Source organism: Variovorax sp. Root434 (genome assembly GCF_001426595.1).
Taxonomy (GTDB): domain Bacteria; phylum Pseudomonadota; class Gammaproteobacteria; order Burkholderiales; family Burkholderiaceae_C; genus Variovorax.
The window spans coordinates 1,014,581-1,068,468 of sequence record NZ_LMEK01000012.1 but is presented as its reverse complement, the minus strand read 5'-3'; the positions used below and the strand labels follow the sequence as shown (position 1 = coordinate 1,068,468).

Genomic DNA, 53,888 nt, shown 5'->3' with positions numbered 1-53,888 from the left:
GGCCCCATGGCCACGCAGGCGCTGGAGCAGCTGCTGCGCCAGACCAACTGGAAAGACCTCGACTACCTCATCGTCGACATGCCGCCGGGCACCGGCGACATCCAGCTCACGCTGAGCCAGCGCGTGCCGATGACGGGCGCGGTGATCGTCACCACGCCGCAGGACATCGCGCTGCTCGACGCGAAGAAGGGCATCAAGATGTTCGAGAAGGTCGGCGTGCCGATCCTCGGCATCGTCGAGAACATGGCGGTGCACATCTGCTCGAACTGCGGTCATGCGGAGCACATCTTCGGCGCGGACGGCGGCAGGAAGATGGCGGCCGAGTACCAGATGGAGTACCTGGGCGCATTGCCGCTTGACATCAAGATCCGCCTGCAGGCCGACAGCGGCGCGCCCACCGTGGTGTCCGATCCGGACGGCGACGTGGCCGGCATCTACAAGGCGGTTGCACGCCGCGTGGCCGTGGGCATCGCCGAGAAGGCGAAGGATTTTTCCTCCAAGTTTCCGACGATCTCGATCAGCAAGAACACCTGAGGGATGAAGCCCTGCTTGTCGATTGAGTGCGTTGTGCGTGATGTGTGTCGTTGCTCGGGGCGCGCTCACGCCGACGGGGTACCTTGCTCCGCGAATGTCCCCCGGCCTGCGGCCTCCTCCTTTATTTCGCTGCGCAAGGCACCCCGCCAGCGTGATCGATCAGAGCACTTGAGGGCACCGGGTGCTCCCCGCAGCGAAATAAAGGAGGAGCCGAAGGCGGGGGACATTCGCGGAGGGGAGTACCCGGTGGCCTGTGCACGCGCCCCGAATGCACCCGAAGCGAACGCAAGCACCCCGCGACACGACACGCGCCGGAGCCACAGGCATGAACCTGCTCGCCTCGATGCGCTATCTGGTGGCGCTCAACGAGCACAAGCACTTCGGCCGCGCCGCGCAGGCCTGCCACATCACGCAGCCGGCGCTGTCGAACGCGCTGCGCGCGCTCGAAACCGAGTTCGGCGTGGTCATCGTCAAGCGCGCGCGCGTCTATGTCGGCCTCACACACGAAGGCGAGCGCGTGCTGGCCACGGCGCAACGCATGCTGCGCGACAACGAAGTGCTGCTGCAGGAGCTGCGCAGCGACGTGGACAACCCTCACGGGCGCCTGCGCATGGCCGCGGTGCCGACCGCCATTCCGATGCTCTCGCGCTTTGCCGCCATGCTGAACCAGCGGCATCCGGGCATCCTGCCGGTCGTGCTGTCGATGAGCTCGCAGGAACTGGAGACGGGGCTCGAAAGCCTGTCGATCGACCTCGCGCTCGGCTACACGGAGCGCATGCACCTGCCGGGCATCAAGCTCACGGCCTGGCCGCAGAGCGTCGAGCACTACTTCCTGCTGCGGCGTGCCGAAACGCCCTCGGTGGACGAACTGCGCATCGGCCAGCCCATCACCTGGGCCGAGGCCGGCAAGCTGCCGCTGTGCCTGCTCACGACCGACATGCACAACCGCGCCATCATGGACCAGGCGCTGCGCGAAGCCGGCGTTCCGGTGGCGCCCGCCATCGAGACCAACTCCGTGCTTGCGCTCGCGCTCGCGGTCAGCGCGGGCACGGTCAGCAGCGTGCTTCCGGGCGCCATGGTCGCGGCCGTGCGCAGCCATCGCGAGCTGGTGGCGCTGCCGCTGGTGGCGCCCGAAGTGCTCACGCCGATCGGCTTCATGACGCAGGACGGCGTGCGCTCGTCGCGCGCGCTCGAAGCCGCGCTGGCCTTCCTGCAAACCCCCGAGTGGCGCGAGCAGGTGCGCATCCACAGCGGGGCGCTCGGCGACTGAGCACTGGCCGGGCATTTAATTATTGAATCGGCCGATGCGCCGAACGAATTTGACGGAACTTGAAACGTTCTGACACACTCCGCGGCCCGGATTCAAACACAAGAGTTACAGATCCGGCCAACAAGGAGAAATATGGCAGGCTCAACTGCAGGCGTTCTCGATGGAGATCGCATCGTCGGAGGAGGGGCGCAACCGCAACCTGGCTTCCTGGAAAAGGAACGCATCATCGCGGGCCCCGGCTTCAACCGCTGGCTGGTGCCCCCCGCCGCACTGGCCATTCACCTGTGCATCGGCATGGCGTATGGCTTCTCGGTGTTCTGGCTGCCGCTGTCGAAAGCGCTCGGCACGGCCGGCACTGGCGCCCAGGCCTGCGCCAAGGACATGAGCTTCTTCGCCGAGCTGTTCGCCACGAACTGCGACTGGCGCGTGGCTACGCTGGGCTGGATGTACACGCTGTTCTTCGTCTTCCTCGGCTGCTCGGCGGCCCTGTGGGGCGGCTGGCTCGAACGCGCCGGTCCTCGCAAGGCCGGCGTGGTGTCGGCGCTGTGCTGGTGCGGCGGCATGCTGCTGTCGGCACTGGGCATCCACCTGCACCAGTTCTGGCTGATGATCCTCGGCTCGGGCGTGATCGGCGGCATCGGCCTCGGGCTCGGCTACATCTCGCCGGTGAGCACGCTGATCAAGTGGTTTCCCGACCGCCGCGGCATGGCGACCGGCATGGCCATCATGGGCTTCGGCGGCGGCGCGATGATCGGCTCGCCGCTGGCGGTCGACCTGATGAAGCGCTTCAGCACCGCCACCGACGTGGGCGTGATGCAGACCTTCGTCGTGATGGCGCTCGGCTACTTCGTGTTCATGATGGCTGGCGCGCTCGGCTACCGCGTGCCGCCCTCGGGCTGGAAGCCCGAAGGCTGGACGCCGCCCCCGGCGCAGACCACCAACACCATGATCACGCAGCGCCACGTGCATGTGAAGAAGGTCTGGGGCATTCCGCAGTTCTGGCTCGTGTGGCTGGTGCTGTGCATGAACGTGAGCGCCGGCATCGGCGTGATCGGCATGGCCTCGCCGATGCTGCAGGAAGTGTTCGGCGGCGCGCTGATCGACCTGCCGGCCAAGTACGGCCAGCTCGACAAGACGCAGCTCGCGGCCATCGCGGTGGTGGCGGGCGGCTTCACGGCGCTGCTGTCGCTGTTCAACATCGGCGGGCGCTTCGTGTGGGCCAGCCTGTCGGACAAGCTGGGCCGCAAGCTCACCTACACGGTGTTCTTCGTGCTCGGCGGCATCCTGTACGCGAGCATTCCCTCGTCGGCCGGCGCGGGCAGCAAGCTGCTGTTCGTGGGCGCCTGCTGCGTGATCGTGTCGATGTACGGCGGCGGCTTCGCCACGGTGCCGGCGTACCTCGCCGACCTGTTCGGCACGCAGTTCGTGGGCGCCATCCATGGCCGCCTGCTCACCGCGTGGGCCACGGCCGGCATCCTCGGCCCGGTGGTGGTGAACTACATGCGCGAATACCAACTGGGCCTGGGCCTGCCGCGCGAGCAGGTCTACAACCAGACCATGTACATCCTCGTGGGCATGCTGGTGATCGGCTTCATCGCCAACCTGCTGGTGCGCCCGGTGGCCGACAAGCACTTCATGACCGACGCCGAGCTGGCCGTCGAGAAGAAGTTGGCGCACGAAAAAGCCTCTGCGGCCGAAGTGGGCAGCGGCTCCGGCCGCGCCGACACGGTGAGCCCTGCGGTTGTTGCGCTGGCGTGGGTGGCGGTGGGTATTCCGTTGGCCTGGGGCGTCTACAAGACGCTCGTGAGCGCGGCGAAGTTCTTCCACTAGGAACGCTTTCCCGGGGCTTTGCGAAGGGAACCGAGCCTTGCGGCATGGTTTACCCTTCGCGCCAAATGAAATCCAAAGTCCAGTTCCGTCTGCGCGTCTACCGGGACGACGCCATCGCCATCGGCCCCGGCAAGATCGCCGTGCTCGAAGCGGTGGCCGAGACCGGTTCGATCTCAGCGGCGGCCCGCCTGCTGGGCATGTCGTACCGCAGGGCGTGGATGCTGATCGACGAGATGAACCAGGCACTCGTCTCGCCCGCCGTGAACACTGCGGCCGGCGGCTCGCGCGGCGGCGGCACCGCGCTCACGCCGGTGGGCGAGGAAGTCGTCAGGCACTACCGCGCCATCGAAAACGCGGCGAAGCTGGCCACGGCTGCGGACATCCGTGCGCTGACGCGGCTGCTGGCACCGTAACGCTATATCGATCGGTATATGGGGCAGCTCACGCCGTGCATCTTTGCGGTGTGGCAGCGTCCGTCGTGCAACAATCCCGTCGTATCCCAATGAATACGACGAATGCCCTCATCGCCTCGACCGACTGGTCACCCCTGGCACTGTCGCTGAAGGTCGCCGCGGTTGCGACCGTGCTGGCGCTGATCGCGGGCGTGGCGCTGGGCTGGGTGTTCGCACGCAAGAAGTTCTTCGGTGCCTCCGTGCTCGAAGCCGTGTTCATGCTGCCTCTGGTGCTGCCGCCCACGGTGATCGGCTACGCCATCCTTGTGGCGGCCGGGCGCCGCAGCCCTCTGGGTGCGTGGCTGCGCGAGCACCTCGACTACACCATCATCTTCAGCTGGCACGGCGCCGTGGTGGCCTCGGCCGTGGTGGCGCTGCCGCTGGTGCTCAAGTCGGCCAGCGCGGCATTCTCGGGCGTCGACCGTTCGCTCGAAGCCGCGGCCAGCACGCTGCGTCAGTCGCCGCTGTCGGTTTTCCTGCGCGTCACGCTGCCGCTGGCATGGCCCGGCATCCTGGCCGGCACGCTGCTCGCGTTCGCACGCGCGATGGGCGAATTCGGCGCGTCGCTGATGGTGGCAGGCTCCATTCCCAAACAGACCCAGACGCTGTCGATGGCCATCTACGACGCTGTGCAGGCCGGTCACGACGACCTCGCGCTGCTGCTGGTCGTCGTGACCTCGCTGCTGTCGATCACTGTGCTGGTGCTGTCGAGCCGCTTCTTCTCGCTTCGCTGATTTCGTCTCCATCATTCCGGAGTTGTCCATGCGCCCATTCCGCCTTCTGTCGTTGGTTCTCGCACTCGCCCTGCCGCTGGCTGCAGGCGCGCAGCAGATCACCGTGTCCGCCGCCGCGAGCCTGACCGACGCGTTCAAGGAAATCGGCCCCAGGTTCGAGGCTGCCAAGGCCGGCGCCACGGTGCGCTTCAACTTCGCCGCCTCGGGCGTGCTGCTGCAGCAGATCGGCCAGGGCGCGCCGGTGGACGTGTTCGCCAGCGCCGACCAGGAAACGATGAACCGCGGTGTCGAGCAGAAGGCCGTCGACGCCGCCACGCGCAAGGACTTCGTCACCAACAGCCTGGTGCTCATCGAGCCCGCCAAGGAGGGCGTGGGCGTCAAGACGCTGCAGGACCTGGGCGGCGCGAACGTGAAGAAGATCGCCATCGGCAAGGTCGCCACCGTCCCGGTCGGCCGCTACACCAAGCAGGTGCTGGACAACGCCAACCTCTGGACCGCGCTCGAACCGAAGTTCGTGCAGGCCGACAGCGTGCGCCAGGTGCTCGACTACGTGAGCCGCGGCGAGGTCGAGGCCGGTTTCGTCTACCGCACCGACGCGGCCGTGGCCGGCGACAAGGTGAAGATCGCCTTCACGCCCAACGGCCACACGCCTGTGACGTATCCCATCGCCGTGGTGGCCGATAGCAGGCAGAAGGCGCTGGCCGGTGACTTCATTGCCTTTCTTTCGACGCCCGCCGCGCAGGAAGTGCTTACGCGTTACGGGTTCGGGAAGCCGTGACTCCCGAGATGAGATCCTGTTGTTTCATGCGTCGCGTTGGGGGAGCTTCGGGGTGCGCTCACGCCGACGGGGTGCCTTGCTCCGCGAATGTCCCCCGGCCTGCGGCCTCCTCCTTTATTTCGCTGCGCAAGGCACCCCGCCGGCGTGAGCGTTCGGCAGAGCGGTTGAACTGCCGGCATGAGCAGAGCGCTCATCGTGCACAGGACACCGGGTGCTCCCCGCAGCGAAATAAAGGAGGAGCCGAAGGCGGGGGACATTCGCGGAGGGGAGTACCCGGTGGCCTGCGCACGCACCCCGGAACGAAACGCGTATCACGCCCCAGAACGCCGGAGCAACAAGGATGATCGATGTCGACCTGAAGCTCACGGTAGCCGACGGCCGCCGGCGTTTCGATCTGGCCGTGCGTTTCGCGACGGACGTGCCCTTCGCCGCGCTCTACGGCCCTTCGGGCGCAGGCAAGTCGCTGACCCTGCAGGCCATTGCTGGCCTGTTGCATCCCAGTGCCGGCCACGTGCGGCTCGACGGCCGCACGCTGTACGACGCGGCCCAGGGCATCGACGTGCCCGCGCCGGCGCGGCGCATCGGCTACCTGTTCCAGCACTACGCACTGTTCCCGCACCTGAGCGTGCGTGAGAACGTGGGCTTCGGCTTGACCGCATGGCACCGCCGCAAGCCGGCCGCGAAGGACGCCGAGCGCGTACAGGCCCTGCTCGAAAGCTTCGGCCTCGCCGCACTGGCCGACAGCAAGCCGCAGAACCTCTCGGGTGGCCAGCAGCAGCGCGTGGCGCTCGCGCGCGCGCTGGCCTGCGAGCCGCAGGTGCTGCTGCTCGACGAACCCTTCGCCGCGCTCAACCCCATGCTGCGCGCGGAGCTTCGCAACGAACTCGCGCAAGTGCGCAGGCAATGGGGCATTCCCGTGCTGATGATCACACACGACATCGAGGACGTGCTCGCGCTGGCCGACGTGGCCTTTGTCTACAAGGATGGGCAGGTGGTGCGCGAGATCGACCTGCGCACGGCTGAAAACCGCGACTTCGCTCTGCGCGAGATTGCCGGCGTGCAGGCAGTCGAAGACACGCCGCTACGCAGCAAGTTGCGCAACCTGTTGATGGACGCACGCGGTTGACGGATGCAGTTCAGCGATGAAAACTGCCGCCGTCCCTTCTGTGCGTGTGGAGCCCGGGTTTCGGGACGAAGTCGAACAGGTACTCGAAATGCCGCTGCGGCGACGCCCTTCATTTCCTTTTTGAATCGCCGCATGTCCCGATTCAATTTGACGCTCTGAAGGCCCACGGCGAACACTCGCTGCCATGAGCAGTGAGCAGAAGATCGAGTTTTACAAGGGCCCCGCGGGCGGTTGGGGCGCGTTGCGCAGCGTGACCAACGCGCTGCTGCGGCAGGACATTCCCATCAAGGGCGCGAAGACGCTGCTCTCGGCCAACCAGCCCGACGGTTTCGACTGCCCCGGCTGCGCATGGCCCGACCGCAACCATGCCTCCACGTTCGAGTTCTGCGAGAACGGCGTCAAGGCCGTGGCCGCCGAAGCCACCGCGCGGCGTGCCGGCCCGGAACTCTTTGCAAAGCACACCGTGGCGCAACTGGCCGAGCAGAGCGATTTCTGGCTCGAAGACCAGGGCCGCCTCACGCACCCGATGGCCTACGACGCGGCCAGCGACAAGTACGTGCCGATCGAATGGGACGACGCCTTCGCGCGCATTGCGAAGCACCTGAACGCGCTGCCCGACCCGGACCAGGCCATCTTCTATACCTCGGGCCGCGCGAGCAACGAGGCCGCCTTTCTCTACCAGCTGTTCGTGCGCGAGTACGGCACCAACAATTTTCCCGACTGCTCGAACATGTGCCACGAGCCCAGCGGCAGCGGCATGCGCCCGCAGTTCGGCGTGGGCAAGGGCACGGTCACGCTCGATGACTTCGAGAAGGCCGACGCGATCTTCATCTTCGGCCAGAACCCCGGCACCAACCATCCGCGCATGCTCGGCGAGCTGCGCGCGGCCTCGAAGCGCGGCGCGCGCATCGTGAGCTTCAACCCGCTGCGCGAGCGCGGGCTGGAGCGCTTTGCCGATCCGCAGGACAAGCTCGAGATGGCCACCATGGGCTCCACGCCCATCAGCACGCACTACTTCCAGCTGCGCGTGGGCGGAGACTTCGCCGCCGTCAAGGGGATGATGAAGCACGTCATCGAGCGCGAGGACGAAGCCATGGCGCGCGGCGAGCCTCCGGTGCTCGACCATGAATTCATCGCCACGCACACCATCGGCTTCGACGCGCTGGCGGCCGACCTGCGTGCCGAGTCGTGGGACATCCTGGTGCAGGAGTCGGGCCTGAGCGAGGCGCAGATCCGCGCCGCGGCCGACGTGTACCTGGGTGCGAAGAGGGTCATCGCCTGCTGGGGCATGGGCATCACGCAGCACCAGCATTCGGTGGCCACCATCCAGATGATCGGCAACTGGCTCATGCTGTTCGGCCACATGGGGCGCGAAGGCGCGGGCGCCTGCCCGGTGCGCGGCCACAGCAACGTGCAGGGCGATCGCACCATGGGTATCTGGGAAAAGCCGCCCGCCGCGCTGCTCGATCGGCTGCAGCAGGTGTTCGGTTTCGAGCCGCCGCGCCGCAATGGCGTCGACACGGTCGAGGCCATACAGCTCATGCTCGAGGGCAAGGGCAAGGTGTTCTTCGCGCTCGGCGGCAACTTCGCGGCGGCTACGCCCGACACCTACCAGACCTGGAAAGGCCTGCAGAAGTGCGACCTCACGGTGCACGTGACCACCAAGCTCAACCGCAGCCACGTGATCCACGGGCGCGAGGCGCTGATCCTGCCGTGCCTGGGGCGCACCGAGATCGACATGCAGGCCGGCGGCCCCCAGGGCGTGACGGTGGAAGACTCGATGAGCATGGTGCACATCTCGATGGGCATCAACCCGCCCGCGTCGGAGCACCTGCTGTCCGAGCCGGCCATCGTGGCACGGCTCGCCGCGGCCACCCTCGGCGCGCGCAGCGGCACGCCGTGGCTGTCGCTGATCGAAGACTACGCGCGCATCCGCGACAAGATCGAAGCCGTGTTCGACGACTTCAAGGATTTCAACGCGCGTGTCGCGCACCCTGGTGGCTTCCGCCTGCGCAACACCGCGAGCGAGCGGGTGTGGAACACCGCGTCGAAGAAGGCCGTGTTCTTCACGCACGCCGTGCCGCTGGACACCCATTCGCACCGCGCCCGCGCGCGCTTTGCGAAGAAGGGCGACACCATCGTCTTCACGCTGCTGACCACGCGCTCGCACGACCAGTACAACACCACCATCTACGGCATGGACGACCGCTACCGCGGCGTGTTCGGCCAGCGTCGCGTGGTCTTCATCAACGCCGAGGACATCCGGGCGCTGGGCATGAAGGACGGCGACTGGGTCGATCTGCAGACGGTGTGGAACGACGGCCAGGAGCGCCGCGCCGACCGCTTCAGGCTGGTGGCCTACGACATCCCGCGCGGCAACCTCGCGGCGTACTACCCCGAAACGAACCCACTGGTGCCGCTGTCGTCGGTGGCGGAGAACGCGGGCACGCCGACTTCCAAGTCCATTCCCGTGGTGCTGGTGCCGCACGAACTGCCAATCCAGAAGCTGGCGGAGGACGAGGCCGCTGCGGAGGCGCTCGAATGAGCGCATTGCTCGAAGACAGCCTGTCCGTGGCGATCCTGCGCATGCTCGCGCAGGCGCCGGACGACGCTGGCGTCTCGCTGCCGCGCCTGGGCAAGCGGCTCGGGCAGGGCGCGAGCGTGCTGATGCGCCGGCTCACGCTGATGGGCGATGCGGCCATCGGCGGCGTGCGCGGCCCCGGCTGGGTGCGGGTGGTGCAGCACGACGACCGCTGGGTGGCACACCTCCAGGCGCCCGGACGGGCCCAGGTGCAAACGCTGCCGCCCCTTTCGGACGAAAACCGCGACTGAGCAGACAATGGCAGGCCCACCCGGAGCCACCATGTCGAAGCCAGACCTCGCCAATCTCGCCGATCCCGAAGACACCCTGCCGCCGCTCTCGCGGCATGCCGTGCATGTCTTCGGCGAGCACGGCGTTGCGCCCGAAGGCGTGGTGCGCGACGACACGCTGGCGGCCGAAGTGCCGGTGGCGCTGGTGTTCAATGGCGTCTCGCACGCGGTGATGATGGCCACGCCGCAAGACCTCGAAGCCTTCGCGCTCGGCTTCGCACTAAGCGAAGGCATCCTCGACACCGCGGCCGACTGCCGCGGCATCGAGGCGCGCACGGTCGATGCCACCGACGCGGGCCTGCCCGAAGGCATGCCCGGCATCGAGGTGCAGCTCGAGATTTCCACGCGCAGCTTCGAGCGCCTGAAAGACCGCCGCCGCAGCCTCGCGGGCCGCACTGGCTGCGGCGTGTGCGGCGTCGAGAGCTTCGCGGGGCTCGACCTCACGCCGCAGCGCGTGCCGCAGCGCGAGTGGATCGAGCGAATCGATCTGGCCACCGTGCTGCGCGCCTTCGCCGCCATGCCGCCGCGCCAGATCCTCAACGCCGAAGCCGGTGCGATCCACGCTGCCGCGTGGGCCACGGTCGGCGGTGAACTCACCGACCTGATGGAAGACGTCGGCCGCCACAACGCGCTCGACAAGCTGCTCGGCAAGCTCGCGCTGGCGGGCCGCCTCGAGGAGCCGGGCTTCGTGCTGATGTCCAGCCGCGGCAGCCACGAACTGGTGCGCAAGTGCGCGCGCCTGGGCATTGCGGCGATGGCGACCATCTCCGCGCCGACCTCGATGGGCGTGCGCATGGCCGAGCTCAGCGGCCTGCGTTTCTGGGGCCTGTGCCGCGCACCGCGCGGCGTGCTCTATGCCGACGGGCTCGCGGGTTCGGCGAGCGCCAGCACCGCATCGGCCACCGCCTCGATGCCCTGATCCGACAGGTCGGGGGCCGCCACGCGCTGGCGCTGCGCCCAGGCGCGGAAGTGCAGCTCCTGCGATTTCTGGTAGTGCGGGTCGTAGTGCAGCGCCATCAGTTCCGCGAACAGGTGCGGCAGGTCGGCCTCTTGTGCCCACTGCTGCCAGCGCGCCACCGTTTCCTTGCCCTGCAGTTCCTTCAGCACGCCGAGCTTGTCGGCTAGCGCGTTGCGGTCGTCGCCCAGGTAGGCGTAGTCGCGCAGCAGGTAGGCCAGCCGTGCCTCGGGCGTGGCGGACACCTCGATGCACGGCGCCGCGCGCATCTGCGCCACCAGCGACAACGGCAGCGACAGCCGCCCGATGCGGATACTCTCGCCCTCGACGTACAGCGGGCGCGACAGGTCGATGGTTTCGAGCACGGCCGCGATGCGCGTCTCGAAATGCTTTTGCGACGGCTGCGGCACGCCCGGCAGCGAACCCAGCAGCGAGCCCTTGTGGCTGGCGAAATCTTCGAGGTCGAGCACCTGCGCACCGCGCGCGGCCAGCGCATGCAGCACGCGGGTCTTGGCGCTGCCGGTGGCGCCGCAGATCACGCGCAGGTCGAGCTTGGGCGTCAGCGTGTCGATCTGCGAGATCACGTGCCGGCGAAAGCTCTTGTAGCCGCCCGCGAGTTGCTGTGCGTCCCAGCCGACGAGGCGTAGCCACGTGACCATCGAGCCGCTGCGCATGCCGCCGCGCCAGCAGTAGACCAGCGGCTTCCAGTTCTCGGGCCGGTCGGCCAGCGTCTCGCGCAGGTGCCTGGCGATGTTGGCCGCGACCATCGCGCCGCCGATGCGCCGGGCCTCGAAGGCGCCGGTCTGCACATAGACGGTGCCGACGATGTGGCGCTCCTCGTCGTCGAGCACGGGGCAGTTGATGGCGCCGGGGATGTGGTCGAGCGCGAACTCGGCCGGCGAGCGGGCGTCGATCAGCGTGTCGAAGGCGTGGCGGTCGGCGACTCGTACGGGCTGGCGGTGACTCATGGCTGGAACCTCATGGTGTCGATTGTCGGTCTTGCTGTTCGGGGCGCTTGCACAGGCCACCGGGTGCTCCCCTCCGCGAATGTCCCCCGCCCTTCGGGCTCCTCCTTTATTTCGCTGCGGGGAGCACCCGGTGTCCTGTGCACGAGGGCACGACGATCACGCCGGCGGGGTGCCTTGCGCAGCGAAATAAAGGAGGAGGCCGCAGGCCGGGGGACATTCGCGGAGCAAGGTACCCCGTCGGCGTGATCGCACCCCTGACCGGGAGCGCATCAAGCGTAAGCAGGCCCCAGTCCCTTGCGCAACCGAGCGCTGGCAAGGTCGACAAAGGTGACCAGCACGAACATCGCGATCAGCACCGTCATCGCCTGCTGCTGCTGGAAGATCGACAGGTGGAAGTACAGCAGCTGCCCCAGCCCGCCTCCGCCCACGAAGCCCAGCACGGCCGCCATGCGGATGTTCATCTCCCATCGGTAGAGCGTGTAGGCCACCCATTGCGGCAGCACGATGGGCAGGCTGGCATAGCTGAAGGCGGTGACCGCGTTGGCGCCCGAGAGCGTCAGCGCGTGCTCGGGCTCGCGCGGGGCGTTTTCCAGTGCTTCGGCGAACAGGCGGCCCAGCACGCCCGTGGTGTGCAGCGACAGGGCCAGCGCGCCGGCGAATGGGCCGATGCCGGCGGCCAGCACCATCAGCGCGGCCCACACGAGTTCGGGCACGCTGCGCAGGAAGTTGAGGACGAAGCGCGCCACGTGGCGTGGCAGCCAGCCGGCGCGGCCCGATGCAGGCAGCGCAAGCACCGCACCCGCAACGGCCGCCAGTACCGTGCCGAGGGCCGACACCGCCAGCGTCTGCAGGGCGCCGTTGCCCACCTTGGCGAGGAAGTCCGGCGAGAGGTCGGGCGGGAAGAACTCGGCGATGAACTTGCCCATGAGCCGGAGCGACTCCGACGAGCCGAGCGCGCGGTAGTCGATGCCCAGGTAGACAAAGCTCGCGACCACCGCCGCGCCGATCAGCAGCAGCGCGATGCGACAGCGCCAGCACGGCGGCGGGCGCGGGGGCAGCGGCGTGGTCATGCCAGCAGCCTCCGCAGTGCATTGCTCAGCAGGTCGGCCAGCAGCACCAGCGCGAGGAACACCAGCAGGATGCTGCTGGCCTCGCCGCCGTTGAGCATCTTCATCGACTGGTCCATCAGCTGCCCCAGCCCGCCAGCGCCCACGAAGCCCATCACCACCGAGGCGCGCACCGCGCATTCCCAGCGGTAGACGGTGTACGAAGCCAGCTCCTGCGCCGTGTTCGGCAGCAGGCCGTAGCACAGCGCCGCGAGCCGGCCGCTGCCGCTTTCGAGCAGGGTGCGCGCGGGACGCGTGTCGGTCGATTCGAGGATCTCCGCGTAGACCTTGCCCAGCATGCCGCCGTAGGTGATGGCCAGCGCCAGCACGCCCGAGGCGGGGCCGAGCCCGAGCGCGCGCACGAACAGTAGCGCCCAGACGATTTCCGGAATGGCGCGCAGCACCATCAGCAGCCAGCGCGCGGCCTGCCGCACGATGCCCGCCTGCACGCGGCCGGGCCCGGGGCCGATGCGCGAGATGGAGAGCGCGCGCGTCGTCACGAAGCCGAGCGGCGCACCGATCAGCAGCGCCAGTGCGGTGCCGGCCGTGGCCATGGCCAGCGTTTCGAGCGTGGCCTTGGAGAGCATCGCGAGAAATGCGGGCGAGCCTTCGGGCGGAAAGAAGCCCGCCAGGAATCCGCCGATGACGGCGAGGTTGCCGCTGCCGAACAGCGCCCACGGCTTGAACTCCGACAGCACCAGCATCGGCCACGCGATGACGAGCGCGGCGAGCCATCCGGCCAGCCGGCGTGCCGCATGCGGGTCGCGCTGCGCGATGGCGTTCGAGGTCAAGGGCAGTCCGGCCGGTGGAAGGCCGCCTCCATCGCAGCGCCCGCCGGCAGCGGCCGCTGCGTGGCGATGCCGCCTTCGCTCGCATACAGCGCGTCGAGCATCGCGGCCGTGACCTGCGTGGCAGGCAGGTCGAACATCACCTGCCCGTTGCGCATGCCGACGATGCGCGGGAACCAGCGCAGCGCCAGGTCTACCGCATGCAGCGAGGCCACCAGCGTGGCCCCTGTCGATTCGCTTTGCGCAACGAGCTGGCCGACGGCGGCGTCGGCCAGCGTGGGGTCGAGCGCGGACACGGGTTCATCGGCCAGCAGCAGGGCGGGGCGCTGGTACAGGGCGCGTGCGATGCCCACGCGCTGCAGCTGGCCGCCCGAGAGGCGGTCGCAGCGGTCGAACAGTCGGTCTTCCATGGCCAGCCGCGACAGCGCTTCGTGCGCGCCGGCGATGTCCGACGGATAGAACAGCGAGCCCAGCGCGCGCAGCGTGGACCATTCGCCGAGCCGGCCCGCGAGCACGGCGGTGACCACGCGCAGGCGTGGCGCGATCGGTGGCGCCTGGTGCACGGTGCCGATGCGGGTGCGCAGCTTCTTCAGCGCTGCGGCCGGCAACTGCCAGGGCTGTGCGCCCAATGCCTGCACTGCGCCCTCCGTCGGCCGCAGCGCCGCACCGAGTACGCGCAGCAGCGTGGTCTTGCCGGCGCCCGAAGGGCCGATGACGGCGATGCGTTCGCCGTCCTGCGCGGCGAGCGTCACTCCGACCAACGCGCGCTGGCCGTTGGCGTGGACCACGCCGATGGCATCGAGGGAGAAGCTCACGCTGTGGGGCTTTCGGGGGGCGTTCCCTCACCCCAACCCTCTCCCGCAAGCGGGAGAGGGAGCCAAAACCAACGGCCGGACCCCGTATTGCCCCCTCTCCCGCAAGCGGGAGAGGGCTGGGGTGAGGGCGCACCCGCCTTCCACAAACTCACTTGATCAAACCCGCCGACTTCCCCGCCGTCTCGATCCCGTCGTAGTTCGACGACTTGGTCGGGATGAATTTGCTCGCGCGCTGCAGCGCCATGATTTCCTTGTGCGCGGGGTTCGCCGGATCGAGCTTCAGGAACGCGTCGGTCAGCTTCTTCTGCAGCGTGGCGTCCATGCCCGGGCGCACCGTCCAGTTGTAGTCGTAGTAGGTCGGCGTGGTCGCCAGCACACGCACCTTGGCGGCATTCGGGTTCTTCGATTCGACCAGCTTGTCCCACACCGATGCGTTGAGCACGCCCGCTTCGGCGCGCGATGCGGCCACGAAGGCCACGGTGGCGTCGTGCGCGCCCGAGAACGCGACGGTCTTGAAGTCCTTCTCGGGGTTGATGCCGGCCTGCAGCAGGAAGTAGCGCGGCATCAGGCTGCCCGAGGTCGACGAGGGCGCGCCGAAGGCGAAGGTCTTGCCCTTCAGGTCTGCCAGGGTCTTCGCGGTGCTGTCCACCGGCACGATGAACTTGCTGGTGAACACCTCGTCTTCCGCGCGCTGCACGATCGGCACCGCGCCGCCGTTGGTGCGAATGCGCGCCTGCACGAAGGTGAAGCCGCCGAGCCAGGCCAGGTCGATCTTGTTGGTGGCGAGGCCCTCGACCACGGCGGCGTAGTCGGTCACGGGCGTGAACTGCACGTCCATGCCGGTTTCCTTCTTGAGGTAGTCGCCCAGCGGCGTGAACTTGCGCTGCAGCTCGGTGGGCGCCTCGTCGGGAATGGCCGAGACGCGCAGCACGCCCTGGGCGAGTGCGCCGAAGCTGGCGACGGAAACGGCGAGCGCGAGCGCCACCTGGGTAAAAGTTGTCTTCTTCATGGATGTGCCTCGAAAACGTGCAGCGGGTGCGGGAAAGGTAAGGACGGGATTGTAGAAAGCGGGGCCGCTTCGATAATCGGCCCATGAACCCAACGCTCATGAACCCGCTCGCGCCCTTGCGCCTCACGAGCTTTTCGCACGGCGGCGGCTGCGGCTGCAAGATCGCGCCCGGCGTGCTGTCGCAGATCCTGAAGAACCACGCCGGCGGCATGATTCCGCCCGAACTCATGGTGGGCATCGAGACCGCCGACGACGCGGCCGTCTACAGGCTCAACGACCAGCAGGCACTGATCGCGACCACCGACTTCTTCATGCCCATCGTGGACGACCCGTACGAGTTCGGCCGCATCGCCGCGACCAATGCCATCAGCGACGTGTACGCGATGGGCGGCCGGCCGATCATGGCGCTGGCGCTGGTCGCCATGCCGATCAATCAGCTGCCCGTGGAAGTGATCGCCGAGATCGTGCGCGGCGGCCAGGACGTGTGCTGCGCGGCCGGCATCCCGATCGCGGGCGGCCACACCATCGATTCGGTCGAGCCGATCTACGGCCTCGTCGCAATGGGGCTGGTGCACCCGGATCGCGTGCGGCGCAACGCCGATGCGAAGGCGGGCGACGTGCTGGTGCTGGGCAAGCCGCTGGGCGTGGGCGTGTTGTCGGCCGCGCTCAAGAAGGAGCAGCTCTCCGAGACGGGCTACCGCCAGCTGATCGAGAACACGACGAAGCTCAACACGCCGGGCATCGCGCTGTCGGCGCTCGACGGCGTGCACGCACTGACCGACGTCACGGGCTTCGGGCTGGCGGGCCACACGCTCGAACTGGCGCGCGGCGCGAAGCTGACGGCGGTGGTCGAGTGGTCGAAGGTGCCGTTGCTCGACAACGTGGTGGCGATGGCCGGCGCGGGATTCGTGACCGGCGCCTCGGGGCGCAACTGGGCGGGCTATGGCACCGAGGTCGAACTCGCAGCCGGGCTGCCGGCCACCGCGCAGAACTTGCTGAGCGATCCGCAGACATCGGGCGGCCTGCTCGTGAGCTGTGCGCCCGAAGCGGTCGATGCGGTGCTGAAGATCTTCCGCGACGAAGGCTTTGCGCGAGCGGCGGTCATAGGCCGTGTGGAGGCTGGCGAACCCTTGTTGCGCGTGATTTCGTAGGCCCCGGCATTTCTCCTTCCCCTTCCGAGGGAGGGCAGGGGCGGGGGCAAGCGGCGCTCGATAACTGGATCTGGCGGCCGGCGCTATTTGGGCGCCGCAGCGTCGCCGCCGCTTGGCGCGGTTGCCGCGCCGCCGGAGGAACTGCCGCCATTCGGGCCGCTCATGCCGCCGACACCGGCGTCGGCGGGCCTGATGCCCGCCGGGCTCGCGCCGGTCACCTTCGGTGCGGGGGGTTTGGGATCGCAGGCACTGGCCAGCACACCTGCAACCAGGCACAGGCCGACGATCTGCAAGTGCTGGCATCGTGGCATAGACACTCCTTGAGAAAGGATGGTCCGACAAACAAACAGGCTGTTTTTCTTGCCTCGTCCGTCGCTCGCCGAATGCCCGGTTTGCGACAGAACGGGGTGTGTTTGTCGCATCATGCGGCAGCATCCTGTCGGGATCAAGGGGCGCAGGGGCGCAATAACCCTTGGAGCCGGCCGTGCCCCCGACTGTCGGCTATCGTTCGCGCCATGACTGCCTCCCTCCGCCTGGGTTGGCGCACGCTCTGGCGCGACCTGCGCGCCGGTGAGTTGCGCCTGTTGATCGTCGCCGTGCTGCTGGCCGTGGCTGCGCTCACGGCCGTCGGCTTCTTCGCCGACCGGCTGCAGGGTGGGCTGAAGCGCGATGCGCGCCAGTTGCTGGGCGGCGATGCGGTGATCGTCAGCGACAACCCGACCCCCGCGGCCTTCGTGGCGCAGGCCAGGGCGCTCGGCCTGGAAGGTTCCGGCACCTACGGCTTTCCGACCATGGCCCGGGCCGAAGACGCGCAGGGCGGCGCCAGCAAGCTGGTGGCGCTCAAGGCCGTGGCCGCGGGTTATCCGCTGCGCGGCAGCCTTTTGACCTCGGCCACCCTCGAAGGCCCTGGCAAGGCCACGCGAGACATCCCACTGCCGGGCGAGGTGTGGGTCGATGCCTCGCTGCTCGACGCGCTCGCGCTCAAGGTCGGCGACACGCTGCTGCTCGGCGATGCCGGCCTGCGCGTCGGCCGCGTCATCACGCTGGAACCCGACCGCGGCGCCGGCTTCATGAGCTTCTCGCCGCGCGTGATGATCAACCAGGCCGACGTCGCGCGCACCGCACTCGTGCAGCCGGCCAGCCGCGTCGGCTACCGCTATGCGGTGGCGGGCAGCGACGCGGCGGTGAAGCGCTTTTCCGACTGGGCCGACGCCACCATCAAGAAGGGCGAGCTGCGCGGCGTGCGGCTCGATTCCTTCGAGAGCGGCCGGCCCGAGATGCGCCAGACGCTGGATCGCGCCGAGAAATTCCTGAGCCTGGTCGCGCTGCTCGCCGCGCTGTTGTCGGCCGTGGCCGTGGCGCTGGCCGCGCGCGGCTTTGCGGCCAGCCACCTCGACGACTGCGCGATGCTGCGCGTGCTGGGCCAGAGCCAGCGCACCATCGCCGTCGCCTATGCCTTCGAGTTCGCGGTGATCGGCATCGTGGCCAGCGCGCTGGGCGTGGCGATCGGCTTCGCGGTGCACTACGTTTTCGTGCTGCTGCTGGCCGGGTTGGTCGAAACCGCGCTGCCCGCGGCCACGCTGTGGCCGGTGGCCTTCGGGCTGGGCATGGGGCTCACGCTGTTGTTCGCCTTCGGCCTGCCGCCGGTGCTGCAGCTGGCCCGCGTGCCGCCGCTGCGCGTGATCCGGCGCGACGTGGGCGGCCTCAAGCCCGCTTCGCTCGCGGTGCTGGGTGTCGGCGTCGCGGGATTCGCGGCGCTGCTGATGGCGGCGAGCAGCGACATCAAGCTGGGCCTCATTGCCGTCGGCGGCTTCGCGGGCGCGGTGGCCGTGTTCGCGCTGCTGAGCTGGCTCGCTGTGAAGGTGCTGCGCCGCAGCGTCAACGAAACCACCGCGCCGCGCTGGCTGGTGCTGGCCACGCGGCAGATCTCGGCGCGGCCGGCGTATGCGGTGGTTCAGGTCAGTGCGCTGTCGGTGGGGCTGCTGGCGCTGGTGCTGCTGGTGCTGCTGCGCACCGACCTCGTCGCGAGCTGGCGCCAGGCCACGCCGCCCGACGCGCCGAACCGCTTCGTCATCAACGTCATGCCTGACCAGAGCGACGCCTTCCAGAAGTCGCTGCGCGACGCGGGCGTGCGCAAGTTCGACTGGTATCCCATGATCCGCGGCCGCCTCGTGGCCATCAACGACAAGCCGGTGTCGCCCGACGACTACGCCGAGGACCGCGCCAAGCGGCTGGTGGACCGCGAGTTCAACCTCAGCAACAGCGTGGCCGCGCCCGCGCACAACAGCATCACGGCCGGCAGGTGGACGCCCGACGCGCCCGGCGAGGTGAGCGTGGAAGAGGGCCTGGCCGAGACGCTGGGCCTGAAGCTCGGCGACTCGCTGCGCTTCGACATCGGCGGCATGCAGAGCGAGGCGCGCATCACCTCGCTGCGCAAGGTCGACTGGGGTTCGATGCATGCCAACTTCTTCGTCATGTACACGGTGGCTTCGCTGGCCGACGTGCCCACCACCTACATGGGCGCCTTCCGCGCGCCCGAGACGCGAGGCTTCGACAACGCGCTGGTGCGCAGCTATCCGAACGTCACCAACGTGGACATGAGCGCCACCATCAACCAGGTGCAGCGCGTGCTCGACCAGGTGATCCGCGCGGTCGAATTCCTGTTCGGCTTCACGCTCGCGGCCGGGCTGGTGGTGCTGTTCGCGGCGGTCACGGCCACGCGCGAGGAGCGCGCGCGCGAGTTCGCGGTGATGCGTGCTGTGGGCGCGCGCGCCAGCCTGCTGCGGCAGGTGCAGCGCGCAGAGCTGGCGGGTGTCGGGCTGCTCGCGGGTTTTCTTGCGAGCATCGTGGCCTCGGCGATCGGCTGGGCGCTGGCGCGCTATGTGTTCGAGTTCACGTGGAGGGCCTCGCCCATCGTGCCGGTGGCCGGTGCGCTGGCCGGCGCGGTGCTCGCGCTGGGAGCCGGATGGTGGGGCCTGCGCGACGTGCTGCGCCGCCCGGTGGTCGACACGCTGCGCCGCGCTGCCGAGTAGCAAACTTTTTCTTCGGATGCGGGCCGGACGGGGCCGGGGAATGCAATACATTCCCCGGCCCCGTATTCAATTCAGAAGAAGCTTTCTACATGCGCTTGGCGTCATTCCAGATCACCAACTTTCGCTCGATCAACGACAGCGGCCTCATCGATTCCACACAGCAGATCACGGCGATCCTCGGACGGAATGACAGCGGCAAATCGAACCTGCTGCGCGCACTCCACAGCCTGAACCCGGCAGAGGGCCTGGCCGAACTCAGCCCCATCAAGGACTTTCCGCGCCACCGGCGGCTCGAGGAGTGCACTGGCGATACGCCGGTCGTCTTCACGCGCTGGCGCCTCGACGAAAGCGAGCAGGCTGAACTGGCCGGGATCCTCCCGCGCGCGTCAGGCGTGCGCTACGTCACGGCGGCCCGCGGCTATGCCACCGTGCGCCGGGCCGGGCTCGAAGGGCTCAGTGCGCTGTCGCTCGACGTGAGCGACATCAAGGGCAAGGTCCGCAAGATCGTGCCGGCCGTCAAGGCCGCCGCCGAGAAGGTCGCCGAGGAAGCGAAGGCGGCGCTGGAGCAGGAGGCCGACACCTTCGACGCCGCGATGATCATGAGCCCCGACTACATCAAGTGGTCTGCGGGCGCGGTCCAGGCGGCACAGGCCTTGCGCAAGGCGCTGGCCGTGGCGCGCGCCGAACTCAGCGACAAGCAGGAGCAGATGCTGGCCGAGCTCGAGGACATGGCCCTGTCCATCGCCAACGACGCGCCCGCGCTCGCCCGCGCGCAGGCCTGGGTGCTCGAGAAGCTGCCGCGCTTCATCTACGTCGACGAGTACCCGGCGCTACCCGGCCGCCAGAACATCGCCGAGTACCTGGGGCGCCAGAGCTGGGGGCAGCTCACGCCCGCGCAGCAGAGCTTCGGCAAGCTGTGCAAGGTCGCGGGGCTCGATCCGCAGCAGCTGCAGGACCTGCTGGAAAAGAACGACCAGGCCACGCGCAACCAGCTCGCCAATCGCGCGGGCTCGGTGGTGACGGCCGAGATCCGCCGCCTGTGGAAGGACCGTGCGCTGAAGGTGCGCTTCAACCTCGACGGGCAGTATCTCGACACGCTGGTGTCGGACCCGAACGGCGCCTACGAGGTCGAGGTGAACCTCGACGAGCGCAGCCGCGGCTTCCAGTGGTTCTTCTCGTTCTACATCGCGTTCTTCGCCGACACCCGGGGCGGCCGCGCGGAAGACGCGATCCTGCTGCTGGACGAGCCGGGCCTGCACCTGCATGCCCATTCGCAGGCGGATCTGCTCGCGCATTTCGAGAAGGACTTCGGCAACCAGATCGTCTACACCACGCACTCGCCGTTCATGGTGCCCGTGCACCGGCTCGACGCGGTGCGCACGGCCAGCCTGGACGAAGCCACCGGCACGACGGTGAGCAACACCGCGCAGGGGGATGCGCGAACGTTGTTTCCGCTGCAGGCCGCACTGGCGCTGGGCCGGATGCGGAGCGAGCCCGCGAAGGCGCCGCCGCAGGAGGCGCGCGTCGAACGCTCCGAAGCGCCGGCCAGCACCATGAATGAAGAGGCTGCCTAACAGGCACCGGCCGCCTGCTCAAGCGCCTGCGACCAAGCGTCGCATGAGCAGGCCTTTCAAATCTCTTCGTGTATCGCAGACGACGTGGATGTAGGCAGTGTCTGCTCTCACTTCGTAAATGATGCGATTCATGCCCGCGATGACTTGCCGGTATTGGGCCGCGTTCAGGTTTTCGAGCTCTTCGGGAATCCGGCCTGCCTGCGGATGTGCTTCGATCATCGCGACGGACTTCCTGATCTTCCCGTAGCTGGACGCCCAGGCCTCCGTGCCGAAATTCTTGATGACGTAGCGCCTCAGGTCCTTCAGGTCGGTTTCTGCGGAGCGCAGGAACACAACTTTCATTGCGCGTCTGCTGCGTCTTCTTGGTCCAGATCGGCAAATACGTCCGTTGCGGACCGGAACTGGCCCTGTTCGATTTCCCTGTTGCCGAGTGCCAGGACCTTGAGAAGCGCAAGCGTGGCTTCTTGCTCTTCGTAGGAGCGAACGTCCATCACGACGAGCTTGGCTTCACCATTCTGGGTAATGAGCAAGGGTTCGCGGGTATCGGAGAGAGTCTTCACGATGTCCGCGGCGTGGCTCTTGAGATAGCTGATGGGCTTGACTTGAGTTGAAAGATTCATGGCGCGTCATCCCGGTGCCGTTGTCGATCGGACTCATTATGGTCCGAATTCAGTCCGACTCATCGCGCCGGAGCTTTGTACGCTCTTCCTGTCCAATAGCGCCATGGAAAACCCACCCCACGACCTTGCGGAACGCCTGACCGAACTCGAAATCAAGTCGAGCTACGCCGAAGACCTGCTCGACCAGTTGAACATGACGATCTACCGCCAGCAGCAGCAGATCGACCGGCTGATCCTGCAAGTCACCCAGCTCCGGGAGCAGAGCCAGAACGTGGCGCAGGATGGCTCGGCGCGCAACCCGCGCGACGAGCTGCCGCCGCACTATTGAAGGCAGGTCAGCCGTGCGAGTGCCAGAGCACGGCGAAGAAATGGCAGGTGCTGCCGGCCAGCACGAACAGGTGCCACACCGAATGGGCGAAGCGCACCTTGTTGTCAAACAAGAAGACCACGGCCCCAGCCGTATAGAAGAGCCCGCCGGCCACGAGCCAACCCAGACCCGCCGGTGACATGCGCTCGTACAGCGGCACCGCCGCCATCAGCGCCATCCACCCCATTGCCACATAGAGCCCGGTCGACCACAGTGGATGCTGGAGCCGGTTGAACAGCTTGGCGCTCACGCCCAGCACGGCCGCCGCGCAGATGGCGCCGAACAGGGTCCACCCCAGCGGACCGCGTAGCACGCCGAACACGAAGGGCATGTAGCTGCCCGCGATGAACAGGTAGATGGCCGCGTGGTCCAGCCGGTTGAACCAGGCCTTGGCGCGACCCATCGGCAGCGCGTGGTACAGCGTGGAGATCAGGTACAGCACGATGGCCGTACCCGCGAACAGGCAGGCACCGACCACGCCCGCGGCCTGCCCCTTCTGCGCCGCGCTGTAGACCAGGATGGGCAGCGCGGCAATGGCCAGCGCCAGGCCCAGGCCGTGGCTCAGGGCGTTGAAGAGCTCCTCCATCGCCGTCTGGTTGCGTGCAGCCAGGGCGGAGGTGCGTGGCGGAGTTTGCGTCCGGGAAAGGGCTGTCATCGGGACCTCATGCGAGTTGGATGGTTGGGCTGCCTGGCTACTTGACCTGCTGCTTGCCCAGCTTGCGCGCCAGCGTGCGCCGGTGCATGCCGAGCCTGCGCGCGGTCTCCGAGATGTTGAAGCCGGTTTCGGCCAGCGTCTCGTGGATGCGCTCCCATTCGAGCGTCTTGATCGAGGTGGAGCGGTTGGTCAGCTCCACCTCGGTGGTGCCGGTGGCGCGGCCGAAGGCGGCCTCGATGTCGTCGGTGTTCGACGGCTTGGCCAGGTAGTGGCAGGCGCCGAGCTTGATGGCTTCGACGGCGGTGGCGATGCTGGCGAAGCCCGTCAGCACCACGATCAGCATCTCGGCGTTGTGCCGGTGCAGCATCTGCACACAGGCCAGGCCCGAGGCCTCGCCGTTGAGCTTGAGGTCGACCACCGCGTAGCCCGGCGACGAGGTGGCGAGCAGCGCCTCGACGTCTGCGAGGTTGCTGGCAAGCGCCACGGCATAGCCGCGCCGCTCGAAGGAGCGGCCGAGCGTGCGCGCGAAGGCGTCGTCGTCCTCGACGATCAGCAACTGGCGCTCAGCTCCGGTTTCGGTCATGGCCTTCCGTTTCGATGGTCTCGCCGGCGAGGACTTCTTCGTCCTCTCCTTCCTCTTCTTCCAGCACGATGGCCGCGAGCGGCAGCGTGATCGCCACGATCGCGCCGCCCTCGGGCCGGTTGGCCGCAGCGACGCGGCCGCCCACGGTGCGCGCCACGTTGACGACCAGAAACAGCCCCAGCCCGCCGCCGGGGCGTCCCTTGCTCGACTGGTAGGGCTTCCCGAACTCCTTCAGGATGGCCGGCAGGAAGCCGGGGCCCGCGTCGGTGACCGTGATCGTCAGCGCGTCGGCGTCGTGCGCCGCTTCGAGGCGCAGCCAGTGCGGCGACGCCTCCAGCGCATTGTCGAGCACGTTGCAGATCATCTGCTTCAGGGCCGAGTCCGAGACCATGGGCAGGTCGCGGCCGAAGCGGTTGTCGTATTCGAAATCTTCCACCGGGCGCGTGGTGCGCCACTCTTCGATCAGGTCGTCGAGGAAGGTGCTGACGGTGGTTTCTTCGGACGACTCGCCGCGCGCCTCACCGGCCGACAGCAGGATGCCGCTCACGATGCTCTTGCAGCGCTGGATCTGCAGCTCCATCTCGGCCACCTCGGTCAGCAGCTCGGGGTCGGAGCTGAAGTGCGGCAGCCGGCGCCAGTCGCCGAGAATCACGGCCAGCGTGGCCAGCGGCGTGCCCAGCTCGTGCGCCGCGCCCGAGGCCAGCAGGCCCATGCGCACGATGTGTTCTTCCTCCGAGGCGCGCTGGCGCAGGTCGGCCAGCCGCGCGTCGCGGGCGCGCAGGTTGCGGCTGATGCGGGTGATGAAGATCACGAGCAGCGCCGCGTTCAGCGCGAAGCACACCAGCATGCCCTGGACGAAGGGGCTCCACAGGCCGCGGTCGTGGTCCAGCGGCAGCGCGAGCGGGCGCGAGAACAGCGCCAGCCCGGCGAAGCAGATGCTGGTGATGACCACGATGGTCCAGGTCGACCAGGGCTTCAGCAGCACCGCGCCCAGCGTCACCTGCAGCAGGAACAAAAACACGAAGGGGTTGGTGGCGCCGCCGCTCAGGTAGAGCTGCGCGGTGAGCGTGGCCACGTCGACCAGCAGCGCGAGAAACAGCTCGCCATTCGTCACGCGCCGGTGGTTGCGCGAGCGCAGCAGGCTGACCATGTTGAAGAGCGCCAGGCAGGCCAGCACCTGCAGCATGTGGTCCAGCGGCAGGCGGATTGCGAAGCCGTAGTGCACCACCAGGATGGTGACCACCTGCCCGACCACAGCGAACCAGCGCAGCTGGATCAGCTGCTGCATGTTCTGGTGGCCGGTGGCGTTGTCGAGGCTCGCGACACCGGCGCGGGGGGCGTGCAGCTCCCCTGCGATCGCCTCAATCGCGGCGGGCATCTTCGGCAGGGCGGGTGTCGGCATGGGCCGCATTTTCGCTGCGCCGCGCGAACCAGGCGGCGATCAGCACCATCAGCGCCAGGCCAAACCAGGTCAGGGCGTAGACGAGATGGCTGTTGGGAAAGGCGATGACCGTGAGGCCGGCGGCGGGCCACGTGGGGGTGTCGGCGTTGGCCATGGCCTGCGCGGGGGGCGCCTCGGCATCGACGAAGTAGGGCGCGACGTCGTTCAGGCCGCGCGCCGCGGCAATGGCCTGCACGTCGCGCGAGAACCAGCGCTCGCCGGCCGGATCGTTCTTGCGCAGGAAGCCGCCCTTGGGCTCGGTCAGGCGCAACAGGCCGGTGACGGTGGTTTCGCCCTGCGGCTCCGGCGCGGTGCGGGCCGGGCGCTCGCGCGCCTCGGGCGGCACGAAGCCGCGATTGACCAGCACCACGGTGCCTTCGGTCGTGCGCAGCGGGGTCAGCACCCAGAAGCCCGCGCCGAGCTTCGTGCTGGCCTGAACCAGCGTTTCCTTGTCGTGGAGGAAGGTGCCGGCGAGGCGGATATGCCGGTATTCGTCGTTGGCCGCGTTGACCGTGGGCCATTCGGTTCGCCCGGGGGCCGTGGTGGCCGGGGCATGCACGCGCTGGTCGACGCGGGCGATGAGATCGAGCTTCCAGGCCCTGCGCTCGACCTGCCAGGTGCCGAGCGCGAAGAAGCCGGCAAAGGCGAGGGCGGCGCAGACCGCCAGCGCCACCCGCGCGGCGGCCGAACGCTGGCGGGCCGCCTGTTCCGCCATCAGGGCATGTTCTTCATGTCGTGCATCGAGTGCGGCATCATGTTGGTGTTCATGTGGTACATGACCCACAGCGAACCGGCCAGCGTGATGACCACGAGCACCAGCGTGAAGATCAGTGCCAGCATGTTCCAGCCGCCTTCGGACTTGGCGTCCATGTGCAGGAAGTACACCATGTGCACCACGATCTGCACCACGGCAAAGGCCAGGATGACCAGCGCGGTGGTGCCGGGCTTGTCGAAGACCTTGCCCATCACGATCCAGAACGGAATGGCGGTGAGGATCAGGGCCAGCACGAAGCCGGTCATGTAGCCCTTGAAGGTGCTGTGGCTTACCGGGCCGTCGTCGTGGCCGTGGTCGTCATGGCCATGGGCGCCATGGCCGGCGGTTTCGATATGCGCGCTCATTGCAGCGATCCCATCAGGTACACGAAGGTGAAGACGCCGATCCAGACCACGTCCAGGAAGTGCCAGAACATCGACAGGCACATCAGGCGGCGGCGATTGGCGGCGGTGAAGCCGTGCTTGGGCAGCTGGATCATCAGCACGATGAGCCAGACGATGCCGAAGGTCACGTGCAGCCCGTGGGTGCCCACCAGCGCGAAGAACGACGACAGGAAGGCGCTGCGCTGCGGGCCGGCGCCTTCGTGGATCAGGTGCGCGAACTCGTACAGCTCCAGGCCGATGAAGCCCGCGCCCAGCAGGCCGGTGATGGCCAGCCAGACCAGCACGCCGCCCATGCGGCGCTGCTGCATCTGGAGCACAGCGAAGCCGTAGGTGATGGACGAGAACAGCAGCAGCGAGGTGTTGATCGCCACCAGCGGCAGGTCGAACAGGTCGGCGCCCGAGGGGCCGGCTGCGTAGCTGCGGCCCAGCACGCCATACACCGCGAACAGGCAGGCGAAGACCAGGCAGTCGCTCATCAGGTAGAGCCAGAACCCGAGCAGCGTGCCGTTCTCGGGGTGGTGGTCTTCGTTGCGGACGTTGAACACCTCGAAGGTGGGCACGCTCGAGGCGTTGCCCACGGTGTTCGCGTGGCTGGAGGGGAGGGCGGTACTGTTAAGCATGGGCGGCCAGCAGGCGCGTGCGCGCGTCTTCGGTGCGAACGACTTCATCCGCCGGGATGTGGTAGTCGCGCTTGTAGTTGAAGGTATGGATGATCACGGCGGCGAGCATGGAGAAGAAGCCGATGCCGGCCACGAGCCACATCTGCCAGATCAGCGCGAAGCCGCACACCGCCGCCAGCGCGGCGATGATGAAGCCGGCGGCCGTGTTCTTGGGCATGTGGATCGGGCTGAAGCCTTCCACCGGACGCTCGTAGCCGCGGGCCTTCATGTCGGACCAGGCGTCGTTGTCATGGATGCGCGGCGTGAACGCGAAGTTGTAGGCCGGCGGCGGCGACGAGGTCGACCACTCCAGCGTGCGGCCGTTCCACGGGTCGCCCGTGGTGTCGCGCAGCGACTCGCGGCGGATGTAGCTCACCACCAGCTGGATGATGAACGAGCCGATGCCCAGCGCGATCAGCACGGCGCCGAAGGCGGCGACCTGGAACCAGATCTGCAGCGACATGTCCTGGAAGTGGTTCATGCGGCGCGTGACGCCCATCAGGCCCAGGATGTACAGCGGCATGAAGGCGAACCAGAAGCCGACGATCCAGAACCAGAACGAGCACTTGCCCCAGAACGGATCGAGCTTGTAGCCGAAGGCCTTCGGGAACCAGTAGGTGATGCCTGCGAGCATGCCGAACAGCACGCCGCCGATGATCACGTTGTGGAAGTGGGCGATCAGGAACAGGCTGTTGTGCAGCACGAAGTCGGCCGGAGGAACGGCCAGCAGCACGCCGGTCATGCCACCGATCACGAAGGTGATCATGAAGCCGATGGTCCACATCATGGGCAGTTCGAAGCGGATGCGGCCGCGGTACATGGTGAAGAGCCAGTTGAAGATCTTCGCGCCCGTCGGGATCGAGATGATCATCGTCGTGATGCCGAAGAACGAGTTCACGCTGGCGCCGGAGCCCATGGTGAAGAAGTGGTGCAGCCACACGAGGTACGACAGGATCGTGATCACGACCGTGGCGTACACCATCGAGGCGTAGCCGAACAGGCGCTTGCCGGAGAAGGTGGAGACCACTTCCGAGAAGATGCCGAAGGCCGGCAGGATCAGGATGTACACCTCGGGGTGGCCCCAGATCCAGATCAGGTTCACGTACATCATGGCGTTGCCGCCGAGGTCGTTCGTGAAGAAGTTGGTGCCGACGTAGCGGTCGAGCGACAGCAGGGCCAGCACGGCGGTCAGCACCGGGAAGGCGGCGACGATCAGCACGTTGGTGCACAGGGCGGTCCAGGTGAAGACGGGCATCTTCATCATGGTCATGCCGGGCGCGCGCATCTTCACGATGGTCGCCAGCAGGTTCACGCCGGACAGCAACGTGCCCACCCCCGCTATCTGCAATGACCATATGTAGTAGTCCACCCCCACGTCGGGGCTGAAGAGGATGCCCGACAGCGGCGGGTAGGCCAGCCAGCCCGTCTTGGCGAACTCACCGACGAACAGCGACGCCATTACGAGGCCGGCGCCGAAGGTGGTCATCCAGAAGCTGAAGTTGTTCAGGAACGGGAAGGCCACGTCGCGCGCGCCGATCTGCAGCGGCACCACGAAGTTCATGAGGCCCGTGACCAGCGGCATCGCCACGAAGAAGATCATGATCACGCCGTGGGCGGTGAAGACCTGGTCGTAGTGGTGCGGCGGCAGGAAGCCGGCGTTGTCGCCGAAGGCCATGGCCTGCTGGGCCCGCATCATCAGGGCGTCGGCGAAGCCGCGCAGCAGCATCACCAGGCCCAGGATGATGTACATGATGCCGATCTTCTTGTGGTCGATGCTGGTGATCCAGTCGCGCCACAGCATGCCCCACAGCTTGAAGTAGGTCAGTGCGCCCAGCACGGCGATGCCGCCCAGCACCACGCCGGCGAAGGTCGCGAGCAGGATGGGTTCGTGGAAGGGAATCGCCTCCCAGGAGAGGCGGCCGAAGACGAGCTTCGTCAGGTCTAGGTTCTGCAACATCTTATTCTTCGGTGGTGCACATCGCGGTGACGTACTTGCGCTTGGGCGAATCGAGGGAGTCGGCCTGCCAGGCCTGCTTGGTGGCGACGTTGAAGGCACCGGGCTTGCCCAGGCCGCCGTCGGCGTCGATGGCCATCATTTCCTTCATGCACATCTTGTTGCGGTCGACGCACAGGTTGAGGATGGCGTCGTACAGCGCGGGGTCCACCGATGCGTAGTGGCGCACGGGCTCGCGCTCGCTCGGCACTTCGAGCTTCTTCTGGTAGAGCTCGCGCGTGAGTTCACCGTCCTTGCCGGCCTTGACCTTCTGCACCCACTGGTCGAAGTCGCCGTTGCTCAGGCCGTGGAACTTGAAGCGCATGCCCGAGAAGCCGGCGCCGCTGTAGTTGGCGGAGAAGCCTTCGAACTCGCCCGGCTTGTTGATCACCGCGTGCAGCTTGGTCTCCATGCCCGGCATGGCGTAGATCTGGCCGGCCAGCGCGGGGATGAAGAAGGAGTTCATGACCGAGGAGGCCGTGATCTTGAAGCTGATCGGGCGGTCCACCGGGGCGGCCAGCTCGTTCACCGTGGCGATGCCCTGCTCGGGGTAGATGAAGAGCCACTTCCAGTCGAGTGCCACCACTTCGACCACCAGCGGCTTGGCTTCGGCCGGGATTGCGCGTTGCGCGTCGAGGCGGCGCAGCGGCTGGTAGGGGTCGAGCGTGTGGGTGCTGATCCAGGTGATGGCGCCCAGCGCGATGATGATGAGCAGCGGTGCCGCCCAGATCGCCAGTTCGAGCTGGGTCGAGTGGTCCCAGTCGGGGCTGTAGGTGGCCTCCTTGTTCGACTGGCGATAGCGCCAGGCAAAGAAGATGGTCAGGGCGATCACCGGGATGATGATGATCAGCATCAGCACGGTGGAGACGACGATGAGGCGTCCCTGCTGATTGGCGATGTCGCCGGAGGGGTTCATCAACACCGTGTTGCAGCCCGCCAGGAGCATGGCGGAAAGCAGCAGGAGTGATCGGCGAAGGTTCTTGAGGATGTGCATGCCGGGGGAAAAGAGGTGCAGGGGCGACGCAAAAAGACCCCACAATCTACGCTCGAAGACGGGTTTCGCCTATTGGACGTTTTGTCCTATGGCGGTAAATGTGTTTCGGTGCGACGCTCTAGGTTCTCCATGGTCTTATGTGTCGCGTCCAGGCGTGACACCTGAATTACAGCAAGCAATGACGACGTCCAGCATCAGTCCGCAAGGCGCACAGCCGCTGCCGAACTCGCCCGAGCACGGCGGCGCCCGGCAGGGCGACGACCACTCGCACATCGCCCCCGGCGAGATCGCGGTCGGCGTGATCATCGGCCGCGCCTCCGAATATTTCGACTTCTTCGTCTACGGCATCGCCTCGGTGCTGGTGTTCCCGGCGGTCTTCTTCCCCTTCGAGCAACACCTCGAAGGTGTTCTGTACTCGTTCCTGATCTTCTCCTTCGCCTTCATCGCGCGTCCGTTCGGAACTGTCATCTCGATGATGATCCAGCGACGTTTCGGGCGCGAAGCCAAGCTCACGCTGGCGCTTTTCGTGCTGGGCACCTCCACCGCCGGCATCGCCTTCCTTCCGGGCTACGCGAGCCTCGGCTTCACGGCCATCGTGCTGCTGTCGGTGTTCCGATTCGGCCAGGGCCTGGCGCTGGGCGGTTCGTGGGACGGCCTGCCTTCGCTGCTGGCGCTGAATGCGCCCGCCAATCGCCGCGGCTGGTACGCGATGCTGGGCCAGCTGGGTGCGCCCATCGGCTTCTTCATTGCCAGCGCGTTGTTCGCCTACCTGTATTCGAGCCTGCCGTCCGAGGACTTCCTCGACTGGGGCTGGCGCTATTCCTTCTACGTGGCCTTCGCGATCAACGTGGTGGCGCTGTTCGCGCGCCTGCGCCTGGTGGCCACCGACGAATACTCGCGCCTGCTTGAAGAGCGCGAACTGGAGCCCACCAGCGTGACCGAGCTGGTCCGCTCGCAGGGCGCCAACCTGCTGATCGGCGCCTTCGCCGCGCTGGCCAGCTATGCGCTGTTCCACCTGATCACCGTGTTCCCGCTGTCGTGGATCACGCTGTACTCCGACCAGTCGGTCAGCGAATTCCTGGTCGTGCAGATGATCGGCGCGGTGCTGGCCGCAGCCGGCATCGTGGCCTCGGGCCTGCTGGCCGACCGCATCGGCCGCCGCTTCACGCTGGGCGGCCTGGCTGCCGTGATTGCCGCATTCAGCGGCTTCGCCCCCACGCTGCTCGACGGTGGCCGTCTCGGCCAGGACATCTTCATCCTGGTGGGCTTCGTGATCCTGGGCCTGTCGTACGGCCAGGCGGCCGGCGCCGTGACCTCGAACTTCGCGCCCAAGTACCGCTACGTCGGCGCGGCCCTGACGGCCGACCTGGCCTGGCTGATCGGCGCGGCGTTCGCGCCGCTGGTCGCGTTGGGCCTGTCGGCCCACTTCGGCCTGGCGTACGTCAGCGTCTACCTGCTGTCGGGCGCGGTCGCCACGCTCGCGGCGCTGGGGCTGAACCGGGCGCTGGCGCGCGACTGACCGGCTGCGCAGCCGTTTCTTCCAAAAGGGGCCGTTTCGGCCCCTTTTTCATTAGGATGCTCCGATGTTCGCCGCCGCAATTTTCGACATGGACGGGCTGCTGATCGATTCGGAGCGCCCCATCATGGCCGCCTGGATCGAGGCCGCCCGCACGCTCGGCATCGAGCTTTCGCATAGCGAGTACCTGCAGGTCGTGGGCCTGGCCACCGCCGAGTCCGAACGCATCCTCGCGTCGCTGCTCGGCGGCCCGGAGGCCTACCGCCATGCCATCGGCCATGTGCGCCAGCGGCTGCAGCTGGCGCGTTCCGACGGCACGCCGCTGTTTCCCATCAAGCCCGGTGCGGGCGAATTCCTGGCGGCGCTGCGCGAGCGCGGCACGCGCTGCGCCGTGGCCTCGTCGTCGACCAGCGGGCAGATCCAGGCCTGTCTCGGCAGCCTCGACGTGCTCCATCACTTCGAGGCCTTCGCGGGCGGCGACGAGGTGGCGCGCGCCAAGCCCGATCCGGCGCTCTACCTGCTCGCGGCCGAGCGCCTGGGCGTGGACCCGGCGGACTGCATCGCCTTCGAGGACAGCGAGAACGGCGCCAAGGCGGCGCTGGCGGCCGGCCTGCGGGTGGTTGTGGTGCCCGATCTCAAGCATCCGCCCGAGTCCATCGTCGAGCAGGCCTTCCACGTGCTCGATTCGTTGCACGACGCGCTGGGGCACCTGCCGCGCTGGTTTCCGCAACAGGCGGCGCAGAAGGCGCAACCCGCATGATCAAGATCGGCACGCTCTGCCACGTGGTCGACAGCTGCCTGGCGTCGCCTTTCACCGAGCGTGCCGTGGGCCGGATTGTGGAAGTGGTGTCCGCGCCCTACGAAGCGCCCAGCGAGCGCTACCTGCCCGGCACCTACTACGACGTGCTGTTCGAGGGCTGGACCTTCTACTGCCGCAGCGACAAGCTCGTGCCCATTTCCGACCCCGACGCCGAAGTCGAGCGCTGGGAGGACGTCTTCCTCGAAGAGCCCGGCCTCCTGCCTGCGCCTGCTCCTCAGAGCACCTCGTCGCGCAGCTGCGGAAAGACCTTCGATACCTTCGCCAGCAGGTAGTCGCCATAGCGCCCGCTGAAGGCGTGCACGTTGGCACGGTCCCAGCGCTTGGCGCTGTCGTCGCGCGCTTCGGCACCTGCAAGGCCGTCGATGCGCTGCACGCGAGCCTCGAAGTTCGGATCGAAGAACAGCGGGAACGACAGCCGGTCGTGCCCCGAGGTGTTGCGCTTCACGCGGTGCGGCGTCGACTTGTAGAGCCCGCCGGTCATGCGGTCGAGCATGTCGCCGATGTTGCAGACGAAGGAGCCGGGAATCGGCGGCGCGTCGATCCATCCGTCCGGCGTGTGCACGGCGAGGCCGCCTACGGTGTCCTGGTGCAGGATGGTGAGCAGCCCGTAGTCGGTGTGCTCGCCCACGCCCCATTGCACGTCGAGCCCTTCGGGCACTGGCTGCGAGGGGTAGTTGAAGAGGCGGAACAGGATCAGCGGGTCGGCCGTGTAGCGTTCGGCGAAGTAGCTCGCGGGCAGGCCCAGGCTCAGCGCGATGCCTTCCATCAGCCGGTGGCCGAGCTGCGTGACGGCCGCCATGTAGTCGAGGATGGTCTCGCGAAAGCCCGGCACATCGGGGAACAGGTTCGGCCCGTGCACCGGTGTCTTCGCCTGCACCAGCGGATGTGTGGCGGGCAGCTCGGTGCCGAGGTAGAGGCCTTCCTTCCAGTCGGGCCGGCCCGAGGTCAGCTCGCCGCCCAGCGGGAAGAAGCCGCGCCAGGCGCGCCCGCCGAGCGCCATGCGCCACTGCATCTTGGCTTCTTCAGGCAGGTCGAAGAAGCGGTGGCTCAGGTCTTCGAGCCGCTGCACCAGCGCGGCGTCGACGCCGTGGCCGGTCACGTAGAAGAAGCCGTGCGCGCGGCAGGCGGCGCCAATCTGCGCGGCCACGCCATCGCGTTCGGGCGCACCGGCCACGAGGGGCGAGACGTCGATCACGGGCAGCGAGAGAAGGGATTCGGATGTGGACATCGTCGTCGAAAGCATGTCACGCGTCCCGCGCGAACGGCGAGCGGATGTCCGAAAGAAACTGCTGCGCGCGTGGGTGCTGAGGGCGGTTGAAGAAATCATCGGGCGTGGCGCGTTCGAGCACCTTGCCCTCGTCCATGAACAGCACGCGGTCGGCCACCTCGCGCGCGAAGCCCATCTCGTGCGTCACGCAGACCATCGTCATGCCGTCGCGCGTGAGGTCGCGCATCACCAGCAGCACTTCACCGACCATCTCGGGGTCGAGCGCACTCGTGGGTTCGTCGAACAGCATCAGCGGCGGCTGCATGGCCAGCGCGCGCGCAATCGCCACGCGCTGCTGTTGGCCGCCCGACAGTTCGCTGGGCCACGCGTTCGCCTTGTTCGACAGGCCCACGCGCTGCAGCAGCGCCATCGCGCGCTCCTCGGCCTCCTTGCGCGTGAGCCCGCGCAGCTGCATCGGCGCCATGGTGCAGTTCTGCAGCACCGTGAGGTGCGGAAAGAGGTTGAACTGCTGGAACACGAAGCCGATGCGCGAGCGGAAGGCGTTCACATCCAGGCCGGGCGCATGGATGTCCTGGTCGTCCACTGCGATGCGGCCCGACTGGATCGGCTCCAGCCGGTTGAAGGTGCGGATCAGCGTCGACTTGCCCGAGCCCGAGGGCCCGCACACCACGACGACTTCGCCCTTGTGGATGGTCTCGGTGATATCGACCAGCGCGTGGTAGCTGCCGTACCACTTGTTGACTTTTTCGAGTTCGATCATGCGGACACCTTGGGTGCAACGGTGGACATGCCGCGGCGCGCGAGCCGGCGTTCGAGCCAGTAGGCGAAGCGCGACAGGCCGAAGCAGAGGATGAAGTACGTGCCGCCCAATATGAGGTAGATCTGCGCGGGCTTGGTGAACACCTGGGTGTTGATCTGCGTCGCGATGAACGACACCTCGGCCAGCCCGATGATGTAGCCCAGCGAGGTCTCCTTGATGGTCGAGACGAACTGGTTCACCAGCGAGGGCAGCATGCTGCGCAGCGCCTGCGGCAGCACCACGAGGCGCATCGCGCGGCCGTAGCCCAGGCCGAGCGCGCGGGCGGTTTCCATCTGCCCGCGTGGCAGGCCCTGGATGCCGGCGCGCACGATCTCCGCGAGGTAGGCGGCATCGAATATCACCAGCGCGATCAGCATGGTGGTGAACTGGTCGGTCTTCACGCCCGTGACGCTCGGTAGGAAGAAATAGGCCCAGAAGATCACCATCAGCAGCGGCAGGCCGCGCACCACGAACACGAAGGCCGTGACCGGCCAGCGCAGCCAGCGCCACGGGCTCACGCGCGCGAGCCCGAGCACGATGCCCAGTGGCAAGGCGAGCACGAGTCCGCAGGAGGCCAGCAGCAGCGTGAGCACCAGTCCGCCGAGCGGGCCGTTGGGGTACTGCCCGATGAGAAAGTAGACCCAGTAGTCGTTGATGATGTCGAGCATCAGCGAGCTGCCTTCATATGGTTCTCACCGGAAAGCGGTGGTGATACCAGGTCGCCAGCCCCGTGATCGCCAGCGACACCGTCAGGTACGCCGCGCTCGCGAAAGCGAAAGACTCGAAGCTGCGGAAGGTCGCGCTCTCGACCTGGCCTGCCTGGTACATCAGCTCGGCCACACCGATCACAGTGGCGATGGAGGTGTTCTTCCAGAGGCTCAGCGTCTGCGAGATCAGCGGCGGCACCGTCACGCGCAGCGCCTGCGGCAGCACCACGCGGCGCATGGTGGCGAGGTAGCTGAAGCCCATCGCGCGGCCGGCCTCGAACTGCACCGTGGGGATCGCGCGGATGCCGCTGCGGATGTCCTCGGCCATGAAGGCCGCCGTGTACAGCGACAGCGCGATGACCGCGCTGTAGGCCTCGATGTGCCCCGCGTAGAGCCATTGCTTGATGTCCTCGGGCAGCAGCTCGGGCGCGCCGAAGTACCAGAACAGCATGTGCGCGAGCAGCGGGATGTTGCGGATCGACTCGACGTACGCGAAGCCGAGCCAGCGCAGCGGTGCGAAGGGCGAAAGGCGCAGCAGCGCCACCACCAGCGCGAGGGGCAACGCCAGCACCAGCGCGGCCGCGAGCAGCTGCAGCGACAGCAGCAGGCCCGCGACCAGCATGTCGTGGTACTTGCCGGTGAGCAGCAAGGAATAGTCGAACAGGGGCATGGGGGGCGACAGTATCACCGTCGCGGATGGAATTTGCTCCCTCCCCCGCTGGGGGAGGGTTGGGGTGGGGGCACGACGGCGATCGAAACGTCATGGCCTGTGCTGAGGCCGCTTGCCCCCATCCCGGCCTTCCCCCAGAGGGGGAAGGAGAAAGACCGAAGACCGGGCTCAGTCGATCTTGTCGCTGTCGAGCTTGAAGTCGCGCGACTGGAAGCCCGAGGCCGTGTTCGGGCCGTACCACTTGATGAAGATCTTCTGCGCCTCGCCGGACTTCTCGAGTTCGCGCAGCGTGTCGTCCACCACGGCCTTCAGGCCGCTCTCGCCCTTCTTGATGCCGATGGCCAGCGCCTCGGTGCTCAGGTTCTGCTTGAGCACCACGTACTGCGCCTTCTGCGGGCCGAGCTTGGCGTAGCTGCGCAGCAGCGCGGCCTCGTCGTCCACATAGCCCACGCCCTTGCCCTGCTGCAGCGCCTGGAAGGCCTGCTGGCTCGTGTCGAAGGTCACGACCTCGACGTTGGGCACGGCCTTGCGGATGTTGGGTTCCTGCGTGCCGCCGCGGATGGTCAGCACCTTCTTGCCGGCGAGCTGCGGCACCTCGGTGATGCCGCTGTCCTTCTTCACGATGGCCTTCTGGCCGGTCACGAAGGTGGTGAGCGAGAAGTCGATCTGCGCCTCGCGCTCCTTGTTGTGCGTGAGGCCGGCGGCGACCAGGTCCACGTGGTCCTGCTGCAGCTCGGGAATGCGCGCGGCCACCGCGATCTGCTTGAGCACCGGCTTCACGCCGATTTTCTTTGCAATGGCGTTCACCAGGTCGACTTCGTAGCCGACGATCTGGCGCGTCTTGGGGTCGACGAAGGTCGCGGGCTCGTCGGTGCCGAGCACGCCGACGACCAGCTCGCCCTTTTTCTTGATGTCGGCCAGTTGGTCGGCGTGGGCGAGGGTGCCGAGCATGAAGGTGGAAGCGGCGACGGCCGCGGCGAGCAGGGTGTGGCGCATGGGTTGTCTCTCTCCTGGAGGAAATTCAGGGCCGAACCATATCAACAAAACCCCGGATCAATAAATCGTCAATCGACATATGCATATGGGTAAGCTGAATACGTTCGTTGCAGGCTGGGTTAAATTCGCGGCCCAAAAAGCGCGCGTCCACTGTCTTCTTCCCGCATCTCATCCAGCGAGATCCCCATGATCATCAAACCCCGCGTGCGCGGCTTCATCTGCGTCACGACCCATCCCACCGGCTGCGAAGCCAACGTCAGGCAGCAGATCGACTACGTCAAGGCCCAGGGCCCCATCGCGGGCGGTCCGAAGAGGGTGCTGGTGATCGGCGCATCGACGGGCTATGGCCTGGCCGCGCGCATCACGGCAGCCTTCGGCTGCGGCGCCGACACGCTCGGCGTGTTCTTCGAGCGCGCGGGCAGCCAGAGCAAGCCCGGCTCGCCCGGCTGGTACAACACCGCCGCCTTCCACCGCGCAGCGGCCGCCGAAGGCCGCTATGCGAAGAGCATCAACGGCGACGGTTTTTCCGATGCGGTGAAGCAGCAGGCCATCGACACGATCCGCGCGGACCTCGGCCAGGTCGACCTCGTCGTCTACAGCCTGGCTGCGCCGCGCCGCACGCACCCGAAGACGGGCCAGGTCTTCAACTCGGTGCTCAAGCCGGTCGGCAAGTCGGTGAACCTGCGCGGCCTCGACACCGACAACGAGACCATCAAGGAAACGGTGCTCGAAGCCGCGACACAGGAAGAGATCGACAACACCGTGGCCGTGATGGGCGGCGAAGACTGGCAGATGTGGATCGACGCACTACAGCAGGCCGGTGTGCTGGCCGACGGCGCGAAGACCACGGCCTTCACCTACCTGGGCGAGCAGATCACGCACGATATCTACTGGAACGGCTCCATCGGCGCCGCCAAGAAGGATCTCGACCAGAAGGTGCTCGGCATTCGCGCACAGCTGGCCGCCAAGGGTGGCGACGCGCGCGTGTCGGTGCTGAAGGCGGTGGTCACGCAGGCGAGCTCGGCCATTCCGATGATGCCGCTGTACCTGTCGCTGCTGTTCAAGGTGATGAAGGCACAGGGCACGCATGAAGGTTGCATCGAGCAGGTGCACGGGCTCTATGCCGACAGCCTCTACGGCAGCGCGCCGCACCTCGACGAGGAAGGCCGCCTGCGCGCGGACTACAAGGAGCTGGCGCCGCAGGTGCAGTCGCTGGTGCAGGCGCAGTGGTCACAGGTGACCAACGACAACCTCTACGAGCTCACCGATTTCGCCGGCTACAAGACCGAGTTCCTGCGCCTCTTCGGCTTCGCGGTGGAGGGCGTGGACTACGAGGCCGACGTGAACCCGGATGTGGACATTCCGGGCCTCGTGCAGGTCTAGGAAGCGACCGGAGGGATACTCCCGCCCATGCAGATTCAAGAAAAGCCGCCCGCCGGCACGCCGTTCGACTGGATCGGCGGCGAACCGAAGGTGGAGGCGCTGGTCGAGCGCTTCTACGACCTGATGGACCTCGAGCCCGCGTATGCGCAATTGCGCGCCGTGCACGGCACCAGCCTCGACAACGCGCGCCAGCGCCTGTTCTGGTTCCTCTGCGGCTGGCTCGGCGGGCCGCAGCACTACACCGACCGCTTCGGCCATCCGATGCTGCGCGCGCGCCACCTGCCGCAGAGCATCGGCGGCCACACCATCGGCATCAAGGAGCGCGACCAATGGCTGGCCTGCATGGACCAGGCCATGGGCGAGACGGGTGTGCCCGAGGACTTGCGCGCAAGGCTGCGCGACTCCTTCTTCAAGACCGCCGACTGGATGCGCAACCGCGGCGAGTGACCGACCCCACAACGATTCCGAAAGACGTTTCTCTCATCATGAATTCCATCGTCATCATCGGCGGCGGCCATGCCGCGGCCCAGCTCTGCGTCGGCCTCGCTGAAGCCGGGCAGGGCGCGCGCGTGCACCTCGTGTGCGAAGAGGCGTGCGAGCCCTACCACCGCCCGCCGCTGTCCAAGGCCTTCCTCAAGAGCGCGGAGGAAACCACGCAACTGCACAAGGCCGCCGACTGGTACCGCGAAGCGGGCATCACGCTGCACCTGGGCGACGCCGCCGTGGCGATCGACCGCGAGGCGCGCACCGTCACGCTGCGTTCGGGCGCGGTGCTGCCGTGGGAGCGCCTGGTGCTGGCCACCGGCACGCGCGCACGCCAGATGCCCGATCTGAAGCCGGGCCTCGAAAACGTCGCGAGCCTGCGTGCTGCCGATGAAGCGCACCGCCTGCGCGAGCGGCTTGCATCGGCCGAGAAGGTGACCGTGCTCGGCGGCGGCTTCATCGGGCTCGAGGTGGCGGCCACCGCCAAGGCGCTCGGCAAGTCAGTGCAGGTGATCGAAAGCGCGCCGCGCCTGCTGGGCCGCGCCGTGTCGCCCGAGCTGTCGGCGCATGTGCTCGCCACTCATCGCGCGGCCGGCATCGACATCGTGCTCGGCGCGCAGACCGGTGCCTTCGAAGTCGAAGGCGACCGGCTGGTGTCGATCCAGGTCAACGGCGTGAAGCAGCCGGTCGACCTCCTGCTGCTCGGTATCGGCGCCGTGCCCGAGACGGCGCTCGCACAGGCGGCCGGCATCGAGTGCGCCGACGGCATCGTGGTCGACGGCCACATGCAGACTAGCGCGGCCGGTGTGCTCGCGGTGGGCGACTGCACGCGCTTCCCCGATCGCCGCGCGGGCCGCGCGCTGCGGCTCGAATCGGTGCAGAACGCCAACGACCAGGCGCGCACCGCGGTGGCCACGCTGACCGGCGCGGCGCGTGCGCACGACGCGGTCGCGTGGTTCTGGTCCGACCAGGGCGGCATGCGACTGCAGATGGTGGGCCTGATGCCGGCCGAAGGCACGCCGGGCCTGAACAGCGTGCGCCGGCCAGGGCCGAAGCCTGATGCGTTCTCGCTGTTCCACTACGTCGATGGGCAGCTTGTATGCGTGGAGTCGGTGAACGCGCCGGTCGACCACATGATGAGTCGCAAGCTGCTTGAAGCAGGCCGCAGCCCTGATGCTGCGGCGGTGGCGGATGCGGCGGTTCCCTTGAAGAACCATTTGGCGTAAGCCGCCTGCGTGTCTTGCTCCCTCCCCCGCTGGGGGAGGGTAGGGGTGGGGGCACGACGGCGGTGGATGAGGCACGGCCCGTGCAGAGGCCGCGAGCCCCCATCCCAGCCTTCCCCCGGAAGGGGAAGGAGCAAGGCAGAAAGCGTCAGCGCCGCGCTGGCGCCAGCAGAACCACCAAGGCCCCGGCGCCGCCTTCCGCGGGCTTGGCCTGCACGAACGCGATCACCTCGTTCTTCTGGATCAGCCAGCGCTGCGCCTTGGTCTTCAGCACCGGCTGCCTGCCTGGCGAGCCCAGGCCCTTGCCGTGCACCACGCGCACGCAGCGCAGCCCCTGCTTGCTGGCATTGCGGATGAAGCCGCCGAGCGCCTCGCGCGCCTCGTCGCTGCGCAGCCCGTGCAGGTCGACCTGCCCCTGGATCGCCCATTCGCCCTTGCGCAGCCGCGCCGTCACGTCGGTGCCGATGCCGGGTCGGCGGAAGCTCATGGCGTCGTCCACGTCGAGCAGCGTGGTCACGTCGAACTCGTCGGAGAGCGACTCGCGCAGCACGCGCTGTTCGTCGAGCTGGTGCTGCACCGGGATCGGTGCTGGCGGCAGCGGCGCAAGCGGCACTGCGGCCTTGCGGCGCAGCGGCTCGGTGGCGCCGATGGCACGGGCAAAGAGGTCTTTCTCGGCGGCGAGCTTGCGTTCGGCCGCGGCCTTTGCGGCCGCCTCGGCGGCTTCGCGCTCGCGGGTTTCGGCGAGCGTGCGCTGCACCTGCTTGAGGTCGGCGAGGTTCTTGAGAGACGGGGCGCGTGCGGCCATCAGAGCACGCCCTTCTCGGCCATCGAGAAGCTCTGTCCGGGGCTCACGATGATGTGGTCGAGCACCCGCACGTCCACCAGCGCCAGCGCGGCGCGCAGCGTCTGCGTGAGCGACTCGTCGGCGCGCGAGGGCTCGATGTTGCCGCTGGGGTGGTTGTGCGCCAGCACCACGGCCGCGGCCTGGTGGTGGATGGCGCGCGTGACGACCTCGCGCGGATAGACGCTGGTCTGCGTGAGCGTGCCGCGGAACATTTCCTCCAGCGCGATCATGCGGTGCTGCACGTCGAGGAACACCACCGCGAACACTTCGTAGGGGCGCGAGCCGATGTGCAGCTGCAGGTACTGCTTGACCGCGTCGGGCGAGTCGAACACCGTGCGCTCCCGGAGCCTTTCACCCATGGCGCGGCGCGCCAGTTCGAGCACCGCGATCAGTTCGGAGCGCTTGGCGCTGCCGCCCATGCCCTTGATGGTCTTGAGCTCTTCGGCGCCGGTATGCAGCAGGCCCGAGAGGCCGCCGAAGCGCTCGAGCAGCTGCTGCGCCAGCTGCAGCACGTTCATGCCCGCCACGCCGGTGCGCAGCAGCAGGGCCAGCAGCTCGGCGTCGGCCAGCGCGGATGCCCCTCGCGAGATGAGTTTTTCGCGGGGACGGGCGTCGAGAGGGAGATCCTTGAATGCCATGAAACCCTGGGGTGAAACCTTGGCGGAGCCGGGTGAAGCCCCGGTCCTTAAAATGAGGTCCAGTTTATCGGGACACCCACCTTGTCTTTGCCCACCTCCGTTGCCCCCATGTCCCAACTCGTGACTTCCGGCTCCTTCCTGACCCTGCACTACCGGCTGGCCGGCCCGGCGGGCGACATCATCAACACCTTCGCCGACAAGCCCGCGACCCTGTCGCTCGGCACCGGCGAGCTTTCTCCAGCCATGGAGCAGCGCCTGATGGGCCTGGAAGAAGGCACGCATGCCACCTTCGAGCTGCCCGCCGGCGAGGCCTTCGGCGAGCGCAACCCCGACATGCAGCAGTGGGTGGCCAGGAAGCTGCTCGCGCAGATGGGCGACCCCGACGAGCAATACGCCACGGGCGACGTCGTGCAGTTCCCCACGCCCGACGGCACGGGCAGCTATGCGGGCGCGGTGATCGAATCGAATGACACGGCGGTGCGCTTCGACTTCAACCATCCGCTGGCCGGCCAGCCCGTCACCTTCGAAGTGAAGCTGATCGGCGTGCTATGAACCCCGATATCTCGGAAGTCATCCTTGCCGAACCGCGCGGCTTCTGTGCGGGTGTCGATCGCGCCATCGAGATCGTCGAGCGCGCCATTGCCAAGTTCGGCGCACCGATCTACGTGCGCCACGAGATCGTGCACAACACCTACGTGGTGAACGAGCTCAAGGCCAAGGGCGCGATCTTCATCGAGGAACTGTCCGACGTGCCGCCCGGCGCCACGCTGGTGTTCAGCGCACACGGCGTGAGCAAGGCGGTGGAGCAGGAGGCGCGCGACCGCGGCTTCGAGATCTTCGACGCCACCTGCCCGCTGGTGACCAAGGTGCACGTCGAGGTCGCCAAGCTCGCGAAGGAGGGCTTCGAGTTCATCATGATCGGCCACAAGGGGCACCCCGAGGTCGAGGGCACGATGGGCCAGCTCAGCAGCGGCATTCACCTCGTCGAAGACGTGGCCGACGTGGCGAAGGTCTCGCCCTCGCAGACCGAGAAGCTCGCGGTGGTTACGCAGACCACGCTGAGCGTGGACGACGCGGCCGAGATCGCCGCCGCCGTGCGCACGCGCTTTCCGGCCGTGCGAGAGCCCAAGCAGCAGGACATCTGCTATGCCACCCAGAACCGCCAGGACGCGGTGAAGATCATGAGCCCGCAGGTCGACCTCGTGATCGTGGTCGGCAGCCCCACCAGTTCCAACAGCAACCGGCTGCGCGAACTGGCGCAGCGGCTGGGCACCGAGAGCTACATGGTCGATTCGGCCGAAGAGCTCAAGCCCGAGTGGTTCGAGGGCAAGACGCGCATCGGCCTCACCGCCGGCGCCTCGGCCCCCGAGGTGCTGGTGCGCGAGGTGATCGAGCGCGTGCGCGCGTTCGGCGCGGTGTCGGTCCGCAAGATGGACGGCATCGAGGAAACCATCAAGTTTCCGCTGCCCAAGGGGCTCAAGCTCGACGACATTCCGCCTCCAGGACACATCTCTTGAACGACAAGAAAACCCCCGACTGGCGCTCTGAAATAGATAGCGCCTCCCGCAGGCTGAGCGAGCGTGCTGGCCACTTTTTGCGCGAAACCCCGCTATGGAAGCTGCCCGCGGCCGCCTTCGGCGTCGCGGCGCCGGGCGCCGAGATCTGGCTGAAGCTCGAGCACATGCAGGTCAGCGGCAGCTTCAAGGCGCGCGGCATGATGAACCGGCTGCTGGCCAACGACATTCCCGACAGCGGCGTGGTTGTGGCCTCGGGTGGCAATGCGGGCATTGCCACGGCGGCCGCGGCGCGCGCGCTGGGCGTGCCTTGCCAGGTGTTCCTGCCGGGCGTGTCGCCTGAGGCCAAGCGCGCGCGGCTGCGTGCGCTGGGTGCGGAAGTGGTCGTCGTCGGCGAGCTCTACCCCGATGCGCTGGCCGCCTGCCTGACGCGTCAGAAGGAATCCGGCGCCTTGCTCACCCACGCCTACGACCAGCCCGAAGTGGTGGCCGGCGCGGGCACGCTCGGCCGCGAGATCGAAGAGCAGGGCGGTCTTCCCGATGCGGTGCTCGTGAGCGTCGGCGGCGGTGGGCTGATCGGCGGCCTCGCTGGTTGGTTCGAGCAGCGCGCCCGTGTGGTGGCGCTCGAACCCGAAAAAGCGCCCACGCTGTTTCGCGCTCGCGAGGCCGGCGAGCCGGTCGACGTGGAGGTGGGCGGCATCGCGGCCGATTCGCTCGGGGCGCGCCGCCTCGGCGCCATTTCGTGGGAGATCACGCAACAGCAGGTGCGGCACGCCCTCCTGCTGTCCGATGAATCCATCCGCGCCGCCCAGCAGTGGCTGTGGAAAGAGCTGAAGCTGGCGGTGGAGCCGGCCGCAGCGCTGCCGCTGGCCGCGCTGCAGACCGGTGCCTACGTGCCGCGCGCGGGCGAGAAGGTCTGCCTGATCATCTGCGGGGCGAACGTCGACCCCGCGACGGTCGCCTGAGAGTCGAAGGCCGCCGCCGCCGGGCCGCCCCAAGGCGAGCCGCGCCTCCCCCTTGGGGGGTGGCGAATTACACGGAGCGAAGCGCAGTGAAAAGCCGGGGGGCCTTCATTTTTCGCAGTTCACCATCCACGCCACGCCGAACTTGTCGGTGAGCATGCCGAAGCCCTTGGCCCAGAACTGCGGGCCGTAGGGCATCGTGACCTTGCCGCCTTCGGCCAGCGCGTCGAACAGCTTCTTGCCTTCGTCCACGCTGTTCGCCTGCACCGAGAGCGAGAAACCCTTGTAGCCCTCGAAGGGCCACTCCGGCGGGGCGTCCGAGGCCATCAGCTTGTGGCCGCGGGCCTCGAGGGTGGCGTGCATGATCTTGTCCTTGTGGCTGGCCGGCGTCTGGGCGCCCATCGGGCTCTCGCCGAAGGTCATGCTGAAGGCGACCTTGCCGTCCAGCGCCTTGGCATAGAAGGCGAGCGCTTCGGCGGCATTGCCGTTGAATGTCAGATAGGCTTCCATCGTTTTCCCCTTCGAGGTGGGTGAGTGGGATCGCGATGCTACGCCCACCTAAAATCCCCCCATGCTTGACATCACCCTGCTCCGCAAAGACCTGGCCTCCGCCGTGGCCGGCCTCGAAAAACGCAAGAAGAACCAGCCGTACCTCGACGTGTCGGCGTTCACCGCGCTCGAGGCCGAGCGCAAGACGCTGCAAACCCGCACCGAGGAAATCCAGGCGCGCCGCAACACGCTGAACAAGCAGATCGGCCCGCTCAAGGCCAAGGGCGAATCGGTCGATGCGCTCATGGCCGAAGTCAACGCGCTGAAGGCCGAGCAGGAATCGCAGTCCAGGCGCCTCGAAGAGATCCAGCCCGCGCTGCACGCGCTGCTGCTCGCCGTGCCCAACCTGCCGCACGCCAGCGTGCCGCTGGGCGAAGACGAGGCCGGCAACGTCGAGATGCGCCGCTGGGCCCCGAAGGGCGGCGCCGGCGCAAATGCCACGCCGCTGGGCTTCGCGCCCAAGGACCACGTCGATCTCGGTGCGCCGCTGGGCCTCGACTTCGAGATGGGCGCCAAGCTCTCGGGCTCGCGCTTCACCGTCATGAAGGGCCCGATCGCCCGCCTGCACCGCGCGCTCGCGCAGTTCATGGTCGACCTGCAGACCGAACAGCACGGCTACACCGAGTGCTACGTGCCGTACGTGGTCAACGCCGCCACGCTCAGCGGCACCGGCCAGCTGCCCAAGTTCGAAGGCGACCTGTTCGCCGCGAAAAAGGGCGGCCAGGACGGCGAGCCCGTGCCCGACCATTCGGCGCTGTATCTCATTCCGACCAGCGAAGTGCCGCTGACCAACTTCGTGCGCGACGAGGTCGTGCCCGAGGCGCAACTGCCCATCAAGCTCACGGCCCATACGCCGTGCTTCCGCTCCGAGGCCGGCAGCGCCGGGCGCGACACGCGCGGCATGATCCGCCAGCACCAGTTCGACAAGGTCGAGATGGTGCAGATCGTGCATCCTGAGAAGAGCTACGACGCGCTCGAGCAGATGGCCGGCCACGCCGAAGCCGTGCTGCAGGCGCTGGAACTGCCGTACCGCCTGGTGCTGCTGTGCACCGGCGACATGGGCTTCACGGCCGCCAAGACCTACGACCTCGAGGTGTGGCTGCCGGCGCAGGACACCTATCGCGAGATCAGCTCGGTCTCGAACTGCGAAGCCTTCCAGGCGCGCCGCTTGCAGGCCCGTTTCAAGAACGCGCAGGGCAAGAACGAACTCGTGCATACCCTCAATGGTTCCGGCCTGGCGGTGGGCCGCGCGCTGGTGGCTGTGCTGGAAAACCACCAGAACGAAGACGGCTCCATCAACGTGCCCGCAGCGTTGCGTCCGTACCTCGGTGGGCTCGAAGTTTTGCGCGGCTGAGACGTGAGGCCTCGAAGCCTCGTTTTTCTCGGCTATAATCTGAGGCTCGACAGCACCGGAGAGGTGGCAGAGTGGTCGAATGTACCTGACTCGAAATCAGGCGTACTAGCGATAGTACCGAGGGTTCGAATCCCTCCCTCTCCTCCAAGAAGTCAATAAACAAGCGCCTTTCGGGGCGCTTTTTTATTTTCTGAACCATTGTTTCCACCCCGCATTCTTCGCTGTCGGCAAAGAACGCCAGGACTGCTTCGAAGGGAGCTGGTGGCGCTCGGGGCGCGAGACTAGGGCCGCTGCATGACTTCCCGTTGACTTCGCTGCCCGGTCCGAGCTGCTTTCCCCGGCTGTCGCCGCCGCGCAAGAGCCAGGTTGGCCGTGATCATGGCCGCGACCAGCGTGATCAGCCACGAGAAGTACACCCACAGCAAGAAGATCGGAAAGGCCGCGAACGCCCCGTACAGCGCCTTGTAGGTCGGCACCTTGACGAGGTAGGTGGCGAAGCCCCGTTTGCCCAGCTCGAAAGCCGTGCTGGCGATCAAGCCGCCCGCGATGGCGTCGCGTAGCCGCACCTTCGTGTTCGGAACGAAATAGAACATGCTCGTCAGTGCGGTCACGCCGAGCACGAGCGGCCCGAGGTCGAGCACGAAGGCGAGCGATGGTGGCAAGGCGCCGATCAGACCCAGGGAAACGCCCAGCACGTACGACGTTGCCCACAGGCTCAGACCCATCACGGGTGGCCCGACGGCCAGCATCAGCAGGTACAGGCCGACCCTTCTGAAGAAGGGCCGATTCCTCCTCACCTCCCACATCTGGTTCAACGCGTTCTCGACGGTCAGCAACATCGCGACGGCGGTCCCCAGCAAGAAGAGCGAGCCGACCCAGGTCAGGCTGCTGGCATTCGCGGCGAACTGGTCCAGATACTTGAGGACCGTGCGCGCGATGTCTGGCGGCAGCAGCCTGCTCAGCAGGAACTCATGAATCGCGTCCTTGAATCGCTTGAAGATCGGGAATCTCGTGAACAGCGCGAAGCTCGTGGCCAGCAAGGGCACGATGGACAGCAAGGTCGTGAATGTCAGGCTTCCGGCGACCTGGGGCAGGCGTTCTTTCCTGGCGCGGTGGATCGTCAGGCGGGTCAGAGTGAACATGTATCGCTGAAAGAGGAGGGGGCGGCTGGCTTCGCGGACGGACAAGCCGCTGCATGCGATTTTGAGGCCTGCAGCTGACGCCTTTCGGCAAGGCCTACCTTCGATGCGTCGTAGATCGAGGCATTCACTCAGCCGCCCCGTTGCCGGATCTTCGGCAAGCACGACAGCAGCGCCTTCACCTGCGGCGAATCGTCGGACTTGCGCCAGATGGCGACCGTCTCGACGATGGTCTTCTCGCCCTTCATGCTGGTAGTCCTCCGTGAAGGCGCGCAGCATCGGCGGCAAGAATGAATAGGCCGGCAGGCTGATGAAGCCGAGCGACAGCGAACCCATGAAGCCCTGAGCGGCCTCCAGGGCACGCTTGCGCATGGTGTCGGCCGGCGGCCAGCACGGCGCGTGCGTCGCGGCGGCCCCGAAGCACTAAGCTTCTGCCCGGCCCGCACGTGACCTTCGAGGTCACGCCCGAGGAATGGCTGCCGGCTTCCGGATCCCGAGTTCCTTTTTTCCCTTCAACCCAACGCACCACATCATGAGCACCACATCACCAGCCCGCATCGCCGTCGTCACCGGAGGCGCCCGCGGCATCGGCCGCGCCGTCGGCGAATGGTTTCTTCGCCACGGCTGCAAGGTCGCCTTGCTCGACTGCGACAGCGCAACGCTCGACAGAACGATCTCGGAGATCGCCCGCCCCGGCGATCTGCTCGGCATCCATTGCGACGTGTCCGATCCGGCGCAGGTCGACCGCGCCGTGGCGGCCGTCGTTGCAAAGTTCGGCCGCGTGGACGCGCTGGTCAACAACGCCGGCGTGGCCATCTTCAAGCCGGTGCTGGAAACCTCCTTCAAGGAATGGCGCACGGTGATGGCCACCAACCTCGATGGCGCCTTCCTCTGTACCCAGGCGTTCGGCGCGGTGATGGCTGGCAACGGCGGCGGTGCCATCGTCAACGTCGCCTCGATCTCCGGGCTGCGGGCCAGCACGCTTCGCGTGGCCTATGGCACCAGCAAGGCCGCGCTCATCCACATGACGAAGCAGCATGCGGTCGAGCTCGGCGATGCCGGCGTGCGCGTGAACGTCATCGCCCCCGGCCCGGTAGAAACCGAAATGGCCAAGCTCGTTCACAGCGTGGCGATCCGCTCCGACTACTACGACGCGATTCCGCTGAACCGCTACGGCACCACCGAGGAGATGGCGAATGTCATCGGCTTCCTGTGCAGCCCCGAAGCGAGCTTCATCAACGGCCAGGTCGTGGCCGTCGACGGTGGCTTCGACGCGGCGGGCGTCGGCCTGCCGACCCTTCGCCGCCGCAAGGCCGAAGCCGGGGCGGAACTGCCAGGGGCCAAGGCATAACGAAACTGCCGTACATCATCGGCTGGGGCCACACGCGCTTCGGCAAGCTCACCAAGAACGACATCCGAACGCGCCTCGTCGAGCGCGGAGAATCGCAGCCGGCCATGCCTGGCTGGCCACCGATCACAATTACGAACCACCAAGGAGACAAACCATGAGCATTTCCCGTCGCACCATTCTTCGCAGCGCCGCCGCGGCCGCCGTTGTCGCCGCCCCCGCGGGCAGCGCCTTCGCGCAAACCAAGGCCGAGTTCACCTACAAGTACGCGAACAACCTGCCGGTGACGCATCCGATGAACCTGCGCGCCAAGGAGATGGCCGATGCGATCCGCACCGAGACCAACGGCCGCGTCAACATCCAGATCTTCCCGAACAACCAGCTCGGCTCCGATACGGACGTGTTGAGCCAGCTGCGCTCGGGCGGCGTCGAGTTCTTCACCCTCTCGGGCCTGATCCTCTCGACGCTGGTGCCGGCGGCATCGATCAGCGGCGTCGGCTTTGCGTTCAAGGACTACCCGAGCGTGTGGAAGGCGATGGATGGCGAACTGGGTGCCTACATCCGCGCGCAGATCGCCAAGGCCGGCATCGTGCCGATGGAAAAGATCTGGGACAACGGCTTTCGCCAGATCACCTCGTCGTCCAGGCCCATCGCGACGCCCGCCGACCTGAAGGGCTTCAAGATCCGCGTGCCGGTGTCGCCGCTGTGGACCTCGATGTTCAAGGCCCTCGATGCGGCGCCGGCGTCGATCAACTTCGCCGAGGTCTATTCCGCGCTGCAGACGAAGATCGTCGACGGGCAGGAGAACCCGCTGGCCATCATCTCGACGGCCAAGCTCTTCGAGGTGCAGAAGTACTGCTCGCTGTCCAACCACATGTGGGACGGCTTCTGGTTCCTGGCCAACCGCCGCGCCTGGGAGAAGCTGCCGGCCGACCTGCGCGCCATCGTTGCCAAGCACATCGACGCGGCCGGCCTGAAGGAGCGCGACGACGTGGCGCAGCTCAACGCCGGGCTGCAGACGGAACTGGCCGGCAAGGGCCTGGCCTTCAACCAGCCGGATGCCGCCGCCTTCCGCGACCAGCTTCGCAAGGCCGGCTTCTATGGCGAATGGAAGGGCAAGTACGGCGACGAGGCATGGGCCCTCCTGGAACGCTCCGTCGGCAAGCTGGCATGAGCGCGATGAGCCCCACCGGCCACGGCGTGCAGGCGTCGCCGGCGGTGAGCCCCGCTTCGCCGGCGGCGCGCATCGACCGCGTTCTCGGGTTCATCGTCGAAGCGTCCGCCGGTGCGCTCGTGCTGGCGGACATCGCCGTGCTGCTGGCCGGCGTCGTGGCGCGCTTCGCGTTCCACAGGCCGCTGGTCTGGTCCGACGAACTCGCCTCGATGCTCTTCATCTGGCTGGCGATGCTCGGTGCCGTGGTCGCCCTGCGGCGCGGCGAGCACATGCGCATGACGGCGCTGGTCTCGCGCCAGGCGCCAGCGCGCCAGCAGTTGCTCGAGGCCATCAGCGTGTGCGCGTCGCTGGCCTTCCTCGCGATGGTGGCCTGGCCGGCGTGGGAATACGCCTCGGAGGAGCGCTTCATCACCACGCCGGCTCTCGAGATCTCGAATGCATGGCGCGCTGCGGCGCTGCCTTGCGGCATCGCCCTGATGATGCTGTTCTCGGTGCTGCGGCTGTTCAAGGAGGCCGACTGGCGCACGGGCACCAAGGCCTTCGCCGCCGTGGCCATCGTGATCGGCGCCTTCGCGCTGGGCCGCGGCGTCTTCGAAGACCTGGGGCGCTACAACCTGCTGATCTTCTTCGTGGGCGTGGTCGGGGCAAGCGTGTTCAGCGGCATTCCCATTGCCTTTGCGTTCGGCCTGGGGACCATCGGCTACCTGGCGCTGGGAACGGACACCGCGCTGCCGGTGATCATCGGCCGCATGGACGAGGGCATGTCGCACCTGATCCTGCTGGCCGTGCCCCTGTTCGTGTTCCTGGGGCTGCTCATCGAAATGACCGGCATGGCCAAGGCCATGATCGCCTTCCTCGCGGGCCTGCTGGGCCACGTGCGCGGCGGCCTGCAGTTCGTGCTGGTCGGGGCGATGTACCTCGTCTCCGGCATCTCGGGGTCGAAGGCCGCCGACATGGCCGCGGTGGCGCCGGCGCTCTTTCCGGAAATGAAGAAGCGCGGCGCCAGCGAGGGCGACCTGGTGGCGCTGCTCTCGGCCACCGGCGCGCAGACCGAGACCGTGCCGCCGAGCCTGGTGCTGATCACCATCGGATCGGTCACGGGCGTCTCGATTGCGGCGCTGTTCACCGGCGGGCTCCTGCCGGCCGTGGTGCTGGGGCTCACGCTGTGCGTCGTTGTCTGGCTGAGGGCGCGGGGCGAGGATCTCAGCCATGTGGAGCGCCCCTCGCGGCGGCAAGTGGCCAAGCTGGCGGCGATTGCAGTGCCGGCGCTGGCATTGCCCTTCATCATCCGCGCGGCTGTCGTCGAAGGCGTGGCCACGGCCACCGAGGTCTCGACCATCGGCATCGTCTATGCCGTGCTGTCGGGCCTGCTGGTGTACCGCCAGTTCGACTGGAAGCGCGTCGGGCCGATGCTGGTGGCGACGGCATCGCTGTCGGGCGCGATCCTGCTGATCATCGGCACCGCGACGGGAATGGCCTGGGGACTGACGCAGTCGGGCTTCTCCAGCTCGCTGGCGCAGGCCATGACCGGGCTGCCGGGTGGCGCGCCGATGTTCCTGGCCGTTTCGCTGGTCACCTTCGTGGTGCTCGGCTCGGTGCTCGAGGGCATCCCGGCCATCGTGCTGTTCGGCCCGCTGCTGTTCCCGATCGCCCGCCAGCTCGGCATCCACGAGGTGCACTACGCCATGGTCGTCGTGCTGTCGATGGGACTGGGGCTGTTCGCGCCGCCGCTGGGCGTGGGCTACTACGCGGCGTGCGCGATCGGGCGGGTGCATCCGGACAAGGGCATCCGGCCCATCGTCGGCTACATGCTTGCGCTGCTGGTCGGCACGGTGCTGGTCGCCGCGGTGCCGTGGCTCTCCATCGGGTTCCTTTGATGGAGCCTGCTCAAGGCGTCGCCGCGCGGCACTGGTAGCTCGACGCCTGCATGCGGTCGCCACCTGCGTAGTGCGGGTACGCGGGGTAGCGGCACATCGGTCGAGACGCCTGAACGGCAAACGGCGGCAGCGGCGCGTTGACCGTTTGCACCAGCGCGTCTGCGGGCGCAGCGCCCGTGCTCACCCATCGGTCCAGCGGATCCAGGAGGTCCACCATCGTCGGCACCGGCGCGCCGCCTCCGACCGCCCGGGAATTGCCGCTGTGTGTCGAGCCCGGTGAAACATACAGCCGCACGGATCTTTCCACGGCCGGTGCTCCCATGCGCGCCACGAGCGCACCGTGGTACTGGATTCCCATGAGGGGGCTCTGTGCGCGGTCGGCGGCGTTCTCGCGCACGATCAGCTTGCCGCCGCGAGCGAAGAATGCCGAAAGGTCCGGGTCGGTGGCGTCGATCATCGCGGAGGTCTTCTGGACCTGCGCCTGGAACTCCTGGGGACGATAGCGGCGCACGTCGTAGTCCTTGTCGCGGGCGACGGCGTAGCGGATCCAGTTGCTGCCGTAGATCCACTGCGTCGAATGGCGCGCCGCATCCGGAGGAGCAATGGGCGCCGCCGTGCCGGAGACCCAGCGCACCATGTTCAGGGCGGAGGGACCGTCGAGGCTGTCCTCATGGCCGTACAACCACTGCGGGTAGGTGGTGAGCCCGTTGGCGATGGGAAAGGGAAAAACATACGGCGAGTGGATGCCGCGGACCAGCCGCAGCTGCGCGTCCGACAGGCATTGCAAGCCTGCATCGCCGCCGCCGGGGCAGCGCAGCGCCTGCAGGTCGACGCGGGCCTGGCAAGCCATGTAGTTGTTGACGACGCCGTCGGCCAGCCCGTCGAGCGCGTCGCAGGCATCGGAGGTGGCTTTCGCGATCAGCGGGACCTTGCCGGCCTGGAGCCAGTCGTCGTGCTGCGGCACCTGGTTGCGCACGAATGCATGGAACAGGCCGGTCCAGTTGATGACGGGCACCACGCTGACGATGCCGTCGTAGTCGGCCGGGAACCGCTGCGCCATCATCATTCCTTCGCGCCCGCCCTCCGAGCCGCCGAAGTAGTACGTGCGCTGCGGCGGTCGTGCGTAGTAGGCGCGCATGAGGTCCACGGCCGCGTCCTTCACCTTCTTGTACGAAGCGAACGCGAAGTTCTCGAGCATCTCGTCGTTCAGCGCAAAGGCGCCTGGCTCGCCGGGAGGGAAGGCGCTCGCCTGGTGGCCCGAGTCCTGGCCAAAGGTCGCATAGCCCCGCGCGATGGGCAGCGGGTCGCCCGGCGCGGCGTCGCGCAAGGGCGCGAGGCCGGTGATCAACACGCCGTTGAAGCCACCGCCGCCGTATTGCAGGGCCTTTCCGTTCCATTCGGTCGGAAGGTTCAGCTGGAAGTTGATGACTTGCGCGGCAGGGTCACGCGATGCGATCGTGCCCGTGACCTTGCAGAACCGGGGAAGGGCCGGCACAAATGCACCGGCGTTGTCCGCTCCTGCCGTGGCGGGCGCCAGCACGGCGGAGGTGACCGAGGCCCTGCCGCTGGGCAAGCCGATGGCGCCCGGTTCGATGACATGGCGTGCCAGTGACGCACAGGAAGTTGCCAACTGCTCGGCGGTCGGCGGCACGGTGCCGCAAGCCGTCAGCGAGAGCCCGGCCGCGGCGAGGGCGGCGTGAGCGAAGGCACGGAGGGTGAAATGGGGCATCGTGTCTCCAGACACCGCTCTGCGGCGGCGCGGCGCCATCTTACGGTCGAAACTGCCGGCGGGCCGTGCGTTCGGCATGGCCCGCCACGGAGTTCACCGCTGCGCAGACACCTCGATCTCCACGCGGCGGTTCGGGGCGAGGCAGTCGATCAGGTCCGAGCGCCTCGTCTGCGCGCAATGCACCTTCGGCTCCGATTCGCCCTTGCCCTGCACCTGCACGGCCTGCGCCGGCACGCCGGCCTGCACCAGGTAGTCGCGCACGGTGTTGGCGCGCGCCAGCGAGAGCGCCTGGTTGTAGCTGTTGCTGCCGAGCCGGTCGGTATGCCCGGTCACCCTGATCGAGTCCACCGGCCTGGCGCTGTTCCTGAGGTCGCGTGCCAGTGCGTCCAGCTTGCGCCGTCCCTCGGGAAGCAGGTCGGCCAGCGAGCGGCCGTCGAAGCGGAACAGGCCGTCGGCGCCGAGCGTCGTCTTTGCAGGCAGAACCACCTGCTGGACGGTAGCGGCCGGCTTCGCCGCGGACATCGGCTTGAGCAGGTCCGCGCAGCCCGGTCCCTTCCAGTACATGCCGTCGGTCAGCACGTCTGCATTGAAGCGGACCATGTACTGGCAGGTGATGTATTCCGGGCCGGCGCCGGTGCGGAAGTGGAAGATGTAGTTCCACTCGCGCACGCCGCCCAGGCCTTCGCGAAAGTGCGGAAAGCCCAGCAGCTCGCGCACCTGGTCCTTGCCCATGCCGGTGCGCATGGCGCGCAGGGCCTCGGGGCTCGGAAAGGCGCCTTGCTGCCATTTGGCCGAGTCCAGCGCGGGGAAGTCCTCGTCCTTCGGCGGTGCCGGGTTCTCCGAAGCGGCCCTGGCCTGCATCTCCGGCGTGATGGTGTAGCTCGGGCTGGCGCAGCCGCCGGCCACGAGTGCCGCGAGGCAGAGTGCGGCGAGCGGTGCGGTACGGACCGTGAAGAAAGTCTTGGCTTGAAGAGGCTTGTTCATGATGGAGTTCGTCCAGTTCATCCGTATGGCGATCAGTTGAAGACCCATTCCGCGCCAACGGTGGCGCCCACCCCGGCACGGCTGGTGGCCACGCCGCCGGTGATGCTCCAGGCGTTGTTCTCGGAGGTGCGCCGGAAACTGATGCCCACCGCGCCCTGGCCCTTGAAGGAGCCCGCGCCGATGCGCATGACCGTCTTGCCCGGAACGTAGCTCGCAGGCATTTGCAGGGCCATGGCCGCGGCAACCCCGGCATAGGCGTTCTTCTCGACGTTGTCGATGCGGCTGTTGGTCGCATCGATGCGGTTGTTCAGGCCGCCGCTGACCGCGTTCAACTGGTTCACGTTGACGGCGTCGGTGCCCGCCACGCCCGGCGCCACGTTGTGCACCGTGACCGGGCCGGTGGCGTTGCTGCCGCCCATCGTCACGCTGTTGTGGTTGATCGTGCCGTCCGCGTTGCTGTCGTACTTGACCGCCGACTGGTCGATCGC

The 53,888-nt window shown here is 67.5% G+C and carries 55 protein-coding genes and 1 tRNA gene (2 of these 56 running past the window's edge); 28 read left to right on the top strand and 28 right to left on the bottom strand.

Annotated features, from left to right (window positions below; genetic code table 11):
- From apbC to fdhD, 10 genes are all read left to right on the top strand, one after another.
- Positions 1-534: the 3' end of an iron-sulfur cluster carrier protein ApbC gene (gene apbC, locus ASD05_RS15475; protein WP_056593872.1), read on the top strand. It extends 558 nt beyond the left edge of the window; the window shows 534 of its 1,092 coding nt (coding positions 559-1,092); its start codon lies beyond the left edge, outside the window; its stop codon occupies positions 532-534.
- Between the two features lie 325 nt (positions 535-859).
- Positions 860-1,804 carry a LysR substrate-binding domain-containing protein gene (locus ASD05_RS15470; RefSeq protein ID WP_056593870.1) on the top strand — a complete coding sequence of 315 codons (945 nt, stop codon included), beginning with the start codon at positions 860-862 and terminating at the stop codon, positions 1,802-1,804.
- A gap of 132 nt (positions 1,805-1,936) precedes the next feature.
- Positions 1,937-3,634: an OFA family MFS transporter gene (locus ASD05_RS15465; protein ID WP_056593867.1), complete on the top strand. Its 1,698-nt coding sequence runs from the start codon at positions 1,937-1,939 to the stop codon at positions 3,632-3,634.
- A gap of 65 nt (positions 3,635-3,699) precedes the next feature.
- A complete protein-coding gene (locus ASD05_RS15460; RefSeq protein ID WP_042674408.1) occupies positions 3,700-4,047 on the top strand; it encodes a winged helix-turn-helix domain-containing protein in 348 nt (115 codons plus the stop codon).
- A gap of 89 nt (positions 4,048-4,136) precedes the next feature.
- On the top strand, positions 4,137-4,820 hold the full coding sequence (gene modB / locus ASD05_RS15455) for a molybdate ABC transporter permease subunit (protein WP_056593864.1): 684 nt from the start codon (positions 4,137-4,139) through the stop codon (positions 4,818-4,820).
- Positions 4,821-4,848: 28 nt separating this feature from the next.
- Positions 4,849-5,598 carry a molybdate ABC transporter substrate-binding protein gene (modA, locus tag ASD05_RS15450; RefSeq protein WP_056593861.1) on the top strand — a complete coding sequence of 250 codons (750 nt, stop codon included), beginning with the start codon at positions 4,849-4,851 and terminating at the stop codon, positions 5,596-5,598.
- Between the two features lie 340 nt (positions 5,599-5,938).
- Positions 5,939-6,724, top strand: coding sequence for an ABC transporter ATP-binding protein (locus tag ASD05_RS15445; RefSeq protein WP_056593859.1), 786 nt, complete (start codon positions 5,939-5,941; stop codon positions 6,722-6,724).
- A 184-nt stretch (positions 6,725-6,908) separates the two neighbouring features.
- Positions 6,909-9,269, top strand: coding sequence for an FdhF/YdeP family oxidoreductase (locus ASD05_RS15440; RefSeq protein ID WP_056593856.1), 2,361 nt, complete (start codon positions 6,909-6,911; stop codon positions 9,267-9,269).
- Complete coding sequence (locus ASD05_RS15435) at positions 9,266-9,556, top strand: hypothetical protein (RefSeq protein WP_056593854.1); 291 nt, start codon at positions 9,266-9,268, stop codon at positions 9,554-9,556. The genes ASD05_RS15440 and ASD05_RS15435 overlap by 4 nt, the downstream gene beginning before the upstream one ends.
- A 31-nt stretch (positions 9,557-9,587) precedes the next feature.
- Positions 9,588-10,514 (top strand): formate dehydrogenase accessory sulfurtransferase FdhD, encoded by a 927-nt coding sequence (gene fdhD / locus ASD05_RS15430; RefSeq protein WP_157610104.1) that lies wholly within the window; start codon positions 9,588-9,590, stop codon positions 10,512-10,514.
- On the opposite strand, the gene mnmH is transcribed toward fdhD, so the two are convergent.
- The 5 genes from mnmH to ASD05_RS15405 form a co-directional block, all read right to left on the bottom strand.
- Positions 10,448-11,518, bottom strand: a complete 1,071-nt coding sequence (gene mnmH, locus ASD05_RS15425; RefSeq protein ID WP_056593849.1) for a tRNA 2-selenouridine(34) synthase MnmH — start codon at positions 11,516-11,518, stop codon at positions 10,448-10,450. The two genes, fdhD and mnmH, sit on opposite strands and share 67 nt — an antisense overlap.
- A 269-nt stretch (positions 11,519-11,787) precedes the next feature.
- A complete protein-coding gene (phnE, locus tag ASD05_RS15420; RefSeq protein WP_056593845.1) occupies positions 11,788-12,588 on the bottom strand; it encodes a phosphonate ABC transporter, permease protein PhnE in 801 nt (266 codons plus the stop codon).
- Complete coding sequence (locus tag ASD05_RS15415) at positions 12,585-13,415, bottom strand: PhnE/PtxC family ABC transporter permease (protein ID WP_056593842.1); 831 nt, start codon at positions 13,413-13,415, stop codon at positions 12,585-12,587. The genes phnE and ASD05_RS15415 overlap by 4 nt, the downstream gene beginning before the upstream one ends.
- Entirely contained in the window at positions 13,412-14,227 is an 816-nt protein-coding gene (locus ASD05_RS15410; protein WP_056593838.1) for a phosphonate ABC transporter ATP-binding protein, read from the bottom strand. The genes ASD05_RS15415 and ASD05_RS15410 overlap by 4 nt, the downstream gene beginning before the upstream one ends.
- 148 nt (positions 14,228-14,375) lie before the next feature.
- Positions 14,376-15,236, bottom strand: a complete 861-nt coding sequence (locus ASD05_RS15405; protein WP_056593834.1) for a putative selenate ABC transporter substrate-binding protein — start codon at positions 15,234-15,236, stop codon at positions 14,376-14,378.
- A gap of 83 nt (positions 15,237-15,319) precedes the next feature.
- Between ASD05_RS15405 and selD the strand changes: the two genes are divergently transcribed.
- Positions 15,320-16,387 carry a selenide, water dikinase SelD gene (gene selD, locus ASD05_RS15400; protein ID WP_235507972.1) on the top strand — a complete coding sequence of 356 codons (1,068 nt, stop codon included), beginning with the start codon at positions 15,320-15,322 and terminating at the stop codon, positions 16,385-16,387.
- 83 nt (positions 16,388-16,470) lie between these two features.
- Here the strand turns inward: selD and ASD05_RS15395 are convergent, their stop codons facing one another.
- Positions 16,471-16,698 carry a hypothetical protein gene (locus tag ASD05_RS15395; protein WP_056593829.1) on the bottom strand — a complete coding sequence of 76 codons (228 nt, stop codon included), beginning with the start codon at positions 16,696-16,698 and terminating at the stop codon, positions 16,471-16,473.
- Between the two features lie 204 nt (positions 16,699-16,902).
- On the opposite strand from ASD05_RS15395, the gene ASD05_RS15390 reads away from it, so the two are divergent.
- Positions 16,903-19,419 (top strand): ABC transporter permease, encoded by a 2,517-nt coding sequence (locus ASD05_RS15390; protein WP_056593827.1) that lies wholly within the window; start codon positions 16,903-16,905, stop codon positions 19,417-19,419.
- A gap of 89 nt (positions 19,420-19,508) precedes the next feature.
- Positions 19,509-20,993 carry an AAA family ATPase gene (locus ASD05_RS15385; RefSeq protein WP_056593824.1) on the top strand — a complete coding sequence of 495 codons (1,485 nt, stop codon included), beginning with the start codon at positions 19,509-19,511 and terminating at the stop codon, positions 20,991-20,993.
- 18 nt (positions 20,994-21,011) lie between these two features.
- On the opposite strand, the gene ASD05_RS15380 is transcribed toward ASD05_RS15385, so the two are convergent.
- Positions 21,012-21,335, bottom strand: a complete 324-nt coding sequence (locus ASD05_RS15380; RefSeq protein WP_056593821.1) for a type II toxin-antitoxin system RelE/ParE family toxin — start codon at positions 21,333-21,335, stop codon at positions 21,012-21,014.
- Positions 21,332-21,613 carry a type II toxin-antitoxin system Phd/YefM family antitoxin gene (locus ASD05_RS15375; RefSeq protein ID WP_056593818.1) on the bottom strand — a complete coding sequence of 94 codons (282 nt, stop codon included), beginning with the start codon at positions 21,611-21,613 and terminating at the stop codon, positions 21,332-21,334. The genes ASD05_RS15380 and ASD05_RS15375 overlap by 4 nt, the downstream gene beginning before the upstream one ends.
- 103 nt (positions 21,614-21,716) lie before the next feature.
- Here ASD05_RS15375 and ASD05_RS15370 point away from each other — a divergent pair, with 103 nt between their 5' ends.
- Positions 21,717-21,941 (top strand): SlyX family protein, encoded by a 225-nt coding sequence (locus ASD05_RS15370; protein WP_056593815.1) that lies wholly within the window; start codon positions 21,717-21,719, stop codon positions 21,939-21,941.
- A gap of 7 nt (positions 21,942-21,948) precedes the next feature.
- On the opposite strand, the gene trhA is transcribed toward ASD05_RS15370, so the two are convergent.
- The 8 genes from trhA to cyoA are packed head-to-tail and all read right to left on the bottom strand — an operon-like array spanning position 21,949 to position 29,463.
- Complete coding sequence (gene trhA, locus ASD05_RS15365; protein WP_056593812.1) at positions 21,949-22,635, bottom strand: PAQR family membrane homeostasis protein TrhA; 687 nt, start codon at positions 22,633-22,635, stop codon at positions 21,949-21,951.
- A 37-nt stretch (positions 22,636-22,672) separates the two neighbouring features.
- Complete coding sequence (locus tag ASD05_RS15360) at positions 22,673-23,218, bottom strand: response regulator transcription factor (RefSeq protein WP_056593809.1); 546 nt, start codon at positions 23,216-23,218, stop codon at positions 22,673-22,675.
- Positions 23,199-24,596 (bottom strand): ATP-binding protein, encoded by a 1,398-nt coding sequence (locus ASD05_RS15355; RefSeq protein WP_056594491.1) that lies wholly within the window; start codon positions 24,594-24,596, stop codon positions 23,199-23,201. The genes ASD05_RS15360 and ASD05_RS15355 overlap by 20 nt, the downstream gene beginning before the upstream one ends.
- The gene (locus ASD05_RS15350) at positions 24,580-25,374 is read right to left on the bottom strand and encodes an SURF1 family protein (RefSeq protein WP_056593807.1); all 795 of its coding nucleotides are present in this window, start codon (positions 25,372-25,374) and stop codon (positions 24,580-24,582) included. Before ASD05_RS15350 ends, ASD05_RS15355 begins: the two co-directional genes overlap by 17 nt.
- Complete coding sequence (cyoD, locus tag ASD05_RS15345) at positions 25,374-25,778, bottom strand: cytochrome o ubiquinol oxidase subunit IV (protein ID WP_056593805.1); 405 nt, start codon at positions 25,776-25,778, stop codon at positions 25,374-25,376. Before cyoD ends, ASD05_RS15350 begins: the two co-directional genes overlap by 1 nt.
- Positions 25,775-26,437, bottom strand: a complete 663-nt coding sequence (gene cyoC / locus ASD05_RS15340) for a cytochrome o ubiquinol oxidase subunit III (protein ID WP_056594488.1) — start codon at positions 26,435-26,437, stop codon at positions 25,775-25,777. Before cyoC ends, cyoD begins: the two co-directional genes overlap by 4 nt.
- Positions 26,430-28,433 carry a cytochrome o ubiquinol oxidase subunit I gene (gene cyoB / locus ASD05_RS15335; RefSeq protein WP_056593802.1) on the bottom strand — a complete coding sequence of 668 codons (2,004 nt, stop codon included), beginning with the start codon at positions 28,431-28,433 and terminating at the stop codon, positions 26,430-26,432. Before cyoB ends, cyoC begins: the two co-directional genes overlap by 8 nt.
- A gap of 1 nt (position 28,434) precedes the next feature.
- Positions 28,435-29,463, bottom strand: coding sequence for a ubiquinol oxidase subunit II (cyoA, locus tag ASD05_RS15330; RefSeq protein ID WP_056593799.1), 1,029 nt, complete (start codon positions 29,461-29,463; stop codon positions 28,435-28,437).
- A 178-nt stretch (positions 29,464-29,641) separates the two neighbouring features.
- On the opposite strand from cyoA, the gene ASD05_RS15325 reads away from it, so the two are divergent.
- The 3 genes from ASD05_RS15325 (at position 29,642) to ASD05_RS15315 (ending at position 32,071) form a co-directional block, all read left to right on the top strand.
- A complete protein-coding gene (locus ASD05_RS15325) occupies positions 29,642-30,982 on the top strand; it encodes an MFS transporter (protein WP_007839257.1) in 1,341 nt (446 codons plus the stop codon).
- A 64-nt stretch (positions 30,983-31,046) separates the two neighbouring features.
- Positions 31,047-31,739 (top strand): HAD family hydrolase, encoded by a 693-nt coding sequence (locus ASD05_RS15320; RefSeq protein ID WP_056593796.1) that lies wholly within the window; start codon positions 31,047-31,049, stop codon positions 31,737-31,739.
- Complete coding sequence (locus tag ASD05_RS15315; RefSeq protein ID WP_056593793.1) at positions 31,736-32,071, top strand: hypothetical protein; 336 nt, start codon at positions 31,736-31,738, stop codon at positions 32,069-32,071. Before ASD05_RS15320 ends, ASD05_RS15315 begins: the two co-directional genes overlap by 4 nt.
- Here the strand turns inward: ASD05_RS15315 and ASD05_RS15310 are convergent.
- From ASD05_RS15310 to ASD05_RS15290, 5 genes are all read right to left on the bottom strand, one after another.
- Complete coding sequence (locus tag ASD05_RS15310) at positions 32,014-33,027, bottom strand: isopenicillin N synthase family dioxygenase (protein WP_235507971.1); 1,014 nt, start codon at positions 33,025-33,027, stop codon at positions 32,014-32,016. The two genes, ASD05_RS15315 and ASD05_RS15310, sit on opposite strands and share 58 nt — an antisense overlap.
- A gap of 16 nt (positions 33,028-33,043) precedes the next feature.
- Positions 33,044-33,787, bottom strand: a complete 744-nt coding sequence (locus ASD05_RS15305) for an amino acid ABC transporter ATP-binding protein (RefSeq protein WP_056593788.1) — start codon at positions 33,785-33,787, stop codon at positions 33,044-33,046.
- Positions 33,784-34,494, bottom strand: coding sequence for an amino acid ABC transporter permease (locus ASD05_RS15300; protein WP_056593785.1), 711 nt, complete (start codon positions 34,492-34,494; stop codon positions 33,784-33,786). Before ASD05_RS15300 ends, ASD05_RS15305 begins: the two co-directional genes overlap by 4 nt.
- 13 nt (positions 34,495-34,507) lie before the next feature.
- The gene (locus tag ASD05_RS15295; protein ID WP_056593781.1) at positions 34,508-35,203 is read right to left on the bottom strand and encodes an amino acid ABC transporter permease; all 696 of its coding nucleotides are present in this window, start codon (positions 35,201-35,203) and stop codon (positions 34,508-34,510) included.
- A gap of 168 nt (positions 35,204-35,371) precedes the next feature.
- Positions 35,372-36,199 (bottom strand): ABC transporter substrate-binding protein, encoded by an 828-nt coding sequence (locus ASD05_RS15290; protein ID WP_056593778.1) that lies wholly within the window; start codon positions 36,197-36,199, stop codon positions 35,372-35,374.
- Positions 36,200-36,385: 186 nt separating this feature from the next.
- Between ASD05_RS15290 and fabV the strand changes: the two genes are divergently transcribed.
- The 3 genes from fabV to ASD05_RS15275 are packed head-to-tail and all read left to right on the top strand — an operon-like array spanning position 36,386 to position 39,291.
- A complete protein-coding gene (gene fabV, locus ASD05_RS15285) occupies positions 36,386-37,582 on the top strand; it encodes an enoyl-ACP reductase FabV (RefSeq protein WP_056593775.1) in 1,197 nt (398 codons plus the stop codon).
- Positions 37,583-37,609: 27 nt separating this feature from the next.
- Positions 37,610-38,029, top strand: a complete 420-nt coding sequence (locus ASD05_RS15280) for a group II truncated hemoglobin (protein WP_007839268.1) — start codon at positions 37,610-37,612, stop codon at positions 38,027-38,029.
- 38 nt (positions 38,030-38,067) lie between these two features.
- On the top strand, positions 38,068-39,291 hold the full coding sequence (locus ASD05_RS15275; protein ID WP_056593771.1) for an NAD(P)/FAD-dependent oxidoreductase: 1,224 nt from the start codon (positions 38,068-38,070) through the stop codon (positions 39,289-39,291).
- A 145-nt stretch (positions 39,292-39,436) separates the two neighbouring features.
- Here the strand turns inward: ASD05_RS15275 and ASD05_RS15270 are convergent, their stop codons facing one another.
- Together ASD05_RS15270 and radC are read right to left on the bottom strand one after the other, a co-directional pair.
- The gene (locus ASD05_RS15270; RefSeq protein ID WP_056593769.1) at positions 39,437-40,093 is read right to left on the bottom strand and encodes a Smr/MutS family protein; all 657 of its coding nucleotides are present in this window, start codon (positions 40,091-40,093) and stop codon (positions 39,437-39,439) included.
- A complete protein-coding gene (radC, locus tag ASD05_RS15265) occupies positions 40,093-40,770 on the bottom strand; it encodes a RadC family protein (protein WP_007839271.1) in 678 nt (225 codons plus the stop codon). Before radC ends, ASD05_RS15270 begins: the two co-directional genes overlap by 1 nt.
- A 108-nt stretch (positions 40,771-40,878) precedes the next feature.
- Between radC and ASD05_RS15260 the strand changes: the two genes are divergently transcribed.
- From ASD05_RS15260 to ASD05_RS15250, 3 genes are read left to right on the top strand one after another with little or no spacing between them, the layout of a single operon-like run.
- On the top strand, positions 40,879-41,322 hold the full coding sequence (locus tag ASD05_RS15260; protein WP_056593764.1) for an FKBP-type peptidyl-prolyl cis-trans isomerase: 444 nt from the start codon (positions 40,879-40,881) through the stop codon (positions 41,320-41,322).
- Positions 41,319-42,287 (top strand): 4-hydroxy-3-methylbut-2-enyl diphosphate reductase, encoded by a 969-nt coding sequence (gene ispH / locus ASD05_RS15255; protein ID WP_007839273.1) that lies wholly within the window; start codon positions 41,319-41,321, stop codon positions 42,285-42,287. The genes ASD05_RS15260 and ispH overlap by 4 nt, the downstream gene beginning before the upstream one ends.
- Entirely contained in the window at positions 42,284-43,249 is a 966-nt protein-coding gene (locus ASD05_RS15250; RefSeq protein WP_056593761.1) for a threonine/serine dehydratase, read from the top strand. Before ispH ends, ASD05_RS15250 begins: the two co-directional genes overlap by 4 nt.
- Positions 43,250-43,354: 105 nt before the next feature.
- On the opposite strand, the gene ASD05_RS15245 is transcribed toward ASD05_RS15250, so the two are convergent.
- The gene (locus tag ASD05_RS15245; RefSeq protein ID WP_007836081.1) at positions 43,355-43,756 is read right to left on the bottom strand and encodes a VOC family protein; all 402 of its coding nucleotides are present in this window, start codon (positions 43,754-43,756) and stop codon (positions 43,355-43,357) included.
- A 61-nt stretch (positions 43,757-43,817) separates the two neighbouring features.
- Here ASD05_RS15245 and serS point away from each other — a divergent pair, with 61 nt between their 5' ends.
- Together serS and ASD05_RS15235 are read left to right on the top strand one after the other, a co-directional pair.
- The gene (gene serS / locus ASD05_RS15240; RefSeq protein ID WP_056593758.1) at positions 43,818-45,149 is read left to right on the top strand and encodes a serine--tRNA ligase; all 1,332 of its coding nucleotides are present in this window, start codon (positions 43,818-43,820) and stop codon (positions 45,147-45,149) included.
- Between the two features lie 57 nt (positions 45,150-45,206).
- Positions 45,207-45,296: transfer RNA gene (locus ASD05_RS15235), tRNA-Ser, on the top strand.
- Positions 45,297-45,430: 134 nt separating this feature from the next.
- On the opposite strand, the gene ASD05_RS15230 is transcribed toward ASD05_RS15235, so the two are convergent.
- Entirely contained in the window at positions 45,431-46,660 is a 1,230-nt protein-coding gene (locus ASD05_RS15230) for a YihY family inner membrane protein (protein WP_235507970.1), read from the bottom strand.
- A gap of 160 nt (positions 46,661-46,820) precedes the next feature.
- Here ASD05_RS15230 and ASD05_RS15225 point away from each other — a divergent pair, with 160 nt between their 5' ends.
- The 3 genes from ASD05_RS15225 (at position 46,821) to ASD05_RS15215 (ending at position 50,687) form a co-directional block, all read left to right on the top strand.
- Positions 46,821-47,639: an SDR family NAD(P)-dependent oxidoreductase gene (locus ASD05_RS15225; protein ID WP_056594483.1), complete on the top strand. Its 819-nt coding sequence runs from the start codon at positions 46,821-46,823 to the stop codon at positions 47,637-47,639.
- A 154-nt stretch (positions 47,640-47,793) separates the two neighbouring features.
- On the top strand, positions 47,794-48,810 hold the full coding sequence (locus ASD05_RS15220; protein ID WP_056593755.1) for a TRAP transporter substrate-binding protein: 1,017 nt from the start codon (positions 47,794-47,796) through the stop codon (positions 48,808-48,810).
- Between the two features lie 5 nt (positions 48,811-48,815).
- On the top strand, positions 48,816-50,687 hold the full coding sequence (locus tag ASD05_RS15215) for a TRAP transporter large permease subunit (RefSeq protein ID WP_413749734.1): 1,872 nt from the start codon (positions 48,816-48,818) through the stop codon (positions 50,685-50,687).
- Between the two features lie 10 nt (positions 50,688-50,697).
- Here ASD05_RS15215 and ASD05_RS15210 read toward each other — a convergent pair whose 3' ends face one another.
- The 3 genes from ASD05_RS15210 to ASD05_RS15200 form a co-directional block, all read right to left on the bottom strand.
- Entirely contained in the window at positions 50,698-52,416 is a 1,719-nt protein-coding gene (locus ASD05_RS15210; RefSeq protein ID WP_082572081.1) for a tannase/feruloyl esterase family alpha/beta hydrolase, read from the bottom strand.
- Between the two features lie 93 nt (positions 52,417-52,509).
- On the bottom strand, positions 52,510-53,400 hold the full coding sequence (locus ASD05_RS15205; RefSeq protein ID WP_235507969.1) for an OmpA family protein: 891 nt from the start codon (positions 53,398-53,400) through the stop codon (positions 52,510-52,512).
- Between the two features lie 32 nt (positions 53,401-53,432).
- Positions 53,433-53,888, bottom strand: partial view of an adhesin gene (locus ASD05_RS15200; RefSeq protein WP_414930048.1) — the final stretch only. The gene runs 6,372 nt beyond the window's last position; 456 of the gene's 6,828 nt are visible here — the last part of the coding sequence; its start codon lies beyond the right edge, outside the window; the stop codon is at positions 53,433-53,435.

What these genes read in the sequence shown, in the direction of transcription:
- ASD05_RS15470 (WP_056593870.1), top strand. Translation starts at nt 860, where the DNA reads ATGAACCTGCTCGCCTCGATGCGCTATCTGGTGGCGCTCAACGAGCAC.
- ASD05_RS15465 (WP_056593867.1), top strand. Translation starts at nt 1,937, where the DNA reads ATGGCAGGCTCAACTGCAGGCGTTCTCGATGGAGATCGCATCGTCGGA.
- ASD05_RS15460 (WP_042674408.1), top strand. Translation starts at nt 3,700, where the DNA reads ATGAAATCCAAAGTCCAGTTCCGTCTGCGCGTCTACCGGGACGACGCC.
- modB (WP_056593864.1), top strand. Translation starts at nt 4,137, where the DNA reads ATGAATACGACGAATGCCCTCATCGCCTCGACCGACTGGTCACCCCTG.
- modA (WP_056593861.1), top strand. Translation starts at nt 4,849, where the DNA reads ATGCGCCCATTCCGCCTTCTGTCGTTGGTTCTCGCACTCGCCCTGCCG.
- ASD05_RS15445 (WP_056593859.1), top strand. Translation starts at nt 5,939, where the DNA reads ATGATCGATGTCGACCTGAAGCTCACGGTAGCCGACGGCCGCCGGCGT.
- ASD05_RS15440 (WP_056593856.1), top strand. Translation starts at nt 6,909, where the DNA reads ATGAGCAGTGAGCAGAAGATCGAGTTTTACAAGGGCCCCGCGGGCGGT.
- ASD05_RS15435 (WP_056593854.1), top strand. Translation starts at nt 9,266, where the DNA reads ATGAGCGCATTGCTCGAAGACAGCCTGTCCGTGGCGATCCTGCGCATG.
- fdhD (WP_157610104.1), top strand. Translation starts at nt 9,588, where the DNA reads ATGTCGAAGCCAGACCTCGCCAATCTCGCCGATCCCGAAGACACCCTG.
- mnmH (WP_056593849.1), bottom strand. Translation starts at nt 11,518, where the DNA reads ATGAGTCACCGCCAGCCCGTACGAGTCGCCGACCGCCACGCCTTCGAC.
- phnE (WP_056593845.1), bottom strand. Translation starts at nt 12,588, where the DNA reads ATGACCACGCCGCTGCCCCCGCGCCCGCCGCCGTGCTGGCGCTGTCGC.
- ASD05_RS15405 (WP_056593834.1), bottom strand. Translation starts at nt 15,236, where the DNA reads ATGAAGAAGACAACTTTTACCCAGGTGGCGCTCGCGCTCGCCGTTTCC.
- selD (WP_235507972.1), top strand. Translation starts at nt 15,320, where the DNA reads ATGAACCCAACGCTCATGAACCCGCTCGCGCCCTTGCGCCTCACGAGC.
- ASD05_RS15395 (WP_056593829.1), bottom strand. Translation starts at nt 16,698, where the DNA reads ATGCCACGATGCCAGCACTTGCAGATCGTCGGCCTGTGCCTGGTTGCA.
- ASD05_RS15390 (WP_056593827.1), top strand. Translation starts at nt 16,903, where the DNA reads ATGACTGCCTCCCTCCGCCTGGGTTGGCGCACGCTCTGGCGCGACCTG.
- ASD05_RS15385 (WP_056593824.1), top strand. Translation starts at nt 19,509, where the DNA reads ATGCGCTTGGCGTCATTCCAGATCACCAACTTTCGCTCGATCAACGAC.
- ASD05_RS15380 (WP_056593821.1), bottom strand. Translation starts at nt 21,335, where the DNA reads ATGAAAGTTGTGTTCCTGCGCTCCGCAGAAACCGACCTGAAGGACCTG.
- ASD05_RS15375 (WP_056593818.1), bottom strand. Translation starts at nt 21,613, where the DNA reads ATGAATCTTTCAACTCAAGTCAAGCCCATCAGCTATCTCAAGAGCCAC.
- ASD05_RS15370 (WP_056593815.1), top strand. Translation starts at nt 21,717, where the DNA reads ATGGAAAACCCACCCCACGACCTTGCGGAACGCCTGACCGAACTCGAA.
- trhA (WP_056593812.1), bottom strand. Translation starts at nt 22,635, where the DNA reads ATGACAGCCCTTTCCCGGACGCAAACTCCGCCACGCACCTCCGCCCTG.
- ASD05_RS15360 (WP_056593809.1), bottom strand. Translation starts at nt 23,218, where the DNA reads ATGACCGAAACCGGAGCTGAGCGCCAGTTGCTGATCGTCGAGGACGAC.
- ASD05_RS15355 (WP_056594491.1), bottom strand. Translation starts at nt 24,596, where the DNA reads ATGCCCGCCGCGATTGAGGCGATCGCAGGGGAGCTGCACGCCCCCCGC.
- ASD05_RS15350 (WP_056593807.1), bottom strand. Translation starts at nt 25,374, where the DNA reads ATGGCGGAACAGGCGGCCCGCCAGCGTTCGGCCGCCGCGCGGGTGGCG.
- cyoD (WP_056593805.1), bottom strand. Translation starts at nt 25,778, where the DNA reads ATGAGCGCGCATATCGAAACCGCCGGCCATGGCGCCCATGGCCATGAC.
- cyoC (WP_056594488.1), bottom strand. Translation starts at nt 26,437, where the DNA reads ATGCTTAACAGTACCGCCCTCCCCTCCAGCCACGCGAACACCGTGGGC.
- cyoB (WP_056593802.1), bottom strand. Translation starts at nt 28,433, where the DNA reads ATGTTGCAGAACCTAGACCTGACGAAGCTCGTCTTCGGCCGCCTCTCC.
- cyoA (WP_056593799.1), bottom strand. Translation starts at nt 29,463, where the DNA reads ATGCACATCCTCAAGAACCTTCGCCGATCACTCCTGCTGCTTTCCGCC.
- ASD05_RS15325 (WP_007839257.1), top strand. Translation starts at nt 29,642, where the DNA reads ATGACGACGTCCAGCATCAGTCCGCAAGGCGCACAGCCGCTGCCGAAC.
- ASD05_RS15320 (WP_056593796.1), top strand. Translation starts at nt 31,047, where the DNA reads ATGTTCGCCGCCGCAATTTTCGACATGGACGGGCTGCTGATCGATTCG.
- ASD05_RS15315 (WP_056593793.1), top strand. Translation starts at nt 31,736, where the DNA reads ATGATCAAGATCGGCACGCTCTGCCACGTGGTCGACAGCTGCCTGGCG.
- ASD05_RS15310 (WP_235507971.1), bottom strand. Translation starts at nt 33,027, where the DNA reads ATGTCCACATCCGAATCCCTTCTCTCGCTGCCCGTGATCGACGTCTCG.
- ASD05_RS15305 (WP_056593788.1), bottom strand. Translation starts at nt 33,787, where the DNA reads ATGATCGAACTCGAAAAAGTCAACAAGTGGTACGGCAGCTACCACGCG.
- ASD05_RS15300 (WP_056593785.1), bottom strand. Translation starts at nt 34,494, where the DNA reads ATGCTCGACATCATCAACGACTACTGGGTCTACTTTCTCATCGGGCAG.
- ASD05_RS15295 (WP_056593781.1), bottom strand. Translation starts at nt 35,203, where the DNA reads ATGCCCCTGTTCGACTATTCCTTGCTGCTCACCGGCAAGTACCACGAC.
- ASD05_RS15290 (WP_056593778.1), bottom strand. Translation starts at nt 36,199, where the DNA reads ATGCGCCACACCCTGCTCGCCGCGGCCGTCGCCGCTTCCACCTTCATG.
- fabV (WP_056593775.1), top strand. Translation starts at nt 36,386, where the DNA reads ATGATCATCAAACCCCGCGTGCGCGGCTTCATCTGCGTCACGACCCAT.
- ASD05_RS15280 (WP_007839268.1), top strand. Translation starts at nt 37,610, where the DNA reads ATGCAGATTCAAGAAAAGCCGCCCGCCGGCACGCCGTTCGACTGGATC.
- ASD05_RS15275 (WP_056593771.1), top strand. Translation starts at nt 38,068, where the DNA reads ATGAATTCCATCGTCATCATCGGCGGCGGCCATGCCGCGGCCCAGCTC.
- ASD05_RS15270 (WP_056593769.1), bottom strand. Translation starts at nt 40,093, where the DNA reads ATGGCCGCACGCGCCCCGTCTCTCAAGAACCTCGCCGACCTCAAGCAG.
- radC (WP_007839271.1), bottom strand. Translation starts at nt 40,770, where the DNA reads ATGGCATTCAAGGATCTCCCTCTCGACGCCCGTCCCCGCGAAAAACTC.
- ASD05_RS15260 (WP_056593764.1), top strand. Translation starts at nt 40,879, where the DNA reads ATGTCCCAACTCGTGACTTCCGGCTCCTTCCTGACCCTGCACTACCGG.
- ispH (WP_007839273.1), top strand. Translation starts at nt 41,319, where the DNA reads ATGAACCCCGATATCTCGGAAGTCATCCTTGCCGAACCGCGCGGCTTC.
- ASD05_RS15245 (WP_007836081.1), bottom strand. Translation starts at nt 43,756, where the DNA reads ATGGAAGCCTATCTGACATTCAACGGCAATGCCGCCGAAGCGCTCGCC.
- serS (WP_056593758.1), top strand. Translation starts at nt 43,818, where the DNA reads ATGCTTGACATCACCCTGCTCCGCAAAGACCTGGCCTCCGCCGTGGCC.
- ASD05_RS15230 (WP_235507970.1), bottom strand. Translation starts at nt 46,660, where the DNA reads ATGCGCAAGCGTGCCCTGGAGGCCGCTCAGGGCTTCATGGGTTCGCTG.
- ASD05_RS15225 (WP_056594483.1), top strand. Translation starts at nt 46,821, where the DNA reads ATGAGCACCACATCACCAGCCCGCATCGCCGTCGTCACCGGAGGCGCC.
- ASD05_RS15220 (WP_056593755.1), top strand. Translation starts at nt 47,794, where the DNA reads ATGAGCATTTCCCGTCGCACCATTCTTCGCAGCGCCGCCGCGGCCGCC.
- ASD05_RS15215 (WP_413749734.1), top strand. Translation starts at nt 48,816, where the DNA reads ATGAGCCCCACCGGCCACGGCGTGCAGGCGTCGCCGGCGGTGAGCCCC.
- ASD05_RS15210 (WP_082572081.1), bottom strand. Translation starts at nt 52,416, where the DNA reads ATGCCCCATTTCACCCTCCGTGCCTTCGCTCACGCCGCCCTCGCCGCG.
- ASD05_RS15205 (WP_235507969.1), bottom strand. Translation starts at nt 53,400, where the DNA reads ATGAACAAGCCTCTTCAAGCCAAGACTTTCTTCACGGTCCGTACCGCA.